Here is a 55,196-nt window from a genome sequence, read left to right as displayed (position 1 = left end):
GACCAGAAGTGCTGCACGACACTCGCCTGGTCGTGCTGGGCGTAGTAGTCGGTGGAGTCCGACGCCAGCTGCCAGTTCTCCAGGAACAACGCCGAGGCGATCACCTCGCGCACGGTCTGCGGCCAGCGGTTCTCCGGCAGCAGCACCGCCGCGGCCACCAGCGTCACGCCGAGCACGACGAACGCGGCGGGCAGCAGCCGCTTGGCCATCCTGCTCCACAACGCGCGCAGGTCCAGCCGCCCGCGTTCGACGGCACGGACGAGCTGACCCGTCACCAGGAAACCGGAGATCAGGAAGAAGACGTCGACGCCGCCGGACACGCGGCCCAGCCACACGTGGTAGACGACCACGAGCAGTGCGGCCACCGCGCGCAGGCCCTGCAGTTCGGCACGATAGGTCCTCGGCGACGGTTCGTCGTGATCACTTCCTGACACGCCTGCGAGGCTGACGTCCCGCAGCGTTCCGGTAAATCCGTGGCAACACCCAACTTCGGCGCAACTACATGTCCGAAGCGCCCGGAATGGGTGTCACACCCGATGGTTCCGGGCGGCCGTCCCGCACAGACTTCCACCACGACCTGGCTGGAGACGGGAGGCGACCATGTCCACAGCGGGACGACTGGCCGGACGCACCGAACGGGCTGATGCCATGCAGGCACGCGACATCGCCATCAACGTTCCGACCGTGACGGTCGACGACCCCGTCACCAAGGCGGTGCGGGTGATGGCGGTCAACCGGTTGCCGGGACTGATCGTGGTCGACGACCGCGGCCGGCCGTGGACCGTGCTGCCCGGCACCCAGGTGCTGCGGCTCGCGGTACCTCAGTCCTATCAGGACGATCCGGCGCTCGCCCGCGTGGTGGACGAGGGCCACGCGGACCTGTTCTGGATGGAGCTGAGCGACCGCACCGTCGGCGACGTGGCACCGAACCAGCGCGCCAAACCCGCGACCGTCCGCGCCGACGCGACGCTGCTGGAGGTCGCGGCCCTGATGGCCCGCCAGCACAGCCCGCTCGTCGCCGTGGTCGACGACGCAGGAGCGCTCGTCGGCGCGATCACCCTCGACCGCCTCATCACCTCGCTCGCGGTCTACACGGCCGAGGACTGAGCCCCCGGACCACCTGTCACCGTCACCGCCGGCGCGCTGAACTCGCGCCGGCGGTGACACCCGTCCCGTTGGGAGATCCGTGAGCGCCGCCCTTGCCCTGACGATCTTCCTCGTCGCGTTCTTCTTCATCGCCACCGAGAAGGCGAACAAGGTCAAGGTCGTGCTGGTGGCGGCGGGGCTGATGGCCGTGCTCGGCCTGGTCCCCGGCTCCGAGGTGTTCTTCTCCGAGCACGCGGGCATCGACTGGAACGTCATCTTCCTGCTGTTCGGCATGATGATCATCGTCGGGATCGTCAAGCAGACCGGCGTGTTCGACTACCTCGCCATCTGGGCGGCCAAGAAGGCACGCGGGCGCCCGTACCGGCTGATGGTGATGCTGATGATCATCACCGCCATCGCGTCGCCGTTCCTGGACAACGTCACCACGATCATGCTCGTCGCGCCGGTCACGATCGTCGTGTGCAACCGGCTGCGCATCGCCGCCCAGCCGTACCTGATCGCCGAGGTGCTCGCGTCCAACATCGGTGGCGCCGCGACGTTGATCGGTGACCCGCCGAACATCATCATCGGCAGCCGGGCCGGGCTCACGTTCACTGACTTCCTCGTCCACATGGCACCGATCGTCGCGGTCGTGTTCGTGGTGTTCGTGCTGCTCACGAAAGTCCTGTTCCGCAAGTCCTTCCAGTACAACGCGGAGCACGTCGAGGCCGTGATGGCGTTGCAGGAACGCCGGGCCATCACCGACCCCGCGATGCTGCGCCGCTGCCTGGTCGTCTTCACCGCGGTGGTGATCGGGTTCGGCCTGCACGCCGTGCTGCACCTCGACCCCGCGGTCGTGGCCCTCGTCGGCGCGGGAGTGATGCTGCTCGTGACGCGGGTCGACGTCTCCGACGTGCTGGCCGAGGTGGAGTGGCCGACGCTCACGTTCTTCATGGGCCTGTTCGTGATGGTGGCGGGACTCGTCCACACCGGAGTCATCGAGACCGTGGGCACGTGGGCGGTCTCGGCCTTCGGCGACAACTACTTCGCCGCCGCCTCCGCGTTGCTGTTCGGCTCCAGCGTGCTCGGCGCGTTCTTCGACAACATCCCGTACGTCGCCACGATGACCCCGGTGGTCGAGGGCATGGTCGCCGAGATCCCCGACGCCGGGACGGGCCGCGCGCTGTGGTGGTCGTTCGCCCTCGGCGCGGACTTCGGCGGCAACGGCACCGCGGTCGCCGCCAGCGCCAACGTCGTCGCGCTCGGCATCGCCGCCCGCGCGGGACACCGGATCAGCTTCTGGCAGTTCACCCGCTACGGCATCGTGGTGACGCTGGTCAGCACCGCGATGGCCTGGGGTTACGTGTGGCTGCGGTATTTCTAGGCCGCTCGGCGCAGCACGGGTGACACCCAGGCCGCGACGACGCCGGCCAGCAGCACGGCGAGCCCGGCGCCGAGCCCTGCCCGTGGATCACCGGTCGCGACCGACAGCACACCCGCCAGCGCCGCCCCGAGGGGCTGACCGAGCCCCCAGGCGACCATGCGGGCGGTGGTGTTCACCCGCGACTGCAGGTCGTCCGGACAGACCTGCTGCCGGTAGGTGATCCCGTTGATCACCGCGACCGCGCCCGCGACACCCCAGCAGGTCGCCGTCACGCAGAGGACGAGCCAGTGCCCGCTGACCAGCACGAGGACACCGCAGAGCAACGAGAGCGGCAGCGCGGCCAGCGCGACCTTCGCGTTGCCCCAGCGCGCCGTCAACTTCGGGAACACCCGCGACGCGATGACCGCGCCGACGCCCCAGCAGGTGAACAGCACGGCGAGCCGGGTGTCCCCCTTCGGCGCGACCCCCAGCACCTGGTCCGCGAACGGCACGAGCACCGCCATCCACGCGCCGCTCGCCACCGAGTGCGTGGCCCCGACGAGCGTGAGCAGCCGGATGATCGGTTCGTGCCAGAGAAACCTCAGTCCTTCGCGGACGTCCTGGGCAAGCGCCCCCGCACCTTGCACCGGCCGTGGATTGGCCATGCTGCTCGTGATCGCACGCAACAACAGCGCCGACCCCACAGCCGTCAGCGCGTTCACCGCCAGCAGTGCCGCCGGAGCGACGATCGCCACGAGCAGACCCGTCACGCCGGGCACCACGAGTTCCACGACGGTCGTGCGCCCGTAGAGCGTCGAGTAGGCCGTGGCGAGCTTTTCCTTGCCCACCAACGCCGGCAGCGCGCCGAAGTTCGCCGCGTCGAAGAACACGAACGCCGTCTGCGTCGTGAACGCCACCACCACGACGTGCGGCGCGGTCAGTCCACCGGCCAGCCACGCCAGCGGCACGCTCAGCAGCACGGCGGCGACCGCGAGGTCCATCGCCACCATCATCAGGCGGCGGTCCAGCCGGTCCGCGAGCGCACCGGCCAGCAGCCCGAACACCAGGTACGGCAACGCTTCCGCCGCCGTGACGGCCGACGTCCAGCCCGCCGACCCGGTCAGCTGGTAGACGAGCACCGGCAGCGCCACCGCGGACACGACGGCGCCGGTGACCGACAGCACCCGCGCGTTCAGGTAACGACCGAAGTCGGTGCTCACCGCTGCTCCCCCTCGCTGTACCGGGCGGCGACCGCCAGCGCCCGTTCCCTCAGTGCGGCGCGCAACCACTGCGGCTCAACGACTTCCGCCCCCATCGCCAGCCGCCACACCGCCCACTCGGCGTGCCGCGGGTCCTGGAACGTGACCTCCATCCGCAGCCGGTCGTCGTCGGGTTCCTCCGCGAGCACGGCCAGCGCGGTGCCCACCAGCTCCTCACGCCGGGCCGGGTGCACCCGCAGCACCACGGCGACCTGGTCGCCGCCGGTCCGGAACCGCGTGCTGCGCTCCTGCCAGGCCCGGTCCAGGTCGACCCGGTCCGGCCGCTCCGCCGGTTCGTCCAGCTCCTCGGCCGCGAGGATCCGCGACAGCCGGTAGGTGCGGTCCTCCCCCGACCTCTTCGCCAGCAGATACCCCTGCTCGCGCACGGTCACCAGGCCGATCGGGTCCACCGTCCGCCACTGCGGCGCCCGGTCCATCGCCTCGTAGTGGATCCGCAGCCGGTGTCCCGCGAACACCGCGCGCCGGACCTGCGCCACGACCTCGTCCGGCAGCTCCTCCTCGGCCGCGCGCCGGGCGAGCAGGTCGGTCGCCGGGTCGATGAGCAGCCGTTCGGCCGCACCGGCCGCCGTGCGCCGATAGCTCTCCGGCAGCGCGTCGACGACCTTGAGCATGGCCGAGGCGAGCGCGGACCCGAGCCCGAACACCTGCGCGCCGCGGCGGGCCCCGGCAACGAGAAGGGCGAGCGCCTCGTCGTGGTTCAGGCCGGTGAGCTCGGTCTGGAAGCCGGGCAGCAGCGCGAAACCGCCGTGCCGGCCACGTTCGGCGTAGACCGGGACGCCCGCCGCCGAGAGCGCCTCGATGTCGCGCAGCACCGTGCGCGTGGACACCTCGAGCTCACGGGCGAGAGCGGTCGCCGACAGCTGACCGTGCCGCCGCAGCAGCAGGACCAGCGAGACCAACCGGTCGGCACGCATGCGAAAACCGTACGGGAATACGTGACACAGGATGTCGTGTATCGGTTGCGAGGCTGACGGCACTGTCGAAGAGATCGAATGGAGCTGTCGTGGCTGTGGAACGAACGCCGGTCAACCCGTGGCCGTGGTCGGCGGAGCTGGGCTACCACCAGGGCGAGGTCGTCACCGGCCAGCAGCGCACGCTGTACTGCGCGGGCCAGACCTCGACGAACGGTGACGGCAAGCCCGAGCACGCCGGCGACATGGCGGCGCAGGTGGCGCTGAGCCTGGACAACCTGGAGGCGGTGCTGGCCGAGGCGGGGATGTCGCTCGCGAACCTCGTGCGGCTCACCGTGTACACCACCGACGTCGACCTGCTGTTCCAGCACTACGGGGTGCTGGCTGCGCGGCTCGGCGGCGCGCGGGTGGCGCCGCCGACGACGTTGCTCGGGGTGACGCGGCTGGCGATCCCCGAGCTGATGGTGGAGCTGGAAGGAACGGCCGTGGCGTGACGCTCGGGGTGGTGCCGATCGGCGTGCACGGCTTCGACGAGACGTCGTTCCTGCGGTTGCAGGCGGCACCCGCCCAGGCCGGGATCGTCTAAGAGCACCACCCCGAGCTCGTCCCGACGACCGAGGTGCGGCGGCCTTCCTCGGCCGTCACGTCGCCAGTTCGCGCTCCAGCGGCGTCCGCATCCGCGGTGTCACGCGGGTCCCACCCAGCCACGTCGCGCAGTGGCCGACTGCCTCGTCGACCAGCCTCCGTTCCTCCGATGACACGTTCTCCAGCAGCCGGTGTACGACCTCGCCGGTCGCGCGCTGCGCCCAGCCGCCCACGATGCGGCCGTTCGCCCAGACCGTCGGGCCGATGTTGCCCGCCCGGTCGAACAGCGCCTTCTGGTGCTCGCCCAGGAACCAGCGCCGGTCCTGCCAGCCCATCGCCGTCGGGTCCAGGCTCGGTAGCAACGCCGCCCACGGCTCCGGCGAGGCCACCGGTTCCAGGTCGTCGGCCGGCACCAGCCCTGTCACGCCGTCCAGCTCGACCTCCACCGCCGCCACCCCGGCCAGCGCCCTGCTCGTCTGCCCGATCGTCCAGCCCGTCCACCACCGCAGGTCCGACACCGGCGCAGGGCCGTACGCGCGCAACCACAACCGCGCCAGCTCCGTCCTCGCCGCGTCGGGCTCCCACGACTTCAGACCGTCCGGGATCCACTCGCGCAAGGGGTGCCAGACGTACTGCGTGCTCAGCCATGTGCCGCGCGGCCGGCCGCGGACGATCCGGCCGTCCGCGGCCAGCTGGAACAACACCCGGCTGGTGACGTTGCTGATCGCTTCGTACGGCTTTCCCTCGTACATCAGCAGTTGCTGGCGCAGCCGCGGTTCCACGCCGGCCAGTTGGGTCGCCGTTGCCGATCCGAGGTTGTGCAGCGCGGCCTCGACCGCGGTTTCGACCTCGGCCAGCCACGTCGTCGGTTCCGGCACGTTCTCCGGGTGTCCCTGCTGTCCGAGTTCCTTCTCCAGCAGCCGCCGATGTCTCGCCGCGACGTCCGCGGAACAACCGTGCTGCACCAGAGCCGCGGTCTCGAGATCCGTCACGAACACCGTGCGGCGCATGCCGAGCAGTCGCAAGCAGGTGCGCTCCTGGTACAGCACGCGTTCGACGTCCGGAACCGCCGGCCGCCCGAGCCGTGCGGCCACCGAGAGGTGAACCGTCGCGGGATCGGTGGCGTGCAGCGCGACACCCGCGATCGCCTCCCTGGTCGTGGTCGCGGGCACGGCCAGGTGGTGGCGGACACCGAGGCGAGCCCGGCGCTGTTCGACGTCGATCTTCGGAGGCATCTGTTGTTCCTGTTGTCCGGCTACGCGACGACGCGCGTGGCCGCGGTGTCAGATCAAGACCAGGGCGAGGCTGGTGACCACGCCGCCGACGAGGAAGTTAGGGAGCGTTGAGCAGGCCGTAGCGCAGCGGGTGCGGGAAGTTCGGGTTGATGGCGATGTTGAAGGTCATCGCGACGAGATGGCCGACGTGCGGCGAACAGCGGCGCGCTGGTGAGCACGTCGACCACGGTGCACACCAGCGGGCCGATCCCGTCGCATGAAGTACCCGGCCGCCCAGGCCGGCGAGCGCGACCGCGGACACGACCACAGCCTTGCTCGGCCGCCGGCCGAGCAGGCAGTCCTCACTGCGGAGACCGTTGCCGTGCGGCGCGGGTGTCGACGGTGCGGCGGCGCAGAGCCGGGTGAGTGATCGGCGGGGTGACGTAGGCGACGTCCATCGGTCCGACGTCACTGCCCGGCGGCACGATCTCGTCGATGCGGTCGAGCACGTCGTCACCGAGCAGGGTGTCGGCTCCCGCGATCAGGTCGTCGAGCTGGTCCAGGACGCGGGGACCGATGACCGCGGAGGTGACCGCAGGGTGGGCGGTCACGAAGGCCAGGGCCAGGTGGGGCAACGACATCCCAGCCTCTGCAGCGACCTGTGCGAGTGCCTCTACGGCATCGAGTTTGCGTTCGTCGGTCAGGTGTTTCCCTGCCCAGTGCAGACGGCCGGCCGAGGCGGTCTCGGCGTTGCCCTTGCGCAGGCGGCCACCGAGCAGACCCATCGCCAGCGGGCTCCACACCATGACGCCCAGTCCGTAGCGCTCGCACACCGGAAGGACATCGCGTTCGATCCCGCGGTTGAGAATCGAGTAGTGCGGCTGCTCCGAGCGGAAGCGGGCCAGCCCACGCCGCTCGGACACCCACTGGGCCTCGACGATCTCCGCGGCGGGCAGGTTGGAGTGACCGATGGCGCGGATCTTGCCCACGCGCACCAGGTCGGTCAGCGCGGCGAGCGTCTCCTCGATGTCGGTGCCGGGTTCGGGGTGGTGGACCTGGTAGAGGTCGATGTGGTCGACCCCGAGACGGCGCAGCGATCCCTCGACGGCGGAGACGATCCAGCGACGGGAGTTGCCGCGCCGATTGGGGTCGGCGCCCATGGGGCCGTTGAACTTGGTGGCCAGCACGACGTCGTCGCGGCGGCCACGCAGAGCCTTGCCGAGGATCGTCTCCGATTCTCCGTCGGGACCGTAGACGTCGGCGGTGTCGACGAAGTTGATGCCGGAGTCGAGGGCCCGGTGCACGATGCGGACGCACTCGTCCTGGTCGGGATTGCCGTACGAGTTGAGCAGCATCGTGCCCAGCGCGTAGGGGCTGACCTGGATGCCGGTGCGGCCCAGCGGGCGGGTTTGCATGAATTCCGATCCTTCGCGAGCGGTTCCTGTCCTCAGGGATTTCCTGTGACAGCAACACTGTCTCGCGAGTACAGGTCAGGGTTCGTCCTCTGCTCGACGCGATCTGATCACCCTGCAAGAAACGGAGAACGGGCGTGCCGGTCGGTCAGATGGCCTCGGCCGGTCACGACCGAACTCAAGCTTGCGGCGTGGCGCCGTCGTGGTCGTAGGAATGCTGGGCTTGCTGGATCTGGGCGCTGTGTTCGACAGTCCAGGCGTAGAGGTGTCCGAACGGCTCGCGCAGGGACTCGCCCAGCGGTGTGAGGGAGTACTCGACGCCGACCGGCGAGGTCGGCAGCACCGTGCGGCGGATCATCCCGTTGCGTTCCAGCCGTCGCAGCGACTGGGTGAGCACGCGCTGGGTGATCCCTTCCAGTCGGCGCATCAGCTCGTTGAACCGCGTCGGCCGCTCCAGCACCGCCATGATCATCATGGACCACTTGTCCGCGATCTGGTCGAGGATCGGCCTGCTGGGGCAGTCCGCGCGGAACACGACCCGGTCGCCGGTGACGTTCGCGACCTCGCCGAGCAGGTAGGTATCCCTCATGATCCCTGGTTCTCCCGAAGTGCGTTCTTGATCTATTCCAGCGCGCTGAACAGCATAGGTATGCATCGCAAACCTACGTGCCTATCAGTAACTGGAGAGTTCCGTGATGACCGGACAGCCCTACTCGACTCTGCGAGTGAGCACCGATCGTGGTGTCGCCCGCGTTGTGCTGCACAACCCGCCGGTGAACGTGCTCGGCGTGACGATGATGCGGGAGCTGCGCAGCCTGCTCGACGGGTTCCGCGACGACCCGTCGGTCCGGGTCGTCGTCTTCGCCAGCGCCGACCCGGAGTTCTTCCTCGCCCACGTCGACATGCTGGTCCTGGAGGACGCGGAGGGCCTCGACGAGCTCGCCAAGGCCGCTCCCGCGGGTGTCAACGTGTTCCAGGCCGTCGGCGAACTGCTGCGCCACCAGCCCCAGGTGACGATCGTCGAGCTCGCGGGCAAGGCCCGTGGCGGTGGCGCGGAGTTCGTCGCGGCCGCGGACATGGCCTTCGCCGCGGCCGAGACCGCCGGGCTCGGCCAGGTCGAGGCGCTCATGGGGATCGTTCCCGGTGGCGGCGGCACGCAGTACCTGCGTGAACGGGTCGGGCGCAACCGCGCCCTGGAGATCGTCCTGGCCGCGGACCTGGTCGACGCCGAGACCGCCGCCGCCTACGGCTGGATCAACCGCGCCGTCCCGGCCTCCGAACTGCGCGGCTTCGTCGACCGGATCGCCCGCAACATCGCCGCGCTCCCCGAAGGAGTCGTCGCCGCGGTGAAGCAGGCCCTGCCCGCCGACGACCTCGCCGCCGGATACCTGCGCGAGCACGACGCCTGGGCGTCCCGGATCGAATCGCCCGCCGTGCGGAAGCTGATGGACGCGGCGTTGCCGAACGGAGTCCAGACACGGGAAGGCGAGCGCGACCTCGAAACCCTGATGCGCACCATCGCCGGCTGAGCCACGAACGGCACGGCGAGACCTCGAGGGTATGTACTGACAGGTGTCTGCCTCGGGCGGGCACGGCCCGTGATGCTCGTGGCATGACGAAAAAGAGCGTTCCGATCACCGTCTTCGCCCGTACGACGTCCAGCCCTGCCCACACCCACCGGGTCATCGTGCCGATCGACCTCTCCCGGGTCTTCAGGCCGTGGGGACCGTTCCCCGGCGTCGCGGAGGTGCGCGGCCAGACCGGCGTCTGGGACCGGCCGGGGACCTCGCGCCAGACCTGGTTCACCGACGGCTCCAAGGCCGACGAGCGGCTCACCGAGGTCGTGGACGGACACGGGTTCGCCTACGAGCTCAGCGGCTTCACCAACGTGCTGGCCAAGCTGGTCTCCGGGGTGCGTGGCGAGTGGTCGTTCCTCCCCGACGGCACCGGCACGTCGATCCGGTGGACCTACGACTTCCGGCCACTGCCTGGCCGCCGCTGGATCGTCGCCGGGCCGTTCAAGCCGCTCTGGACCCGCTACATGCGCGCCGCGCTCGCTCGGATGGTGACGGTGGCGCAGGACACGCCTGGTGCGATCATGGAGGAGTGAGCGGCCTGAGCTTCGGTGACCTGCTGCGCGGCTGGCGCGATCGCCTCGACCCGGCTGATGCCGGCTACGCCCGGTCAGCTCGTCGGCGCGCCCCCGGGCTGCGCCGCGAGGAGCTCGCCGAGCTCGCCGGTCTGTCCCACGAGTACGTGCTGCGGCTGGAGCAGGGCCGGGCCACCAACCCGTCAGCCCAGGTGGTCTCGGCCCTGGCCCGCGCGCTGCGGCTCTCCCCTGCCGAACGCGACCAGCTCTTCCGTGCCGCGGGTCTGCTCGCGCCTCGCGACCAGGTCGTCGGCACCCACGTGCCGCCGAGCATCCGCCGCCTCGTCGACCGCCTCGGCGATCTCCCGATCGGCGTGTTCGCCGCCGATTGGAGCCTGCTGTGGTGGAACGACATGTGGACGGCTCTGCACGGCGATCCGTCCGGCCTGCCGCCCGCCGAACGCAACCTCGCCCGCGCCCTCTTCGGCACGGGCGAGGGCCGCTGGTACCTGCGCCCGGTCACCTCGGCGGCCGGGCCGTACGCCTTCGAGACCGCGATCGTGGCGGACCTGCGCGAAGCGGTCTCCCGCTACCCGGCCGACCCGGACCTGGCGGCGCTCGTGGACGACCTGCGGGCGGCCTCACCCTTCTTCGGTGAGCTGTGGTCGGTGACGGGCATGGGACAGCTCACCGGCGACCTCAAGACGATCAGGCATCCCGAGCTGGGTGACGTCACCCTGGACTGCGACGTGCTGACCGTGCCCGGCGTCGACCTGCGCATCGTCACCTACACGGCGGCCCAGGGAACCGGCGGTGCCGACCAGCTCGACCTCCTGCGTGCGTCCCGGCTCAGCGAAGCCCGCTGACGGCCGGTCAGCCGAGCCCGATCTGCTGGTAGAACGTCTGGTTGTCCCAGAACAGGAACTCCTCGTCCATCGTGCCGCGCCGGTTCCACAACCCGACGGTGGCCATGTTGATGGCGTACTTCTTGCCCGTCGGCGGGATCAGACCGCCCTTGCCGTCCGGCATCGGCCGCGTGAAGGTGCCCTTCATGACGCCGGCGACCGCGCTCAGCCCGCCGTTCGCGACCCGCAGGTAGTGCGACTCGATGCGGGTGTCCGGCGCCCAGACGAACAGGGCCTTGAGGTCCTCGACGTGCCTGTCGATGCCGTCGGTGTAGTGGCCGTCGGGCCAGTGCACGCGGATGTTGCGGGCGTGGCTCTCCCCCAGCCGGGCCCACTTCTGGTGGCTGAAGACGTCGAAGTCGAGCTCGTCGAACGTACGGAGGTTCTCCCGTTCCTCCCTGGTCAGGTCCTTGGCGAACGGCGGGTTCGGCACCGGCGTGGTGGCCGGGTCCGGCAGCGGCGTCCACGGCGAGTAGCCCGCAGGAGCGGCGGCCTCGGCCACGCCACCGGTCACGGCCGCCAGCGCCATCGCGCCGAAAGCGGCAGTGCTGCCCTGGGTGATGAGCGAACGACGGTTCAGCATCTCGTGCACCTTCCCACTCGGTGTGTGCACGAGAGCGTGGCACTAACTTTTCGATAGCGCTATACCCAAGACAGCGCTGTGATCTAGCTAGCATCGACCTCGATGGAGTCGATGGCGGCGGCCGCGAGCGGGGTCGCGGTCTCGGCGTAGCGGGTGGCCAGGGACTGGAACAGCTGCTCCGCCTCGATCGCCGGCCAGTCGCCCGCGAGCAGCTCGGCCGGTAGATGCGGGTCCTGCCGCACGAGGTCGAGCCAGTCGGCGTGCAGCAGCAACTGGCGGGCCAGGTCGTCCGGCAGCGTGCTGTCCGGCTCACGCCACTTCGTCAGGAAGTCCTGGTAGCGGGCGGCGATGGCGGCCGTGTCGAACGCGCGGCGCGCCAGGTCCGCCGCCTCGGTCGGTTTGGCGTGCTGGGCGGTGAAGACCGTGACGTTCTCCGCGAGCCCCTCGACCAGTTCGGTCACGTCACGTGCACCGGGGGCGATCCACAGGCCGTTCTGCACCGGACCGAAGCCCGCCCACTGCAGCTGCGAGCGCAGGTCGTGCCGTTCGCCGCGGCGGCCCTCCGGCAGTGAGAAGCCGACCAGGGTCCAGGTGCCGTCCCAGTCGCGGTTGACCGCGCCGCGCTGCCAGATGCGGCGCTCGCCGTCCCTCAGGACGTCCGTCGCGCGCGGCGTGAGTCCGAAGTAGACCTTGCGGCCGTTGCGGTGCTTGGTGAGCAGGCCCCGCGAGGCCATGCGCGTCAGCGTCGAGCGCACCGCCTCCTCCGAGACGTCCACGCGCCCGAACACGTCGATCACGCTGCCCGAGTAGACCGCGATGCCGCGGTCGAACACGTACAGGCCGAGGAAGTTGAGCATCAACGACTGGGGCGTCACGCAGCTCACGATACATGTTGGGCAGCATCTAGACGAGCGTCATGAATATGCCCTACTTTGGGTCGCGACCCCAACGGAGAGGACTCGCCTGATGGAGCTGTCGGGAAAGGTCGCGATCGTCACCGGCGCCGGCCGCGGGCTGGGGCGGGCGTACGCGGAAGCGTTGGCGCGCAACGGGGCCAAGGTCGTCGTCAACGACGTGGACGAGAGCGCCGAGGAGGTCGCCGCGGGCATCGGGGGCCGCGCGGTGATCGCGCCGGTCGGGTCCACCGAGACCGCCGACCTGCTCGTCGCGGCGGCCGTCGAGGAGTTCGGACAGCTCGACGTCCTGGTCACCAACGCGGGCATCCTGCGCGACCGCGTGCTGTGGAAGATGACCGACGACGACTTCGACGCGGTGATCAACGTGCACCTGCGCGGCACCTTCACGTGTGCGCGTGCGGCGGCGGTGCGGATGCGCGAACAGGGCACGGGCGGCAGCCTCGTGCTGGTCGCGTCACCCGCCGGGCAGCGCGGCAACTTCGGGCAGACCAACTACTCCGCCGCCAAGGCCGGGATCGCCGCCATGGCACGGACCTGGGCGTTGGAGCTGGCCCGCTCGGACATCGCCGTCAACGCGGTCGTCCCCGTCGCCGCCACCGAGATGACCCGCACGATCCCCGCGTTCGCGCCGTTGATCGAGGAGTCGGAACGGACCGGCGCGCCGTTGCCGGAGTGGGTGCGGCGCGACGAAGGCCTGGGCACCGTCGAGGACGTCGCCGGCCTGATCGTCTACCTCGCCTCGGACGCGGCGAAAGGTGTTACGGGACAGGCGATCGGTGTCGGCGGCGACAAGCTCGCACTCTGGTCGCACCCCGTCGAGAAGCAGGTCCTGTTCGCGGACGGCGGATGGGACGCGGACGCGATCGCCGAGCGGTTCGGCGAGTTCGAGGCCGAGACCTACGGGATCCCGATGCCGGTGGCGCCATGAGTGTTCCCAAAATGGATGTGGACAGCCTCGTCGCCATCGACGTCCACACGCACGCGGAGATCTCCAGCGACGGCCACAGTTCGCTGAGCCCCACGCTGATCGAGGCGTCCGCCAAGTACTTCAAGTCCACCCACCGCCAGCCGACGATCGCCGAGACCGCCCGGATCTACCGCGAGCGGAAGATGGCCGCGGTGATCTTCACGGTCGACGCGGAACACGCCACCGGACACCCGCGCATCTCCAACGAGGAGATCGCCGCGTCCTGCGCCGAGCACGCCGACGTGCTGATCCCGTTCGCGAGCGTCGACCCGTGGAAGGGCCGCACCGCCGTCCGGGAGGCCCGCAGGCTCGTCGAGGAGCACGGTGTGCGGGGCTTCAAGTTCCACCCCAGCCTCCAGGACTTCTCCCCGGACGACCGGATGGCGTACCCGCTCTACGAGGTGATCGAGGAGCTCGGCGTGCCCGCGCTGTTCCACAGTGGACAGACCGGGATCGGTGCCGGCGTGCCCGGCGGCGGTGGCATCAGGCTCAAGCACTCCAACCCGATGCTCGTGGACGACGTGGCCGTCGACTTCCCGCACCTCAGGATCGTGCTCGCGCACCCGTCCTTCCCCTGGCAGGACGAGGCGCTCGCGGTGGCCACGCACAAGCCGTTCGTGTACATCGACCTGTCCGGCTGGTCGCCGAAGTACTTCCCGCCGCAGCTCGTCCGCTACGCCAACACCCTGTTGCAGGACAAGGTCCTGTTCGGCTCGGACCACCCGGTGATCACCCCGGACCGCTGGCTCGCGGACTTCGCCAAGCTGGAGATCTCCGACGAGGTCCGCCCCAAGATCCTCAAGCTCAACGCCGCCCGGCTGCTCGGACTCGTGAAGGAGGAAGCGTGACCATCTCCGTCCAAGGAATCGCCGAACTCAAGGCCCTGGCGGGCACGAGTCTCGGCCACACCGACTGGCTGCAGATCGACCAGAGCCGCGTCGACACGTTCGCCACCGCCACCGACGACCACCAGTGGATCCACGTCGACCCGGTGCGCGCCGCCACCGGGCCGTTCGGCGGCACGATCGCCCACGGGTACCTCACGCTGGCGCTGCTCATCCCGTTGATGACCGAGCTGCTCGAGGTCTCGGGCGTGCGGATGAGCCTCAACTACGGGCTGGACAAGGTGCGCTTCCCCGCACCCGTGCCGGTCGGGGCGAAGATCCGGCTGCTGGGCCAGGTCGCGTCCGTCGAGGACGTGCCGGGCGACGGCGTGCAGCTCACCGTCGACTTCACCGTCGAGATCGAGGGCTCCGAGAAGCCCGCTTGCGTCGCACGTGCCGTCTACCGCCACTACGCATGAGGTGAAGTCATGGCGACAACAACGCAGTTACGCCGCGCGGTCTCGTCCAGCTTCCTCGGAAGCGTGATCGAGTACTACGACTTCCTGCTCTACGCCACGGCCTCCGCGGTCGTGTTCAACAAGGTCTTCTTCTCCTCGCTGGACCCGCTGGTCGGCACGATCGCGAGCTTCGGCACGTTCGCCACCGGCTACCTCGCCCGGCCGCTCGGCGGAGTCCTCTTCGGACACTACGGGGACCTGCTGGGGCGCAAGAAGATGCTCGTGCTGACCATGAGCCTGATGGGCGTGGCGAGCTTCCTGATCGGCCTGCTGCCCACCTACGCCCAGGTCGGCTGGCTCGCCCCTGCCGGACTGATCCTGCTGCGCGTGGTGCAGGGCATCTCCGTCGGCGGCGAGTGGGGCGGCGCCGTGCTCATGTCCGCCGAGCACGCCACGTCCCGGCGCGGGCTGTGGGCGAGCTTCACCAACGCGGGCGCGCCGTGCGGCATGGTGCTGTCGACCCTCGCCCTGAGCGGTACCGCGGCGCTGGTCGGTGAGAAGGCGTTCCTCGAGTGGGGCTGGCGGGTGCCGTTCCTGCTGAGCCTGGTGCTGCTCGGCATCGGCCTGTTCGTGCGGCTGAAGGTCGAGGAGACGCCCGTCTTCAAGGCCGAGGGGAAGAAGGGCACGATGCCGCTGCTCGACGTGCTGCGCAACCACCCGCGCACGCTGCTGCTCGGTATCGGCGTCGGCCTCTCCGCGTTCGTCGCGCAGTCGACCTTGACGACCTTCATCCTCGCGTACGGCGTGCAGGCCGGAAACAGCCGGCAGTCGATCCTCAACGCGCTGACGCTGTCCTCGGCGCTCGCGGTGATCGGCATCCTCGGCTGGTCGGCGGCGTCGGACCGGTTCGGCCGCAGACCTGTCGTGCTCGCCGGCGCGGTGCTCATGGCGGCGTTCGGGTTCGTGCTGTTCCCGTTGGTGGACAACGGCTACGTGGTCATCGCCCTGGTGCTCGGCCAGGCCGTGATCCATCCGATGATGTACGGGCCGCTCGCCGCGCTGTACAGCGAGCTGTTCAACACCGGCAGCCGCTACACCGGTGCCTCGCTCGGCTACCAGCTCGCGGGCCTGGGCGCGGGGCTCGCGCCGTTGCTCTTCGCACAGGTGCAGCGCTCGTCCGGCACGGGCGCGATTCCGTTCATCCTCGCGGCCTTCTGCCTGCTCACCGTGGTGTGCACGGTGATCCTGCGGGAGACCAGCCGGACCAGCCTGACAGGAGACAGGAATGCGGAACTCGGGGCTGGGCAGCTGGCCACACCGCCGCGCACGCATGGCGCCGAAGCGTGAGGCGCTGACCTACCAAGGGGTCTCCACCTCCTACGAGGAACTGGCTGTCCGCACGACCCGGCTGGCGTGGCGGTTGCGGGAGCTCGGCGTGGGGCACGGTGACCGGGTCGCGTACCTCGGCCCGAACCACCCGTCGTTCGCCGAGACCATGTTCGCCGCGCACCAGCTGGGCGCGATCTTCGTGCCGTTGAACTTCCGGCTGACGCCGGCGGAGATCAGCTATCAGCTGGCCGACTGCGGGGCGCGTGTGCTGGTGCACGCGCCCTCGCACCTCGTGGAGCATCCGCGAGCCGTGTCGCTCTCCACGTACGAGGACTGGCTCCTCGGCGGTTCCGACGAGCCGCTGGACGAGGTGGTCGGGGTCGACGACGCCGCGCTGATCCTCTACACCTCCGGCACGACCGGCAGGCCCAAGGGCGCGATCCTGAGTCACGCCAACCTGTTGTGGAACACGTTCAACCTGATGATCGGCGTCGACATCGCCTCGGACGAGGTCGCGCTGGTCACCGCGCCGTTGTTCCACGTCGCCGCGCTCACGCAGACGTTGCTGCCCACCTTCATCAAGGGTGGGCACAGCGTGATCACCCCGCGGTGGGACGTCGCCGAGTGCGTCTCGTTGATCGAGACCCACCGCGTGACGTGGATGTTCGGTGTGTCCACGATGTACGCCGACCTGGCTTCGTCTTCGTTGTGGGAGAAGGCGGACCTGTCGTCGTTGCGCGTGCTGCTGTGCGGCGGGGCGGCCGTGCCGGACGCGGTGATCCGCGCCTACCAGGACCGGGGGCTGGTGTTCTGCCAGGGATACGGCCTCACGGAGACCGCGCCCGGTGCCACGTTCCTGGAGGCCGCGGACAGCGTTCGCCGGGCGGGTTCGGCCGGGCCCTGCGTGTTCTTCGGCGACCTGCGGCTGGCCGACACCGGTGAGATCGAGGTGCAGGGACCGAACGTCACCCCTGGCTACTGGAACGACCCGGTCGCCACCCAGGCCGCGTTCACCGAGGACGGCTGGTTCCGCACCGGCGACCTCGGGCGGCTCGACGACGGTCACCTGTACGTGCTGGACCGCCTCAAGGACATGTACATCTCCGGCGGCGAGAACGTCTACCCGGCCGAGGTGGAGAACGCGATCACCTCGCACCCGGACGTGGTGGAGGTCGCCGTCGTCGGGGTGCCGGACCGGCGGTGGGGCGAGGTCGGGCGCGCGTTCGTCCGGCCCCGCGACGGTGCCGTGGTCGACGCGGCCGGGTTGCGGGAGTTCCTGGTGCCGCGCCTGGCGAAGTACAAGATCCCGGTCCACGTCGAGGTGGTCGCCGAACTGCCTCGCACGGGGTCAGGGAAGGTCCTCAAGCCCGCGCTGCGCCGGTTGCCGCTGTGACCTCGTAGCGGGCCAGGACCGTCTGGACCGCCTCGTCCACCGAGTGGGCCATGGCCTTCTCGGTGGGCGCCCAGTTCATCAGCAGCATCCGGGGCCAGAACGCGAAGTTCGAGATCATGCCGAGGAACTGGGTCGCGGCCAGGACCGGGTCTTCCACTTCCAGCGTGCCGGCTTCGTGTTCGGCGGCGAGGTAGTCGCGGACCGCGTCGAAGAACGGCTGTTTGCCCAGCTTGAACTGGGTCTGGCCGAGCTCGGGGAAACGTGGCGCCTCGGCGATGACGATGCGGAACAGCGCGACCATGCCCGGCCGGGTCAGCAACGCCACGTACCGGTTGCCGAGCGACTGGAGCCCCTTCGCCGGATCACCGGGCTGCGGCGTGAGCGCGCCCTCCTCCGTGCGCCAGTAGTCCGTGACGATCGCGTCGAACAGCTCGGCCTTCGTCGGGAACTGCTTGAACAGCGTCGCCTTCGACACCCCGGCCGCGTCGGCGATGCGCGCGAGCGAGGTCTTGTCGTAGCCGGATTCCAGGAACAGCCCCGTGGCCGCGTCGACGATCGCCGTCCGCTTCTGCTCCGCCATGCGCTCGTGGTAGGTCGGCACGCCCTCCAGTATGCCATGAGGTGAGTCACTTGACTCACCATGCCGCTCGTGTCTAACGTTCCGAGGTGAGTCACTCAACTCACCACTGGAGGAGAACGATGGCACGCTTCGACGGCAAGACGGTCCTCGTCACCGGCGCGACCAGCGGGATGGGCGCGAGCCACGTCCGGGGCTTCCACGCGGAAGGCGCCCAGGTCGTGATCGCCGCCCGTGACCTGGACGCGGGCTCGAAGGTCGCGAAGGAGCTGGGCTCGCGGGCGTTCGCGGTGCGGCTCGACGTGACGGACGAGGACGCGTGGATCGCTGCGGTCCAGGCAGCGGAGGAGCGGTTCGGGCCGGTGTCCGTGCTGGTCAACAACGCGGGTGCGCAGCACGCGGCCGCGTTGATCGAGGACACCTCGCGCGAGGTCTGGGACCGGACCATGGCGGTGAACCTGACCGGCCAGTTCCTCGGCATCAAGCACGTCGCGCCGTCGTTGCGCAGGGCCGGCGGCGGGTCGATCGTGAACATCGCCTCGACCATGGGCAACGTGGGTTCGCCGTATTACGCGCCGTACGTGGCGAGCAAGTGGGCGCTGCGCGGCCTCACCAAGACCGCGGCGCTGGAGCTCGGCCGCGACGGGATCAGGGTCAACTCGATCCACCCCGGTGTCGTGTCGACGCCGCTGATCACCGAACCGGTCGCGGCGGGCCAGCCCGCGATCGGCGACCTCTACTCCCCCGCGCCGTTCGCCGTGCCGAGGCTGGGCGAGCCCGCCGAGTTCACCGCGCTGGTGCTCTACCTGGCGTCGGCCGAGGCGGCGTTCGCGACCGGGTCGGAGTTCGTGCTGGACGGCGGCCTGCTGCTCGGACCCGCCCTAGCCGCGTAGGTAGTCCGACACCGGGCCGAACGTGAACAGCCCGGTGCCCGCCACGAGCTCGTCCTTGGCGGGCAGGAGCAGCGCATGTGCGCGCTCCGCGAGTTCGTCGTCGTGCAGTCTGGTCGCCGCCATCGCCAGCAGGCAGGCGCGGACCTCGGTGAGCAGGTCCGCCGGCCCGTCCGGGAGCGCTCGCGCCGCGGCCAGCGCCTCGTCACGAGGCAGCGCCAGCGGGCGGACCCAGTCGAGCAACGGGCCCCAGTCGTCATCGAGGTCCGCTGTGGACGGCCCGTGCACGCTCAGCAGGGCCAGCGGCAGAAGTCCGCGTTCCATGCCCCACATCCCGGTGCCCCTGATGCGCTCGGCCGCTGCTCGGTAGGCGCGATCGGCGTCGGCGGCCTTCCCCGCCGCCACGAGCTTCAGCGCCGCGTACCAGTCGGTGAAGACACCGACCAACGGCAGGTCGTGGCGCCGGGCGAGGTCGTCGGCCGCGGCCGCGTGCAGGTCGGCGGTCCCGAAGTCGGCGAGCGCGGAGCAGGCCTGGACGAGGATCAGGTGGCCCAGCACCTCGTAGGTGACGTCGGTGGCGACCTCGAGGAGTTCGCGGCCGATCGCGGCGCGCTCGTGGGCGAGGCCCGTGCGGTGGAAGGTGTGCATGAAGCGGGCGTTCAGCGCGAACGCCCGGAGTGCGGGATCGCCGAGGTCACGGGCTATGGCCTCGGCTTCCCGCGCTTCACCGAGGCGGGCGCCGGTGCCTCGGTCCTCCATGGCGATGGTGGCGAGCAGACGGGCGCGGATCGCGGTGGGACCGGGGAACGCGGGCAGGACGCGTCCGGCGGCGGCGATCAGTTCGGCGGAGTGGGCCGGGTCGTCGTTCGTGGTCCAGATGCCGGGCACGTCGTACGAGCCGATCACCTCGGCCAGTTCCCGCGGACCGCCGGCCAGCCGCAACGCCGCCGACCTCTGCTCCCGTGCCGCCGCCAGGTCTCCGCTCACCGCCAACGCCCTGACCAGCCCCGTCAACCGCTCCGAGCCGGCCGCGATCGCGGCACGCCACAGCCTCACCGCCTCACGTGGCGAACGCGTCTGCTCCGCGGCCTCCGCCAACGCGTTCGCCGCCGCCGCGCTCCTCGTGCCCGCGAGGCCGTAGTGATGCGCGAGCGTCTGCACTTCACCGGGTCGCAGCGCCTCCGCCACCGCCTCGTGCCAGCGAGCACGCCTGGTCAGCGAGACGTCCTCATACACCGTGTCGCGCACCAACGCGTGCGTGAACCGGGCGTGGCCGGGCCCCACCTCCACGACGAACCCGGCTTCGATCGCGAGGTCCAGTGCGTCGAGCACGTCGTGACCGGCCAGTGCGGCCAACAGGTCCACCTCGACGTCCCTGCCCAGCACGGAGGCCTGGCGCAGCACGGTCCGCGCCTCGGCCGGCAGCCCGGCGAGGCGGTGGCGGAGCACGTCACGCACACCGGCCGGAACAGAGCCGAGATCGCCGCCGGATGCGACCAGCCGTCCCAGTTCCTTGACGTAGAAAGGATTGCCTCCGCTGCGTTCGTGGATCACGACCGCGTTCTTCGCTCCGACCAGTGCGGCCACGGCGTCCGCGTCCAGACCTCCGAGCTCGACCCGGACCGGTTCGGCACGGGCCAGGGCCTCCAGTGGCACCGCGGAGCGTGAGGTCGCCACGATCAACACCCGGCCGGAGAGCCGGTGGCCGGTGAACGCGGCCAGCACCGCGAGGGTCTCCTCGTCGGCCTGGTGCAGGTCGTCCAGCACCACCAGGACGGGTGCGGCCGATTCCACAGTGGACACGATCGACAGGCGGAGCCGGAACCGGTCCGCGGCGCCGAGCTCCTCCCCCAGCGCCTCGACCACCTGCTGCCACGGCCACGCGACGGGCGCGTCCTCCTGGCAGCGCGCCCAGACCGTCCGCCAGCCCCGGCTGGCCAGCAGCTCGGCGAACGCCGTGGCGAGGGCTGTCTTGCCCACGCCTGCCTCGCCCGTCACCAGGGCGATGCCCAGGCCCGCTGCCGGGACGGCGGTCTCCAGCAACGCGAGCTCGGCGGCGCGTCCCACCAGCGACGACACGGGTGAGGGCCGCAGCCGCGGGGACTGGGCCAGGATGTCCGACTCCAGCGTGCGGAGCTCCTCGCCGGGATCGACGCCGAGGTTCTCGACCAGCGCGTGCCTGGCCTCGCGCACCGCCTCCAGCGCGTCACCCTGGCGGCCTTCGCGGTACAGCGCCAGCGCGAGCAGGCTCCAGGCCTTTTCGCGCCACGGGTGATCGGTCAGGTGAGCGCGCAGGTCGGCGACCACACCCGCGGCCCGCCCCAGCGCCAGTGCGGCCTCGGCCCGGCGCTCCACCGCGACGAGCCGCAGTTCCTCCAGCCGGTCGATCTCGGCCCGTGCCCAGTGCTCGTCGGCGAACTCGGCGTAGGCGGGCCCGCGCCACAACGCCAACGCACTGTCCAAGACGGACAGATCGCCGCCGAGCATCTCCTCGAACCGCCAGGCGTCCACGTCGTCGGCCAGCAGCGCGTAACCCGCACCCTCGGTGACCAGCAAAGAAGAAGGAGTCCGGGGTGGACGGTCCGGTTCCAGGGCTTTCCGCAGCGCGCCGACGAACGTCTGGACCGTGCCCAGGGCACCGTCGGGCGGGTCTTCCCACAGGTCGGCGACGAGCGTGCGCACCGGGACGACGCGGCGCCGGGCGACCAGCAGGCGGGCCAGCACGGCGCGTTGTTTCGGGCCGCCGAGGCGGGCGGATCCCGCGGTCAGCGGGCCGAGCACCCCGAACGTCACCACGCGCTGACCCTAACGCTGATTCGTTGCTGATCGGGCGGGCGCACAGTCTCGGCGTGAACCACACCGCATTCGACCACCAGCGCGTCCAGGTCTCCGACGGCGTCGAGGTCAACGTCGCCGTCACCGGATCCGGCAGCCCGATCGTGCTGCTGCACGGCTTCCCGCAGACCCACCTCATGTGGCGGCACGTCGCCGCTGACCTGGCCGCCGACCACACCGTGATCATGCCCGACCTGCGCGGCTACGGCGACAGCGACAAGCCCGCCGACACCGGCCTCACCTACGCCAAGCGCACGATGGCCGCCGACGTCGTCCAGGTCGCGCAGGCGCTCGGACACGACCGGTTCGCCCTGGTGGGCCACGACCGGGGCGCGCTCGTGGCGTTCCGCACCGGACTCGACCACCCGCAGCACGTCACGCACCTCGCGTCGCTCGACGTGCTGCCGACGCTGGACATGTGGGACGTGATGCGCGGAACGTCCGCCGCCATCGGGTTCCACCTGTTCCTGATGGCCCAGCCACCCGGCCTCGCCGAAGAGATGATCAGCGCGACCCCGGACGCGTTCTTCGGGCACTTCCTCGACATCTGGAGCGGGCAGCCGTTCCCGCAGGAAGTGCGCGCCGAGTACCTGCGCGCCAGCCGCGAGGCGGTCACGTCGATCGTCGCGGACTACCGGGCGTCGGCGACGATCGACGTCGAGCACGACACCGCGGACCGCGAGGCGGGGAACCAGCTGAAGATGCCCGTCACCGTGCTGCAGCAGGACTGGGGCGCGGCGCTCGGCTTCGACGCCAAGGCGCTGTGGCAGGCCTGGGCACCCGATCTCGACCACCGCACGGTCTCCTGCGGACACTTCATGGCCGAGGAGGCGCCGGACGTGGTGACCACTGCGATTCGCGACCTGATCGCCCGATAGTTCCCGCGGGCGCGATCCAGCGGCACGATGGGCCGGCGCAGCTGCCCCGGCCCGTTGCCGTGCCTCAGGGAAGCGCGAGCCAGCCGCAGCCCAGGCGCCAGTGGCCGCCGGACTGGAGGTGGCTGACGATCGCGCGCTGCAAGGTGGTGTCCCGCGGCAGGGTGGAGAGGTCACCGGTGCCGGGAAGGAGGTGGTGGACGAACTCGAGAACGTCGCTGTCGCCGTCCGGCGTCGGTCCGAACGGGATCCAGCGGCGTTGAAACCGCACGATGTTCGAAGTCCCGGGCAGGAACTCCGTGAGCTGCGGATCGAGCAGCCACGAACGGCAGGTGCCGTACTCGTACCGTTCGTCCGGGAAGTGGGCGTGGAAGAACGGCCTGGCGCGCTGGAACGACTCGTCGCACGCCTCGGGCGTCATCGGGCCGTCGCCGGGGACGTGCACTTCCAGGACGGGCGTGCCGTCCTTCGGGCCGTCGTCCGATTCCGCCTGGTACTCGTCGATCGTGAGCACCGCGCGGTCGAACTGCAGCCTGCCGAGCCGGAAGAGCGTGCCGCGGAAGTGCCGCACCAGCCAGCGCTGACGGTCGAACCCGCCTGTGTCGTGGCACTTGCGGTAGCCGGCGACCTTCTCGCCCAGGTCCCGCACGGTCGCCGCGGTGACGTCGAACGGGATGTTCAGCCTCCCGTGCAACGTCAGCAGTGACGGCAGCGCGAGCAGGAAGAGGTGGACGTAGAAGTACCGTCCGGCTTCACCGAGCCCGGCAGGTGCGTCCGGCCAGTCGACCTTCCGGCTGGAAATCGGGTCCGGAGCGTAGAGGACCTGGTGGCAGCGCAGCAGCGCCTCCCACAGGTCCGGCGTCCTGTCCGGACCGGGCAGCGTCGTCAGCACACCTGTGTGGTCTGCGTCCGGAACGCCGAGCAGCACGAGCCGCCGGGCGGCCTCCGCCGTCGTCACCGGTTCCAGATCCGCGACGTCGGCACCGGGCTGTTTCAGCAGCACGGCGAGCCAGTCGTCGATCTCGCTCATGGCGACACCCGCCTTCTGCGATTCTTTCCCCGAGTGGGAACGAACATGGCGTGTCTTGCCCAAATCCGGCACACGCCGACGTCGCACCGGGTCGCCATCGCCGACCTGGGTCCCGCACCGGCCCAGCGACACGGGTTCCTGTCTACTCCGATCACCGCGTCCTGCTCGCCGCACAAGGGCGTGACGTCGTTGACGCCGATGGGCGGCCACCGCATCGAGAGCACGGTCGGTGGACACCGTATCCAGAACGGCGGCGTGCACACCATGGAAGAGGTCTGCGCACTTCGGAGGAACTGCAGCCTAGTTGATCTTCATGAGGGGAGCCTTCTTGAACCTGAGGTTGAGCAGGGCAGCCCTCATGAAGATCAACAATCGGGGAGTGTGCGGCGCGAGCCCGGCTCACACCTTGACGCGGCCCTTGGTGGTCCACCTCCGGTAGCCCGCCGACTGGGCCTCGGCCTCGGTGCCGAACGCCATGTCGCCCTTCATCCGCCGGTAGTACGGCGAGTCGGGCGTGTGGTAGACCATCGTCTTCGAGTTGCCCTTGACCGGCAACGGTTCCTGCTTCGCGGCCTTCGGCGCGACCGGCTGCTCGGCGATCACCACCTGCTCCGCCGCCAGCCGCGGCGCGGGCAGGGCGAGGCGCGCCTTCGGGCGTTCGGGCTGCAGCCGGCTGCGCACCGACAGCCACGTCACCAGCGAGCCGATCGCGAACGACACCAGGCACAGCAGGAACATCTGCGAGAACAACCAGAGCACAGCGAACTCCTAACGGACTACGACGTCGACCTGGCGTGTGACCGGGTCGTACTCGCCGCCGGGGGCGGGACGGGTCTCGATGGCGATCAGCGCGGGCGACACGCCCTGGCCCACGAGGACGTCGCGCACCAGTTCCCCGCGCTTCGTGGCCACCGCCTGGTCGGTGCCGTGCGCCACCAGCGTGATCGAGGCGCGCGGCGCGACCAGGAGCATGCGGCCGACGCGCTGGATGAGGACGGTGCCGTGGCCTTCGTAGGCGGTGGTGCCCTGCACGAACCGGATGGCCCCGTTCCCGTTGACCAGGCGCGAGATCGAGTCGTGCAACGCCTCGACGTTCAGGTCGCCGACGGCGGCGGACGAGCCGACCTCGATGCGGTCGGTGACCTGCAGGCCGTTCGCCGCCTGGGTGACGGCCTCGCGCACCGCGGCCGCACGGGCCTCGTCCGGGACGCGGGCGGCGATCGCGATCTGACCGTTGTGGACGGTCGCGGTCACGTCGGAGACCTTGGCGGACAACGCGGCGGAGACCACGCGGCCGACGACGGCCGGCGGGATCGGCAGCAGGCCGCCGAGCCGGAGCGCGGCCGTGACGCGGTGGTCGGCCGTCTGCACGGCCTCGATGAGCGCACCGCGTTCCGCGTCGTCCGCTACCGCGCCGGAGACCAGGATCTCCGCGCCGCGCACCGCGACGAACAGCTGCGCCGGTTCGGCCTGCCGCACCTCCGCAGTGCCGACACCGGACACGTCGGCGACCACCGCGCGCACCGCGTCGGCCGAGCGCGGCGCGACCTCGCTGACCACGACGGACCGGCCGTCCACGGCGACAACACCGTGGTAGCCGGCCTTCACCAGCGCTGAACGCACATCGGCGTGCAGCGTCCGCTCGATGCCACCGCTGTAGACGAACACGCCGGTGGCGGCGAGCAACGCGGGCACCAAGAGCCCGCCAATCCAAACCGCGTGAGGCAAACGCACGGCGCAGGGGTACCGGACCTCGCGACCGAAAAGCCAGCCACCCAAGCCTTTCGAACCAAACTTCACCCGGTCAGGTGGCAGGAGCCGGGCCTGCCACCTGATCCGGTACCGCTAGGCCACGGCGGTCCGCGTCCGCCGCCACGCGATCACGATCAACGCGATCAGGCCGAACAACGGGATGGTGCTGACCGCCCAGGACAGGCCCATCGGCGGCCCCGGCTGCTCCATCACCTGGAGGTTCGTCAGCTCACCCGTCCCCGCGCCCGCCGGGCCGTCGACGTCGAACCGCAGCGTCCACGTCCCCGGTTCCGGCAGGGCGTAGATGTCGAGGCCCCACACCTCCCGCTTGCGGGGATGGCGCGCCAGCGGGTCGTCGTCGCCCACCACGCCCTCGTGCAGCACGGTGAGCGTGCCCTTCTTGCCGTCGATGCCGTCCTCGGGCGCGAACGTGAAGTCCAGCGACTGCATGGCCTTCACCGGCCACGTGCTGAAGCCGATCGTCAGGTCGTACGGCCCGGCCTGCACCTTCTCGGTGTGCACGACGTTCACCGGCTCGAAGGCGAGTGCCGGAGCGGTGAGGCCGAGCAGCAGCGCGACCGTCCCCGCGAGTCCCAGCAACGTCTTACGCATGGCGTTCTTCCTTTGCTGGTGCGAGGTGGCGGAGCATGTGGCCGAAGCGCCGGCCGAGCATCCCGGCGAGTGCGCCGAACAGCGCGCCCACGACGACGGTCGCCAGGTAGCGCTCGATGGCGGGGAAGTTCCTGCCGTACACGAGGATGTTCTGCACGGGCACGAGAGCGGTGATGATCACGCCACCGGCCGCCCCTGCGACCCATGCCGGCAGACCGCGCAGCAGTTCCACGGCGACCGCGACGAGGATCAGGCTCATCGGGATCATGTTGGGCAGGCCGGGGATGCCCTCGGCGTAGTCCCGCAACGGCAGGCCGGTGGCGTCCGCGTAGACCTCGGTGGCCCACGGCGAGAACCACCAGAAGACGGCCTGCAGCGCCGCGACGATCACACCGACGGCGAGCGCGCCGCCTCGCTGCTTCAGGACGTACGCGCCCATGAACAGGATCATCACCGAGAAGAACGCACTGCCGACGCTGACGGTGTTGACGGGCCCGCCGGGCAACGCGCGCAGGCCGAGCACGGTCACCATGCTGAACGCGAGCAACGTGGCCGCGGCTCCCGCGACGCCGTATACGCCCCAGCGCTCGTCACGGGCGACCGCGAAGATCATGACCGCACCGACCATCGTGATCGAGATCGACAGCAGCAGGCCGATGTGCGGCGGCGAGTCGATCACGGCGTCGAAGCCGTACAGCCCGTGCCACCACTGGTCCCACAGCCCGTAGACGAGGAACAGCGCCGCGCCGATGCCGGAGATCAGGTAACCGACGGGTGCCTCGAACGTGCGGCCGAAGACACCGACCGCGCGGCCGCCGACCATCGGGTCGATCGTCCTGTCGCGCTTGGCGTTCGCGGTCGTCATCAGGACCACGGCGAGGCTCGCCAGGCCCGAGATCGCACTGCCCGCGTACAGGAACAGGTGCGGCATGGTGAAGAACGTGTCCGGGCCGACGTCGGAGTGCCACTGGATGTCCCAGGTCAGACCGATCAGTGAGAGCAGGGTGCCGCCGAGCACGACGCTCGCCGGGACCAGCCCCCTCGGGACCGTCCTCGCCGGCGACGCTGCCGTCGCCGCGATGTTCACAGTCATTTCCTCCCCCTTCTAGGTGAGCAGCAGCGGGATCACTACCCGCTCGCTGTGCAGTGACACGGTGATCTCCCATTGGCCGGCCATGAAGAGGTCGACGCCCGCGACCCTGTACCGGCCGGGAGCCTGCGGCGCCGCCGTGATCGGGGCGAGCGCGTGGCCCATCTGCGGCATCGCCGGCTCGACCGTCACGTCACCGTCGGCGGCGTTGCCGGAGCGGTCGGTGATCCGCAGGTCGAACGAGTTGCTGCCGGTCCTGGTGCTGGTGGGCGTGAGCTCGAACCGGAGCTGAGCACTTTCCGCGAGGTGGGGCTGGGCCTCGACGCCGCGTGGCCACAGCACGACCAGCGCGGCCACGATCGCGACCACTCCTGCCGTCACCGCTATCGCTGAACGCTTCACTTCGAGGCCACCTTCCCCGCGGGCACGTCGACGACCTTCGGCACGGTGACGACCGAGTAGTCCCGTTCGACCTGGATCCACACGAGGTACCGGCCGGGCAACGGGAACGAGTAGGTGAACGGCACGTCCGGCCCGTACGCGGCGACGCTCTCGTCCGGCTTGTCGGGCATGCCCGGTGTCGGCGGGATCATGGAGTGCACGTGCGCCCAGATCGGTGCGTCGACGGCGGTGCCGGTGACCGGGCCGACGACGATCATGTGCCCGAGCATGCCCAGCCACGGCTGCAGGTCGCGTTCACCGAACTTCGCGGTGATCGTGCTCGGCCTGCCCGCCTCCCGGATCTCCATCGCCGTCTCGGTCTTCCCTTCGTTCCCGGCGACCACAGCGGATCCAGTCACGTCCACAGTGGACCGCAGCAGCTGCACTCCCCCGCCGCGCCGCGCGATCTCGGCGGCGATCGCGTGCGCACCCTGTTCGGGGTCGCGCAGCCGGGCGCGGTACTCGCCGGGCGCCGTCCGCACGGGGTGCAGGTGGCGGAGGTGCCCGGACGGCGACACGACGACGAGGTGGACGAACGCGCTGTCGTGCACGAGCAGGTCGTCCACCGGCCGTCCGGACGAGCCGTCCGTGAGCCCGAGCACGAGGTCGCTGCCGTCCATGTGCGGCACCAGGTTCACCGGAGGCCGCGAGAAGTCCACCATGGACGTTCTTGCGTAGGGGTCCATCACGTTGTCGTAGGTCGGGTCCAGCTGGGTGCCGGGCGCCGCGACCGGTGGGATGCTCGGCGCCAGCAACGCCGCGGTCACGCCTGCGGCCACCGCGGCGACCATGCCCGCCGTGGGCACGAGTGCCAGGCCGGGCCTGCCGAGCACGGCGAGCAGCAGTGCCGCCAGCAGCAGCACCCCGGCCGCGATGAACCCGCCGTAGGTCGCGTTCTCCCACGGCGACGGCACGAGCGCCGGCACGACGAACGGGATCGTCGCCTCGTCGACCGCCAGCACCCACGGTCCCGGCCGGTCCACGTGCAGGACGCCCGAGTAGAACCCAGGCCTGGCACCGAGTTCCACCTTGGTCGCGCTGCCGGCCGCACCAGCAGCGCTGAGGTTCAGCGTCAGCTCACCGGCCGGAGTTCCGGCGTGCGTCACGACATCGACGTGCACCGGTCCCGGCACCTCCGCGACCCGCCGGATGATCACCGTGAGGTCGCGGTCGCCGAGACTCTGCGCCACATGGATGTCCGCACCGGACTGCGCGCCGTCAGCCAGGGCGGGGGCCGCGATCCCCAGGATCGCCCCCAGCACCAGCAGCAAGGTCACACCACGTCGTTTCATCGCGACCGAACGTATCGATCATGGCCCCTCCTCCGCGTCACTGCCGAGACGGAATCCGGGTCCCCCGCACGGGGGATGTCCGACCCCTGCGAAGCGGGAGGTTCTCAGGGGCGCCATCGGGCAGGATTGCACCCGATGGATCTGATCAAGCTGCCCCTCAAGCACCAGTCATGGCTGGTCGCGACCGTGTGCATGGTCGTGGACGGCGGGTTCGTGCTGCTCGACCGCGAACCGTTGCACCAGACCGTGATCGTGCTGGCGCTGACGCTGGCCGTGGACGCGATGCTCGCCGGTCCCGCCCGGCTGTCCCTGTGGGTGGCGGCGGCCCAGGCGGCCGTCCCGGTGATCGTCCTCGTCGCGATGAACAACGGGATCGACGCCAACGACGCCGGCCTGCTGATCGCCGGGTACCGGGCGGGGGCGTGGCTGCGCGGCACACCGGCGTACACCTCGCTCGGGTTGCTCTCGGCCAGTCTGATGGCCTGCATGGTCCTCAACGGCTACGGCCCGCTGTACGCGGTGCTCGTGGCGGCCAAGGGCGCACTGCTGCCGTGGCTCGTCGGCCGGTACACGACGGCCCGCCGCGCGTACCTCGCCGAACTGGAGAAACGATCGGCGATGGCGGAGAAGGACGAGAAGGCGGCGGTGACCAAGGCGATCACCGAGGAACGCGGTGCGATCGCCCGCGACCTGCACGACGTGATCATCCACCACGTGAGCGCGATAGGACTGCACGCCGGCGCCGCCAGACTGGGCCTGCCGGAGGGCAATCCCAAGCTCACGACCTCGTTGCGCGCGGTCGAGTCGTCGAGCCGCGCGGCCATGGTGGACCTGCGGCACCTGCTCGACCTGCTGCACGGCGACAAGTCCGAGGGCGCACGCCAGCCGGGCCTCGACAACCTCGACGAGCTGCTCGACGGCGTGCGCGCGGCGGGCAGACCGGCCCGGCTGCAGGTGCGCGGGCAACGCCGGGAGATGCCGGAGTCGATGGACATCACGGTCTACCGGATCATCCAGGAGATGCTGACCAACGCGCTGCGGCACGGTGACGCGTCCGGCGTGACGGTGACGCTGGACTACGCGCCGGACTCGCTGACCGTCGCCGCGCAGAACGTCGCGGGCCCCGGCGACGACTCCGGGTCGGTGCGCAGGGGCCTGGTCGGCATCCGCAACCGCGCGGGCATGTTCGCCGGCACCACCCAGTCCGGACTCGAACCGGACGGCCGGACCTGGCGCACGGTCGTCACGTTCCCCCTGGAGGCGTCATGACGTTGTCCGTGCTGCTGGCCGACGACCACGCGATGCTGCGCTCCGGCATGCGCGCGATCTTCGACACGCAGGACGACCTCCAGTGCGTCGCCGAGGTCGCGGACGGCAGGGCCGCGGTGTCCGAGGTCGCGCGGCTGCGCCCGGACGTGGCCGTGCTCGACATCCGGATGCCCAAGCTCGACGGTCTCGGCGCGACGGAGAAGATCCTGGCCGATCCCGCGAACCGCACTAAGGTCCTGCTGCTCACCACCTACGACACCGACGAGTACGTCTACCGCGCGTTGAAGGCCGGTGCCAGCGGGTTCCTGCTGAAGTCGCTGCCGCCGGAGGAGCTGATCTCCGCGGTCCGAGTGGCGGCACGCGGTGACGCGTTGATCGACCCGTCCGTCACGCAACGGCTGATCGCGCGGTTCGCCGTCAGCCTCGCCCCTCCCCCGACGCCGCCGGAGCTCGCCCTGCTCACCGCACGCGAACGCGAGGTGCTGCTGCTGGTCGCGGCGGCGCACAGCAACGCCGAGATAGCCGCGCGGCTGCACGTCGGGGACGAGACGGTGAAGACGCACGTGTCCCGGGTGCTGTCCAAGCTGGGGCTGCGGGACCGGGTGCACGCCGTGGCGTACGCGCACATCAACGGCCTGGTGCGTCGCTGACCCGTTCGTCCACGATCCAGGACAGCGTGCGCGAGCGGTCGAGGAAGCGCTCCTCGTCCTCGGCGACGCCGGAACCGGGCGCGAGGACGAGCGAGAGCCAGGTCCGGCGGGTCGCCGCGTCGGCGAACTTCATGTGCGTGACCACGTCGAACTCCGCCGGGACGCCGCGCTCGTCGTGCGGTGGCAGGTAGTTGCGCACGTAGTAGAACGGACCGGGCTTGATGCCCAGGATCAGCGGCACGTGGTGGTTCTCGTAGTGGTCGACGAACTCGTCCCTGCTCATGCCGGCACGGGCTTTCAGGAAGGCCATGGTGGTGATCACGGATCCCACCCTAGGACCGCTGGGCCGCGGGGACCCCTCGTCGACCCCGCGGACCAGCGGCTAGTGGTGTGGCACGGACCGTTGCCGGGGGAATGCGCGGTCAGACGGGTGCATCGTGGTGCCGCCCCCACGTCCTCGTACTGGTTGTACGGGGTGTGGGGGCGGCACCACGAGGCGCCCTGCTGAGCGTGGATTACCTCGCCAACGGTCCGGGTCGCACCACTAGTTCTGCCAGACGATCGGCGACTTCACGTAGTCGTCGCCGCGGTTGTACTCGGCGGCCGCGACCTTCAGGCCGTCCTGGGCCGCGCTCAGCACGCAGGTCTCGTAGGTCTCGCCGGACGCCTTGAAGGTCCTCGGCGCGCTGGTGGAGTCGCACTTCGGGGTGTCGCCGCTGATGATCACGCCGGTGCCCTTGCCGTCCTCGCCGAGGCCACGCAGACCGATCGAGGTGAAGCTCAGGTCGGTACCGCTGAGGTTCTCGACCTTGGCCCGCAGGTAGAACGGCGTGATGTTCTTGGCCTTGTCGCCGAACTTCGCCAGGTCCTCCTTCGCGCCCGCCTCGATGGCCGTGACGGTGATCGCGACGATGCCGGTCTTGTCCCCGGTGGCGACGGGGATCACCGCGCGGGTGCCGACCTTGAGCTTCGAGCCGGGCGCGGTGACGTCCCCGCCGGCGGGGACGGCCGGCACCTCCTTCGACGCGGAGGTCTTCTCGGTGCTCGTGGCGGTGGTGGTCGTCGTGTCCGTGGCGGGCGTCGCCGAGCCGGTCGTGGTGGAGCCGCAGGCCGACAGGAGCAGGCCCGCCGTCGCGGCGGCGGCGATGAACAGGGGGCCACGGGCGTGCGTCACTGCGGAACTCCTCGACTGCGGGACCTGGGGTCGCCCCGCACGCTAGGCCGGACGCAGCAACCGCGGTATCGGTCGTTCGCACCACACGCGGGCTCAGAGGTCGTCGAGGCCGATCAGGCCGTCCTGGATCGCCCTGGCCACGAGCGCCGCCTTCGTCGGTGCCTGCCTGCCGATCGCGGCGTACTTGACCCTGATCCGCTCGAGGTGGGAGTTCACCGTGCTGAGCGTGATGTTCAGGCGTTGCGCCACGAACTCCTTCGACTCGGACTGGAACCACTCGACCAGGACCTCGGTCTCGCGCGGCGAGAGAGCCGGCCGTGTCTCCGACCTGTCGCCCGCGAGCGCGCCCGCGAGGGCCGGTGGCGTGTACGACTGACCTCGGGCCGCTGCTTTGACTGCCTGCACGAGGTGGTCGGCGCCCTCGGCCTTGGTCAGGTAGCTGAGCGCACCGATCTCCAGGCACTGCAGGACGATCTCGTCGTCGGCACGCATCGAGTAGACGATCACCTTGCGGCCGTCCTCGACGAGCCTGCGCAGCGCGGACGTGGCGGGCGCGACGCCACCGAGGTGCAGGTCGAGCACGACGACCTCGGCAGTCGCGCCCGGTCCGGTCCAGGCCACCTCCGGGTCCTCGCCGCTCGCCACGAGGTCGACGTCCGCGGTGGACAGCCAGTGCGCGACGCCCGCGCGCACCACGGGATGGTCGTCGACCAGGACCGCCGTCACGCCGTCCGCCATCTCGCCTCGCTCCTCACCAGTCCGCTGTGGACGCTCGTCTCGACCGTGACCGCCGCCGTCGTACCGTTCTGCGGCAACGTCTCCGGCGCGTCCGCCACCACCGCCACGCGCACCTCGGTCGCGGTGCGCAGCAGGCTCACCTTCGCACGCCCGTTCGCGACGGCGAGCGCCTGGGCCATCGGGGCGACCAGTTCCCGGCGCACCTCCGTCGGCACCGGCGTGGCCGTGCCGCTGACCGCGAGCGAGACGACGACACCGCGCCGTTCGGCCACGTCCACGCACGCGGTCAGCTCGTGCAGCAGCGGGTCGGGCACGTCGTCGTTCTCCGCGAACAGCCTGCGCAGCTGCACGGCCGCCACCGAGCACCGCAGCCTGGTCGTCTGGTCGGCCGCGCTCACCTGTTCGTCGGCGAGGCCCGCCAGCAGCGGCAGCAACGCGCCGAGCTGCCCCTCGAACCCGGCTCTCAGGTCCTGTTCCCGTTGGCGCGCCAGCTCTTCACGGGTGCGGGCGGCGTCGTGCTCTGCGGCGGCCTCCGCGGCCAGCCCGGCGTCGCGGTGCAGCACGCGGGTGATCACCAGGACGCCGAGCTGGAAGCTCGTGCCGCTGAGGATCACGACTCCGGCGGTGCCCACGTCGCCGTTCCCGGCGTGCAGGAACCACGCGAGGCTGAAGCAGATGTGCGCGCTCAGTGCCGCCACCAGCGCCGTTGGCCGTTCGACCAGCACCAGCAGCAGGTACCAGCCGACGAGCCCGAACGCCCAGTCGGCCGCGCCGAACGACGCCCCGGCGGGCAGGGCGGTCGTCGCGAGAACCGAAGCGACGAGGGGTGCGACGCCGAGATAGCTGGGCGTCGGTGTCGCGGCTGCGACGTGTCCGGCCACGATCCCCAGCACGGCCGTGAGCAGCCCGTACGCGACCCATGCCGCCGGGCCGTGCGGGTGCGCGACGAGCGAGGGCAGCGTGAGCACGAGCTGGACGGCGAACACCACGACCAGCAGGACCTGGCGCGTGGTGGTGACGACGGCGTGGTCACGCATCGGCGGGCCACACCAGCCGCGCGGTGGTGCCGCGCCCCCGCGCCGACTCGATCACGGCCGTGCCGCCGGCCGCCTCGATGCGCTCGACCACCGATCCGCGCAGGCCACGCCGATGCCCTGGCACTTCTTCGGGCACGAACCCCTTTCCGTCGTCCTTGATGACGACGACCGCCCCTCGCGTCACCGTCAGGTCGGCGGTGGTCGTGCCCGCGTGACGTTCGACGTTGGTGAGGAGCTCGCGCGCGGCCCGCACGAACTGCAGCGCGACCCCGGCCGGCACCGGCACGACCTCGGCCTGCACCCGCACGTCCACCGCGCTGTCCGCCGCCACCGCTGTGAGCGCGGCACCGAGGTCGACGGTCCCCTGCGCGTTGCCGCGTTCCGCCAGCACCACCAGGTCCCGGCGCGCCTGGGCGGCGACCTCCCCGGGATCACCGCCGTGCGCGGCCATCAGGAACGTCGCGGCCGCCGTGTCGTGCAGCAGTGCGAGGTACTCCCGTTCCCGTCTGCCCTGGTCCAGCGCGATCGCCGCGGCACGGTTCTGCTCTGCGGCGCGTTCCCTGAGGAGGTCGACCCTCCTGCTCGACCTGCGCAGCAGCTCGTACGCGAGCCGCGCTAGCACCGACTCCAGCACCGCCCGCACGAGCACACCGGGCCCGGTCGTCACCACCTGCACCGCGAGCAACGCGGCCGTCGCGGGCACGGTGACCTTGGGCGGCCACTGCCACTGCCAGGTGATCAGGGTCGTCGTGAGCACCGTCAGGACCCACTGGTCGGCGTCCGCGCCCAGCAGCACCGACAACACCACGACCCGCAGGAACGCCACCGGCAGTGCCACGCGCGGCAGCCGGAAGTCCGCGACCGTGCTCACGGCGACGACCGCGAACAGGGACCAGCCCAGCGGGGAGTTGAGCGAGAAGGCGCCGAAGAGGCTGATCAGCACGATGCCGGCCCCGCGGACGGGACCCGCGAGGCGGGACACCGTCGTGAGCAGTCTCGCCTCCAGCACGTCAGGCATTCTGCGTGAGGCCGTCGTGGGGCGCCCGACCGGCCCGCGGTCGGCCTGGGGCAGTCCGCATATCGTCCGCGTATCGAAAAACGCGTACGTCCCCGCAACCACCGTCCCGGTTGGATGGCCGCGTGCTCAACACCTGGCAGGAGTGGGTCGGTACGGAGACCGGGGTCGTGGTCGGCTCGGTGCTCGGGATACCGGTGGCCGTGCTCGTGATGCTGCTCCTGGCCCTCTACCGCAGGCTCACCCGGCACCCGCTCCCGTGGCGGACGGCGCTGGCCGACGTCGGCATGGTCTACGGGACGCTGCCGTGGGTCTGGATCATCATGCTGCCGGGCGAGGAGCCGGGAGTCGCGGGCAAGCTGAGCCTGGTGCCGTTCGCGGACATCCTCGACCTCGCCGCCCACGGCGACGTCGGCCAGATCGTCGGCAACATGCTGGTGTTCGCGGCACTCGGGTTCTTCGCCCCGCTGCGGTTCGCGGCGCTGCGGTCGGTGTGGCGGGTGCCGGCGTTCGCGGCGGCCTGCTCGGCGTTCCTGGAGATCGCGCAGTTCGTGCTGCGGCTCGACCGGGTGTCCTCTGTGGACGACGTGCTGCTCAACGCCCTGGGTGCGGGACTGGCCTCGTTGTTGTCCTGGTGGTGGTGGCGTCCGAAGCAGGCCGTCGTGCGGGAACGGCAGCTGGTGGCGGTGTGAATATGCGCGCGATATGCCGTGCTGCCTAGGGTGGCGGCATGCGTGTGCTGATCGTGGAGGACGAGCCCCACCTGGCGGAGGCCGTCCGGGACGGGCTGCGGCTGGAGGCGATCGCCGCCGACATCGCCGGGGACGGCCACGCGGCGCTGGAGATGCTGAGCGTCAACTCCTACGACCTGGCGGTGCTCGACCGCGACATCCCCGGACCGTCCGGCGACGAGGTCGCGCGGCGGATCGTCGCGTCCGGCAGCGGCATGCCGATCCTCATGCTCACCGCCGCCGACCGCATCGACGACAAGGCCTCCGGGTTCGGGCTCGGCGCCGACGACTACCTCACCAAGCCGTTCGAGCTGCGGGAGCTGGTGCTGCGGCTGCGCGCACTGGCCCGGCGGCGCGCCTACGCCCGGCCGCCGGTCAGCGAGATCGGCGGGCTGCGGCTGGACCCGTTCCGGCGCGAGGTCTTCCGCGACGGGCAGTACGTCGCGCTCACCCGCAAGCAGTTCGCGGTGCTGGAGGTGCTGGTCGGTGCGCAGGGCGGGGTCGTGAGCGCCGAGGAGCTGCTGGAACGGGCCTGGGACGAGAACGCCGACCCGTTCACCAACGCCGTGCGCATCACGGTCTCGGCGCTGCGCAAGCGTCTCGGCGAACCGTGGCTCATCGCGACCGTGCCGGGCGTCGGGTACCGCATCGACGCGGATGCCTAGGACCCCGGGTCTCAGCGCCCGCTGGAAGTTCACCCTCAGCTACGCGGCCATCGTCGTCGTCGCCGGCGCCGTCCTGATCGCGGTGGCCTGGTGGTACCTGCTGCGCTACCTGCCCGACAACGACCAGGGCCTGCTCTTCACCAGCCCCAACCGCTACCTGCTGTCCCGCATCTTCGGCCGTGCCGCCGCCATCGCCATGGTGTTCCTGGTGGCGTTCGGCCTGCTCGGCGGATGGCTGCTGGCCGGGCGCATGCTCTCCCCGCTCGACAAGATCGCGGACGCCGCCCGGCTGGCCGCGCAGGGGTCGCTGGCGCACCGGATCCGGTTGCCTGGCAAGGCCGACGAGTTCCGCGAGCTGTCCGACGTCTTCGACGACATGCTCGCCAAGCTCGAGTCGCACGTCGCCGAGCAACGCCGGTTCGCCGCCAACGCCTCCCACGAGCTGCGCACGCCGCTGGCCATCTCGCAGTCCCTGCTCGACCTCGCCCGGCAGGACCCCTCGCGGGTCGACGCCGAGCTCCTCGACCGGCTGCACACCGCGAGCCGCCGCGCGATCGACCTCACCGAGGCGCTGCTGCTGCTCAGCCGCGGCGACCGGCGCCTGTTCGACCGCTTGCCCGTCGACCTCTCCCTGGTCGCGGAGGAGGCTGCGGAAACCCTTCTCCCCCTGGCGGAACGGCGATCGATCACGCTCGAGGTCACCGGCGGGACCGCGACCACGAACGGCTCCGCGGAACTGCTGCTGCGGATGGTGACGAACCTCGTCCAGAACGCCATCGTGCACAACCTCCCGGCCGGCGGCACCGTCACCGTCCACGTCGAACCGCAGCACCAGGCGTGCGTCGTGCGGGTCGAGAACACCGGCCGGGTGCTCCCGCCGGACCTGGTGCCGACGCTCACCGAACCGTTCCAGCGCGGATCCGAACGCGTCCGCAGCGACGATCACGCGGGCGTCGGCCTGGGACTCGCCATCGTGCACAGCATCGTCCGCGCGCACGACGGCGCACTCGACATCGCACCGCGCCAGGAAGGCGGCCTGCGCGTGACGATCCGGCTGCCCGGCAGGTGACAGGTCGCCCTCCGGCGCTTTCCCGTTACAACACCACTTTGGCCTCTCCATCAATTCCGCGAATGCCACGGAGCCGTTAGGCCCTAGGCGTTCTGCCCATTCGAGGATCAGGCTTGTGCGTCTTCTGTCGGGACGGGAGGGCACGATGACCGAGTCGAACGGCACGGTGACCGGCAGCGGCCAGTTCCGCGTCGGGCCCGAAATCAGAACCGGTGTGATCCAGACGCAGAACCAGGGCGCGAAAGCCGTTCTGCACACCATCGTCGACGGCGAGCCGATGGTCGAGGGCGACATCGTGCTCACCCTCGTGCGGGACGACGAGATCAACCTCGAAGGCGTTTTCATCCCAGGTCAGCAGTTCCGCTGGCCGGGTGGGGTGGTGCCGTTCGAGATCGATCCCGCCCTGCCGGACCAGGCTCGTGTGCACAACGCCATCGCGCATTGGGAACGCAACACCCGCATTCGCCTGGTGCCGAGAAACCCGGCGAACACCGCTCATCGGAACTTCATCCGATTCCAGCCCGGTGGTGGTTGCAGTTCTCCGGTGGGCATGCGCGGAAACCAGCAGAACATCACGCTGGCGGCCGCCTGCGCGACCGGCGCGACCATTCACGAAATCGGGCACAGCGTCGGCCTGTGGCACGAACAGAGCCGCGAGGACCGCAACAACTTCGTGACGATCGACTGGGCGAACATCCAGCAGCAGAACGCCCACAACTTCAACCAGCACATCACCGACGGCGACGACGTCGGCCCGTACGACTACCACTCGATCATGCACTACCCGCGGTGGGCGTTCGCGATCAACACGAGCCGCGACACGATCACGCCGATCCAGAACGTCGAGATCGGCCAGCGCGAGGGGCTCAGTCCCGGCGACTGCGCGGCGGTACGGGCGATGTACGCCGGCCTCGAACCCGCCGCGGTGTTCCGGGGCGTGCAGTTCACCGGTTCCGTCGCGGCCGGCACGACGCGGCGCTGGTTCACGCACAGCTGGCCCGCCCACTGGTACGTGCTGTGGACGGTCGTGCCGACGGCGCCCGCGGTGGACGGCGGCGCGCAGATCGAGTGGACCACGCAGGTCACCCGCCAGTCCGGTGGGCTGCTGAAGTACTTCCTCGCCATCACGAACCTGACCGGCGGCCCCGTGGACATCGAGGCCCGCTACGACGTGCTCGGCTGGTCGCCGAACGCACTCTGAGAGGAGCTGCCATGAGCGCCGACTTCGACGGCGGAGCCGCGCCCGCGTCGCTCGACGACCTGGTCGTCGCCGAGCCCGCCGAACCCGTGGCCGTGCAGGACCAGCCAGAGGCAGAGGACGCCGGTCCCGCGCCCGAACCGGAAAGCTGAAGGGAGAGGTCCACATGCGACTGGGAGTGCAGTTCCGAGGACAGGTGCCCGGCGGGACGTCGCGGCGCTGGTTCACCCACAGCTGGCCGGAGGCCTGGCGGGTCGTGTGGATGGTGGTGCCGACGTGGCCGATGGTCGACGGCGCCGCGCAGATCGAGTGGAAGGTGCAGGTCGACCGGCAGGCCGCCGGGCTGATCAAGTACTTCATCGAGATCCGCAACCTCACCGGCGGCCCCGTCGACATCGAGGCCCGCTTCGCCGTGCTGAACTGACGCGGTGCACGTCACCGGAGTGGTGGTGATCCCCGCCGGCACGCCCGCGTTCGGCCGGGCGGTGCTGCGGGTGCGGCTGCTCGACGTCTTCCTGGCCGACGCGCCCGCGAGCACGAAGGCCGAGCACGTCAGCGAGTTCTCCCGCGACGACACCGCCGAGCAGCGCCTGCCGTTCCACCTCGACGGTGAGGGGCAGGCGCTGAACGTCGCCGCCCACGTGGACGTGAGCGGCGACGGACGCGTTCTTCACGGTGACTTGGTCAGCACCACCGCCGTCGAGGCGTCGGACGACGTGGCCGTCCAGGTGGAGCAGGTGTAGCTCACCGCCGGTAGACGCCGAGCTCGTAGAGCGAGCAGCCCCAGCCGGCGCCGCACTGGGTGGCGTGCAGCCGGACGTAGCGGCCGGTGCCACCGGTCACCGACTGGAGCGGGTGTCGCCGTTGCCGTTGACGGCAGCGGACGCGGGCGTGCCGCCGTTCTCGGACGAGGAGGCGAGCGCGGGTTTGCCCTGGGAGAGCAGCATGGGAGCGGCGTGAGCCGGTAGGACTGCCAGGCCGAACAGCACGGCGATCACCGTGCAGATGGAGCGGACGCGAACCATCGCGCCTCGTGCCACAGGTGGGGATGCAGGAGGAGAGCGCTCTCACAACCCTGCCGCCGAACGTTACGACCACGCGTCGGCGGTGTCAAAGAACCGGTCTTGACACCTCGTGAGGGCTAGCGGGACGCTGTTTGGGAGAGCGCTCTCCAAGCCGGTTCCCCCACGTCGGCAGGAGGACATTGGTGTCCAGAAAACTCAGCGCACTATCGATGACGGCTGCCCTGGTGGCGGCCGTGGTCGTGGTCGCGACCAACTCGGCCCAGGCCGATGACCTGGTCACGCACCACGAGTTCCAGGCGAACTGCTCGGTCACGGCCCATCTCCCGGACGACCCGATCGTCTTCCCGGGACTGCCGGGCGCGTCGCACATGCACACGTTCCTCGGCAATCCCTCGACCAACGCACGCAGCACGAACGACTCGCTCAAGGGCGCCCAGACCAACTGCAGGACGCCCGACGACAAGTCCGCGTACTGGTTCCCGTCGGTCATCAACGGCGACCAGATCGTCCCTCCGAACTTCCCGCAGGTGATCTACTACAAGTCCGGCATCCTGAGGTACCAGGACGTCGTGCCGTTCCCGCCGGGCATGCGGTTCGTGGTCGGCAGCCCCACGGCGACGCAGGAGCAGTTCCGCACCGCGCCCGGCGCGGTCGAGGGCTGGGAATGCGGCGACAGCTTCCACAACTGGGACATCCCCGCCTACTGCACACCGGGCTCGCAGCTCAACGTCCGTTACCAGGCCCCGAGCTGCTGGAACGGCCGCGACCTCGACTCGGCGGACCACAAGTCGCACATGGCCTACCCGGACCGCGCGACCCTCGTGTGCCCGCCCAGCCACCCGGTCGCCGTACCGATGATCGAGTTCAAGATGGCGTTCCCGGTCTCCGGTGACATGTCCCGCGTTCGGCTTTCCAGCGGTCGTGGGTACACCTGGCACTACGACTTCATGAACGCCTGGGACGCTCCGACGCAGGCCGCGCTCGTACGTCACTGCATCAACGGCGGGCTGCAGTGCGACCCGCGCGGGTTCGACCTGTACAAGCCGAACCGGGGCGCCGCACTAGGACCGGACTACCGGTTGCCGCGGTGAGGTTCCTCGCTTCCTGCACCCCAGGGCGGCGCGTGCCCTGGGGTGTTTCCGCGTTGCTGCTGGCGGGATGTGCCGCGCCCACTCCCCCGCCGGCACCGCCGGTGTCCCCGTTCAACGCCACGGACACCGCGTGGGTGCAGCTGATGATCCCGATGAACGAACAGCTCCTGCCGGCACTCGACGCCGCCCCGCCCGCGCTCACCACGTTCGCCGCGCAGCTCAAGGCCTCGCACTCCGACGAACTGGTCCGCCTGCGGCAGCTGCGGGACAGGGCGGGCTTGCCGGACACCAACGTGCACGCGGGTCACCAGATGCCGGGCCTGGTCTCCGAGGCCGATCTGCTGACCATCAGGACGGATCCCTCGGCGCTGGCCAAGAAGCTGCACGAGCACCTGGACCAGACGGCCAAACTCGCTCGCAGTGAACAGGAGAACGGAACGGACGCCGCGACCAAGGAGTTCGCGGCGTCCGTCGAGTCGTCACGCAGGGATCAGCTCAGCAGGCTCGGTCAGGGGTAGTTCACGACGTACCGGACCTGGTTCGCCAGGTCCGCCTGACCGCCCGTGCCGTTGATGACGTTGGCGATCGTGCCCACGCCGCCCAGCGACACCGCCACGAGGTGCGTGAACCGGACTCCCGACCGGTTCGGCGCCTCGAAGCCGTTGTCCGTCACGATGCTCGGATCGGCCTGGTTGAACGCGTAGACACCGACACCGAACGCGTCGTGCGTGGTCACCGAGTCAGCGACCTTGTAGCCGGCCCAGCCTCGCTTGGACCCGTTCATCCACGCGGCCTGGTTCGGCGGGTCGTACGGCAGCTCGTTCTGGTAGAGGTAGACGCGACCGCCGTTGCCGTTCCACACCAGGTTGTGCTGCTGGTAGTGCTCGACGAACAACCCGTACGCGATCACGTTGTCGCCGTTGACGACCACGCCGTTCTGACCGGGGTTCGCCGTCCAGCTCACGCCCGCGCCGTGATCCGCTCGCCACACCCACGTGTGGTCGATGATCGTGTTGCGGCTGTTGACGCGCATGCTGACCGTCGCCTTGCCGGCCTGCGACCCGCCGACGCGCAGGTACACGTCGTGCAGCGAGGTCGGGTTGGCGGCGTGCGACGTGGCGCTGGAGTCACCGATCTCCAGCAGAACCGGGGAGTTCTGCACACCGGCGTCGACCAGGAACCCGGCCAGCTTCACCCCGTCCACATCGGACGTCGTCAGCGCGGCCTTGCCGGTGGTCGGCGTCAGCGTCGCGAGACCCAGGCCCAGTACGACCGTGTTCGGGCGGGTCACCCGGATCGTGTCGTCGAGCTGGTGGATGCCCGGCGTCAGCAGCAGGTGCTTGCCCTGCGTCAGAGCCGCGTTGATCGTGGCGGCCGGGGTGCCAGGCTTGACGATGAAGAAGTCCGCGAGCGACACAGACGTGCCGGGGTTGCCGTTCTCCCAGCTCGTGCCGCGGGAGTTCTGGCGCAGCGCGGGCAGGAAGACGCGGTACTCGCCGGAGTTGTCGAAGTACAGGTACGGCTTCTCGCGCGTCACCGGCGAGGTGTCCACCGTCGTGTGCGACGGGTTCGGGAAGTTGTTCGGCGGCGCACCCTGCGTGCCCGCGAACACCATGTTCCACACCGAACCCGACCAGCCACCGGCCAGGTTGCTGTTGCGCGTCAGGAACTGCTGCTGCGAACCGGAGACGGTCACACCGTCGATCTTGCTGTCCACGATCTGACCACCACTGGCCCAACCGTCGTAGCCGTTCCACAGGTGCGCCTGACCACGCAGGTGCATCCGCCGGTACGCGGTCGCCTGCGAGACCGCCCAGCGCTCGATCTGGTTGGGGGGCAACGTGACCGAGAGGTTCTCCGTGCCGCGCCAGAAGTTCTGCGTGGCGTTGCCGAGGTTGTTCGGGTCGTTGCCCTGCTGCAGCCAGTCGGCCTCGACGCGGATGTGGCCGTTGATGTTCACGTCGTCCGGCATCAGCCCGAGACCGACGATCTGCGTGTAGAACCGCAGGTTCACGTCGGCGTTGTAGCTGCCGGGCTTGAACAGCACGGCGTGCCGTTGCGGGCCGAACTGGTTGGTCTTCATCTGCGTGGCGATGGAGTCGAGCCGCGCCTGCATCTCCGACTGCGACGAGCCGGGGCCGTAGACGTACACGTTCGGGCCGAAGTCCGGGTTGCGCGGGTCCGTCGGCGTGACACCGGGGGTGTCGGGCGTGGTGGTGAAGACTCCGAGCTCCCACAACGAATAGCCGTACCCGGTGCCGCGTTGCGTGCCCAGCACACGGAGATAGCGGCCGGTTCCGTTGACGTCGACCGACTGCGTGCCACCGGTACCGGTCGTGGTCGAGTAGAGGTTGCTCCAGGAGTTCGCGTTCGCCGGGGTGTCGGTCATCTGGACCTGGAACGCCTTGCCGTACGCGCCCTCCCAGCTCAGGGAGACGCGGCAGACCTGCCGGCTGGAGCCGAGGTCGACCTGGAGCCACTGCGGGTCGGAGAACTGCGAGGACCAGCGGGTGCCCGCGTTGCCGTCGACCGCGGCGCTGGCCGGCGTGCCACCGTTCTCCGTGGAGGAGGCGGTCGCGGGGCGGTTGAGAGCGACGTTGGAGGTGCCGCACGCGGCGGCTCCTGCTTGGGAGGTGACGCTGATCGTGGTCACGAGACACAGAGCGGCAGCGGCGAACGCGGCGGCCCTGGACAGGGTTGAGCCCATGATCCTGCCTGACGGGGGAAGGGCTGAAAGCCTTGGACAGGGGCGTGAGAGCGCTCTCCCAAGGGACGTTAACGCCGGGTGTCGAACAGGTCAATCAGGCAGAGGCCCGTAGGACGAGTTCCGGTTCGAAGATGACGGATCTCGGCCGTTGTCCCGGTTTTTCCAGGTCCGCGAGCAACAGGTCGGCCATCTGCGCGGCCATCCGCTCGACCGGTTGCCGGATCGTGGTGAGCTGCGGTCGGCAGGCGAGTGCGGGCGCGCTGTCGTCGAACCCGACCACGGCGACGTCCTCGGGAACGCGCAGCCCGTGCGCCTGCAACACTTCGACGGCCGCCTGCGCCATCAGGTCGTTCGCGGCGAACACGGCGTCGACGTCGGGGCACTCGGTGAGGATCTGCTGCATCGCGGCCGCACCGCTCTCCGCCGTGAAGCCGCCCTCCGCGGTCGGCACGAACGGGAACCCGTGGCGGGCCATGGCGTCGCGGAACCCGGCGTGCCTGTCCTGGCTCGCCAGCACGTCGAGCGGGCCGGAGATCGTGGCGATGTTGTACCGCCCCGACGTCACCAGGTGGTCGGCGGCCAGCCTGCCGCCGGCGCGGTGGTCCATGTCTACGTAGCTCACCGGCATCGGGCTCGCGGGCCGCGCGTAGAGCACCGACGCGACCCCCGCCTCCAGCAGCCGGGCGGGCAGCGGGTCGGCGGGGTGGGTGGACACCAGCAGCGCGCCGTCGGCGCTGCCCTGTCTGAGGAACTCGACGACCTCGGTCCGCGCGGCGTCCGAGTCGGCGAGCATGAGCACCGGGTGCACGCGGTGCGAGCGCAGGAAGTCGACCACGCCGGCCGTCACGCGGCCGAAGAACGGATCGGTGAACACGTCCGATCCCCCGCCGGCGCCGGAGATCACGAGTGCGACCGTGCCGGTGCGCCGGGTGACGAGAGACCGGGCCACGCGGTTGGGCGTGTACCCGGTCTGCTCGATCGCGTTGCGCACCGTCTCCTGGATGTCAGGATCGACGTTGCGCGTGCCGTTGACGACCCGTGACACCGTCGCGCGGGACACGCCCGCGACTCTGGCAACGTCCTCCAACGTGGGTGCGACCTTGCTCATGCATCGGTTGTACCACGATCGGAGAGCGTTCTCCCAACATCAAGAGGTGACGACCACGTCCTTGATCGCACCAGGCCAGTAGTCCACGTTCTGGCCGTTGTACTTGGCACGTCCCACCGCGAGCGCGCCGGTGCTCACGATCGCCGGTCCCGCCGGGGCCGTGGCCACCAGCGCGCCGTCGAGGTAGAGCCGGATCTCGGTGCCCTTCTTCTCCCCCTTGAGCTCGTACCAGCGGCCGATCTCCGGCGTGGTCTCGAACCGGGCGCGGTTGCCTCCCGGCGTGCTGAAGGCGAACGCGCCCTGGCCGTACTGCAGGTAGAAGGGGTTCTCCCGCTCCCTGCCGTCCTGGCTCACCGCGGTGGCGTAGCCGCCCGGCACCTCGTTCAGCCGCACCTTCGCCGACACCGTGTAGTCCTTGGTCGTGTCGACGACCGGGCCGAGGGTCTCCGCCGCGCCGTTGCGGAACTCCAGCGCGCCGTCCTTCCAGGTGGCGCCGGTCGGGGTGAGCGTCAGCGGGTTCTTGCCGGTCGAGTCCTTGGCCGTCGCACCCTTGGTCTCGTTCAGCTTCCACTCCCCGCTGCCCGCGTACGGGTACGGCTTGCCCGCGTTCGCCCCGGCCTCGATGACCTTCCGGTTGATCTCGCGGACCGGACCCGGGTCGACCTTGATGCGCTTGCGGTCGTAGGTCCAGAGCCCGTTGAGCTCGCCCTCGAGGTCGGTGACCTGCGTGTAGACCGACGCGGACATCTCCGCGCGGGCCTGGCCGAGGTAGAACGTGCGGGTGTTGTCGACGTACTTCGCCGTCAGCGCCGCCTTGTCCGCCACACCGCTGTAGATCGCGATCGGCGCGCCCGGCCACTGGTGTCCCGGCGTGCGCAGCGTGAAGCCGCCGTGCTCGCCGTCCATCACGACGCGCTTGCCGTCCGGACGGGCCGGGTCGGTGTTGTTGTAGTCGTGGTGGTCGATGACGTCGCCCTTGCCGCTGTCACCCTTGGAGGCGCAGCAGTTCACGCCGCTGTGGGCGCTGACGACGCGACTCGGGTCGAGCGCCTTGACCTCGTCGGTGATCTGCCCGGTCACGGTGCGGTCCCACTCGCCCCAGCCCTCGTTGAACACGATCCAGGCGTAGATCGACGGGTAGTTCTGGAGCTGGTGCATCAGCTCCTTGCCCTCCTTGACGAACCGCTCCTGCGAGAGGGGGTTGTTGCCGTCCTCCAGCGCCACGAAGTCCTGCCACACCAGCAGTCCGAGCCGGTCCGCGTGGTAGTACCAGCGGGCGGGTTCGGCCTTGATGTGCTTGCGGACGGCGTTGAAGCCGAGGTCCTTCTGCGCCTTCAGGTCGAAGACCAGCGCCTCGTCGCTCGGCGCGGTGTTCAGGCCGTCCGGGTAGAAGCCCTGGTCGAGCTGCATCAGGTTGAAGATCGGCTGGCCGTTGAGCGTCAGCTTCGGGGTGCCGCCGACGTTCGCGATGCCGGTGGAGCGCATGCCGAAGTAGCTCTTGACCTTGTCCTTGCCGAGCGTGATGTCGAGCTGGTAGAGGTACGGGTCGTCCGGCGTCCACAGGTGCGCGTTCGGCACCGGCAGCGTCAGGTTCGAGTTCGCCGGTCCGGTGACCATGCCGACCTGCTTGCCCTTGGCGTCGCGCGCGACCGCGGTGACGGTGGCGTTGCCCGCGGACTTGACGTTGACCTTGAGCGAGCCCGTGGTGAGGTCCGGGGTCGTCTTGATCTCGTCGATGCCCTTGTCCGCGACCGGCTCCAGCCACACGGTCTGCCAGATGCCCGACGACGGCGTGTAGAAGATGCCGCTGGGGTTGGGCGACTGCTTGCCCTTGGGCTGGTTCGGGCCGGTGGTGTCGGTGACCGCGACGACGATCTCCTGCTCACCACGCTGGAGGGCGTCGGTGATGTCCGCGCTGAACGCCGTGTAGCCGCCGGTGTGCTCCGCGACCAGCTTGCCGTTCACCCAGACCTTGGCCTCGTAGTCGACCGCGCCGAAGTTGAGCTTCAGCCGCTGCCCGGAACCGATCTTCCAGTCTTGCGGCACGGACACCGTGCGGCGGTAGAACATGTGGTCCTCGTGCCGTTCGAGCCCGGACAGCTGCGACTCGATCGGGTACGGCACGACGACCTTCTCGCGCAGCTTCTTGCCGAACACCGGCTGCTCGCCGGCCTTGGCTCCCGCGAACTCCCACGGACCGTTGAGGTTGAGCCACTTGTCGCGCTCGAGCTGCGGCCTCGGGTACTCCGGCAACGGGTTGCGCGTGTCGACCTTCTCGCCCCACGGCGTCCTGAGCCGCTCCGTGGAGACGTTGCCGGTCGAACGGGCGGTCTTCTCGACCTTCTTGCCGTCGACCGCGAGCGCGCCGGCGCCGTCGTAGTAGACGCGGACCCGCTGGCCCTTCAGCACGCGCTCGCCCAGCCGGATCGTCGCCTTGTTCCGGTTCGTGGTGATGAGCGAGATCGGGAACGGGGTGGCGTCGACGTCGATGCGCAGGTGGTCCTTGAGGTCGTTCGCGCCCGTGACGCGGCCACCGAAGTCCATGGTGAGGGTGCGGCCGTCCTTGGAGACCTCGGCCGTGCGCGGCACGACCTGGAAGTCGGCGGGCGGCGTGAACGCGGACTCCGGCACGAGCTGCTTCGGCGTGGTCGCGCTCGACCAGCGCAGGAACATGTTGGCGCCGCCGACGTCCTGGAACATCTCCAGCTTGAACGCGTACTGGCGCCCGGCGGTGAGCGTCACCGGCGCGCTGGTCTGCTCGCGGTCCCAGTCGGGCACCCAGTGGTCGATCACCGGCTTGTCGTCGATCAGCAGGCGGAACCCGTTGTCCCCGATGGCGTGGAACGTGTAGTCGCCGGACTGCGGCACCGCGATCTGCCCGGTCCAGCGGGCCGTCGTGTGTTCGGTGCGGCCGTTCAGGAACCCGAAGACGCCGGTCAGGTCACCCTGGTTGATGTCGGCGTCCAGCACGGTGCCACCCAGGGTCGCGAAGTCCCTCGCGCCCGGTGCCGACATGCTGAAGTACTCGCCCTTCAGGCCGTGCACGGGCTCGGCGGCACCCGCGGCGGGCGTGACGGGCGCTATGCCCAACGCCAGCAGCAGAGCGACGAGTACGGGGGCGGCTTTCTTCATCAGTGAAGATCCCCTTCGTTTTTACAACGTTGTAAGAGCGCTCCCATACATGGACGCACACGGTTCGGGCGCCGGGCTACGGCCGTTCGGAGGTATCCGGCATGTCAAACCGGACAAGTTTCCCGAACTCGACCGATTCCGTGACGGCCCGCGTCAGGCCAGACTGTGTGGAATGACGCTGGTCGGTCGACACGAGGCGCTGTCGGTGTACGAGGACGCGCTGCGCCGCGGCGGGGTCGTGGTGGTCAGGGGCGGCGCCGGGACCGGCAAGACCGCCCTGCTGCGCGAGTTCTGCCTGTTCAGCGACGTGACCGTGCTCAGCGCGGCCGGGAGCTACGCCACTCGGAACAGAGCGTTCGGGCTGGTCACACGGCTGCTCGCCGGCTCTGGCCTCGACGCCGCCGAGCGGGTCGTGCTGGTCGTGGACGACGTGCAGTGGGCCGACCCGGAGTCGTTGCGCTGGCTGGCGGAGCAGTCGGCCGTCCTCGTGCTCGCGGTCAGCGAGGGTGCTCCGGGATGGGACTCCCCCGAGGTCGAGGAGGTCCTCTTCGCCGGCACCCACCACGTCCGGCTGGGCGGCCTCGACCTCGACGAGACCAGGGCGATGCTGGGATCGGCGCCCGTCGACGCCGAGGAGTGCTGGCGTGTCACCCAGGGCGTGCCGGCACTGGTGGCGGCGTTCGCCGAGGGAGCGGACGTGGCGTTGCCGACGCGGGTGCGGCTGCGCCGGACGGGTCCGGCGGCGATGGACGTGTTCCTGTGCGTCGCGCTGTTCGGGACGGCACCGGCCGACGTGATCGCACGGTTCTGCGGGCGTTCCGGTGCCGAGGTGTTGGCGGCATGTGCCCAGTTGCGCGCTGCCGGGCTGGTGGAGGACGGGATGTCCGTGGCCCAGCCGATGGTGCGGGAGGCGGTGCTGCGGGGATGTCCGCCCGCGGAGCTGCGGGCGTTGCACGGGCGGGCGGCCAGGTTCCGGCACGACGAGGGTGACGGGCCCGAGGTGGTCGCGGACCACCTGCTGGGCAGCGCGCCGGGAGACGAGTCGTGGGTGGTGGACGTGCTGCTGGCGGCGGCCGGGACCGCGTTGCCCGCCGGGGAGCCGGACCGCGCGGTGGCGTTGCTGAGGCGGGCGCTGGCCGAACGCACGGGCCGCGTCCAGGAGATCTACGCGCTGCTGGCCGAGGCCCAGGTCCGCGGTGACGTCGTCGGCGCCACCCGGACGCTGGCCCGTGCCGTCACGGCCGAGGTGGATCTCGGGCTGTTCAACGTGCTGATGCTCGACGGGCAGCGGGACCAGGCCGCGGCGATCGCGCGGCGGGCCGGCGAGGGCCGTGAACGGATGCTGGCCCGGCTGGCGTGGCTGCCTTCTGACGTGCCGGAGTCGTTGGTGGTGACCGAGGACTCGCTGATGTCGGCGGTCGGGGCGATGAGCCACGCGCTCGCCGGAAGATCACGCGAGGCGGTGCTGGACGTCGTCACCGAGCTGTCCGACCGGGCTCCGGTGGACGTCGACGTGATGTTCGCCAGGGTGATCTCCACGGACGTGCTGGTGCTCGCGGGTCAGCTGTCGAGCGCACTGCAGTCGTGTGATCCGGTCGTGCGGGCCGCCGAGTCGCTGGGGCACTGGCCGGCGCTGGCGTACGCGTTGTCCTCACGGGCGCAGATCCAGCACCGGATGGGCCTGCTCGGCGCGGCGGAACGGGATGCCGCGCGGGCGTTGGAGATCGCGGTCGGATGCGGCATGGACCGCACCGGACGAGCCGTGCGCACGATCATCGCCATCCTCGTGGAGCTCGCGCTCGACCGCGGTGATCCTGTTGCCGCGGCGGAGCTCCTGACAGCGCAGCAGCCGGTCACCAGCGAGATCGCGGAGCCCGGCGGCGAGGCGCTGCTGTTCGCCAGGGCACGGCTGCGGGCGGCCACCGGCGACGTCCGCCGAGCGTGCGGTGACCTGGTGCGGTGCGGAGAGTTGTTGGCGGCCATGGGGGTGCGCAACCCGGCGGCCGTGCCGTGGCGGGCTGAGCTGGCCCGGTTGCGGTCACCGGAGCTCTTCGACGAGGAGATCACGCTGGCGCGGGAGTGGGGTGCGCCCGCGACCGTGGGCCGAGCGCTGCTGGCGGCGGGGCGCGACGAGGCGGTCGACGTGCTCACTGGCACCGAGGACGCGTATCTCCTGGCCCAGGCCTTGCTGCAGCGCGGAGTTCAGCTGCCGGAACGCGGTGACGTCGCGGGCGCCCGGCGGGAGTTGCGGCGTGCGCACGAGATCGCGGACGGACTCGACTGCGAGCACCTGGTGTCGCGCATCCGGGCCGAGATCATCGCGGTCGGCGGCAGGCCGCCGAAACGCAGGCCGTCGGGAGTGAAGGCCATGACGGAGGCCGAGATCCGGGTCGCCCGGCTGGTCGCGCTGGGGCACAAGAACCGCGAGATCGCGCAGGAGCTGTTCGTGCTCGAACGGACCGTCGAGGTGCACCTGACCAGGGTCTACCGCAAGCTCGGCATCGAGGGGCGGGCGCAGCTGGTGACCCTGCTCAACGCTGAGCAGGGTGTGGTCGTCTGAGCTCCCCCGACACCTCCAGGCCACGACCTGCCCACCGCACGGACCGCAGATCCGGCACGACGACGGGCGCGGGCGTGTGCAGGGCGCTGACCCCGACGCCGATCACGGCAGCGGGTTCGGCGGCGAGACCCGCGGCGACCCCGTTGACGCTGTCCTCGAAGACCACGCACTCCCCGATCGGCAGGCCGAGCCTGGCCGCCGCGCGCAGATATCCCTCGGGACTGGGCTTGCCCTGCGTCACGTCCTCGCTGCTGATGACCACCGCCGGCGCCGGCATCCCCGCCGCGGCCAGCCGTGCGCTGAGCAGACCCGGTGAGGCGGACGTGACGACAGCCCAGTTGCCCGGCAACGACTCCAGCAGCTCACGGGCTCCCGGGATCGGGTCCGTGGACTCCGCGTCGGCGATCTCGATGGCGTCGATGCGCCGCAACGCGTGGGCGTGCACGACGGCGGGCACGTGCAGCCGCACGGTGTCCGCCGAACGCCGGCCGTGCATGCCGCGCAGCACCTGGTCGGGATCGACGCCGAACTCGTGCGCCCACTGCGTCCACGCGCGTTCGGCGGCGACCGTCGAGTCGACCAGCACCCCGTCCATGTCGAACAGCGCACCCCGGCAGGACAGGTTCATCGCTCTCCTCACCACGCCGGCAACGTCGCCCTGATCGAATCATGGACGTCGCGCAGCCGCCGCCCGGACCGCGCGTTCCCCGCCGCCACCACCTCCGCGAGGATCGACAGCGCGGTCTCGGCGAGCGACGCACCGCCCAGGTCGAGCCCGGCCGGACCGCACAACCGCTCCACGCCGGGCACTCCCTTCAGCCGCCGCAGCCGCTGGGCGTGCGTCGCCCTGCTGCCCAGCGCCGCGACGTGCCCTGCCCCGCTCGCCAGCGCGGCGCGGATCGCCCGGTCGTCGATGCGCGGGTCGTGCGTGAGCGTCACGACGGCGTCCCCCACCCCGAGCGAGGTGATCCACTCGTCCGGCCACGCGCGGATCACCTCGCAGGACCCCGGAAACGCGCCGGAGCCGACGTGGCCAGGACGCGGGTCGACGATGATCACCTTGTGGTGCAACGACTCCGCCATCGCGGCCACGCACGCGGCGAGGTCCGTGGCGCCGACCAGCACCAAGGTGTTCCGTCCCGGCAGCTCCTCGACGAACGCCGGGCCGTCGCCGGGTGGTGTTCCCACAGACCAGGTGTACGGCGGCGTGAGCTCGATCCGCACCGACAGCGGCCTGTCCCCCGTCACCGCCGCGGTGATCGCCGATCGCACCGGCTCGCCGGGCGCGTGCGTGAGCAGCACCGTCAGCTCTCCGGCGCACGCGGGAGTCTCCTCCCACGGCATGAGGTGCGCGCCCGGCGACACGACGGCGACCTGGGGTGCCTCGCCGTCGAGCACGGCACGGGCTGCGTCGAGCACCATCCCCTCGACGCAGCCACCGGACACCGAACCGCGCCACGTGCCGTCCGCGGCGACCGCCATGGTGGCGCCGAGCGGGCGCGCACCCGGACCGTCGCGATCGACGAGCCGAGCGAGCACCACCGGCTCGTTCTCCTTGTGCACCACGAACGGCCACACCTCGCGCAGCACGATCAGCCCTCGATCACGCGGTCGAGCGTGATCGGCAGCCGGCGCTGGCGCTTGCCCGTCGCGTGCCACACGGCGTTCGCGACGGCCGCGGCGACCGCCACCGTGCCGATCTCGCCGGGTCCCTTGAGCCCCAGCGGGTTGTCCGGCTCGTAGTCGGCCACGAAGTCGGCGTCGATGTACGGCACGTCCGCGTTCGCCGCGAAGTGGTAGCCGGCGAAGTCCGCGTTCACCTGCCTGCCCGTCACCTCGTCGCGCACGACCTGTTCGTGCAGCGCCATGGACAGGCCCATGATCATGCCGCCGACCAGCTGGCTGCGCACCATCAGCGGGTTCACCACCCGGCCGACCGCGAACCGCCCGACCAGCCTGCGCACCCGCACCTCGCCGGTCGCCGGATCGACCGCCACCTCGGCGAAGATCGCGCTGTAGGCGTGCCGTTCGCGAGGAGGCAGGCTGAAGATCTCGTTCGTCGTGTCGGAGGTGACCGAGACCGGCAGCGGAGGCTTGCCCTCCAGCTCCTTGAGCAGCTGCCTGGCCGCCGACGAGATCGCCCAGGACCACGACGTGGTGCCGAGCGAACCTCCCGCGCCCCAGGCCGGTCCGAGCGCGCTGTCGCCGATCTTGAGCCGGATCTTGGAGCGGTCGACGCGCAGGACGTCGGCGGAGATCGCGGTCAACGCCGTGCGCGCGCCGGTGCCGATGTCCATCGCCGCGATCGCGACGGTGAACGTGCCGTCCCTCTCCGCGGTGATCGTCGCCGACGACGGGAAGGCCGTGGTGAGGAACGAGGTTCCCGCCATCCCGGTGCCGATCAGCAGTGGACCTTCGCGGCGTCGTCGAGGCCGGTGGTCACGGCCCGCCCAGCCGAACCGCCGCGCGCCCTCCTCGACGCAGCGCAGGAAGTTGCGGCTGGTGAACGGATGCCCGCTCACCGGACCGACCTCCGGCTCGTTGCGGCGGCGCAGGTCGAGCGGGTCGATGCGCAGCCGTTCGGCCAGTTCGTCCATCGCGGACTCCAGCGCGAACGAACCGGGCGCGGTGCCGGGTGCGCGCAGCGAGTTCGGCGGCAGGATGTGCAGCGGCACCACGTTGATCCTGGTGCGGATGGCGTCGGCGGCGTAGAGGACCTTGGCGACCTCGACGCAGTTCTCGATGTACTCGGCCTTCACCGAGAGCTCGAACGCGGCCTCGTGCCCGATCGCCCGCAGCCTGCCGTCGCTGGTCGCCCCGAGCCGGACGCGCTGCTCGGTCGCGGCCCGCGCGGACGTCGTCAGGAACACCTCCTCCCTGGTCAGGGCCACCCGGACCGGCCGCTGGAAGAGCATCGCGGCCATGGTCGCGAGGATCAGCTGCGGCCCCACCCCCGTCTTGCCGCCGAACCCGCCGCCGAGCTGTTCCGCCTCGACGCGCACGTCGGTCAGCGGCTTGTCGAACAGCACCGACAGCACCTGGGCCACGCCGAACGGGGCCTGGTCGGTGTCGTACGCGCGGATCTTGCCGTTCTCCAGCCACACCGTCGCCGCGTGCGGTTCCATCGCGCAGGCGGACTCCGGCGGCGTGAAGTACCGCTCGTCCACGGTGACGGCGGACCGGGCCAGCTCGGCGTCGAGATCACCCTTGTTCGCATCAGGTCCGAACGAGGGCAGCGCGGGCCGCAGCGACGGATGCCCCGCCGAGAAGCCGATGTCGTGCGGCTGCTCCACATAGGACACCCGCAGCCGTTCGGCACCCGCCCTCGCCTGCTCCGGTGTCGCCGCGACGACGAGCGCGACCGGCCAGCCGCCGTGCTCGATCACGTCGTTCTGCAGCAGCAGGAACTGCCCGTCCGGGCCGAAGAACGGCGAGCCCGCCTCGGGGTTGAGGCGCGGCGCGTTGCGGTGGTCGAGGACGCCGATCACGCCCGGCGACGCGAGGGTCGCGCTCGTGTCGATCGCGGTGATCCGGCCTCGGGTGATCGTGGACGTCACCAGCGCACCGTGCGCCATGCCCTCGACCGGGATGTCGGCGGTGTAGCGGGCCCGGCCGCGCAGCTTGTCCCTGCCCTCGACCCTGGTCCACGACGAGCCGATCGCCTCGGCGGACGCGGCCTGCGCGGCCCCGCCGAGCGGAACGGACGCCGCCGTGGCACCGAGGCCCATGCCCTTGAGCACCTGTCGGCGCGTTGTCATCGGGTCGCTCCTATCGGGTCAGGTCGGTCAGCACGGCCTGGACGAGGTTGCGCGCGAGCGGCACCTTGTAGCCGTTGTGCGGCAACGGGGTCGCGGCGGACAGCTCGGCTTCCGCGGCGGCGCGGAACCGCTCGGGCGTGGCCGGGCCGCCGAGCAGCCGTTCCTCGGCGATCCGCGCCCGCCACGGGTGCGAGGCGACGCCGCCGAGCGCGAGGCGGACCCCGCGCACCTTGCCGAGCCGGACCGTCAGGTCCGCGGCCACCGAGACGTTCGCGAAGGCGTAGGACGCTCGCTCGCGGACCTTGCGATACCTCGACCGGCGGCCTTCCGCGTTGTGCGGCAACGTGACCGAGGTGATCAACGCCCCGGCGGGCAGCGCGGTCTCGACGTCCGGGGTGTCCCCGACCGGCAGGAAGAACCGCGCGATCGGGATCTCGCCCTTGCCGGTCAGCGTCTCGTACTGCACGACCGCGTCGAACAGCATCATGGCGACGGCCATGTCCGACGGGTTCGTCGCGACGCAGCTCGGTGACGTGCCGAGGATCGCGTGGTTGTGGTGCTCGCCTTCGACAGCCGCGCACCCGCTGCCCGGAACGCGTTTGTTGCACGCGGAGGCGAGGTCGGCGAAGTAGGCACATCTCGTGCGCTGCAACAGGTTTCCCGCTGTCGTCGCCATGTTGCGCAGCTGACCGGAGGCGCCGGCCAGCACCGCCTGGGACAGCGCGGGATAGCGGCGGCGGATCTCGGGATGCGCCGCCGTCTCGCTGTTCGTGGTCGTCGCGCCGATGACCAGGTCACCGTTGCGCGCCTCGCTGATGCCGCCCAGCGGCAACGCGCGCACGTCGACCAGCCGGGCGGGTGACTCGACGCCGCGTTTCATCAGGTCGACGAGGTTCGTGCCGCCGGCCAGGAACTTCGTGTCCGCCTCGGCGACGGACTTCAGCGCGTCATGCACGGCGGTCGCCTTGCGGTAGGCGAACTCCTTCATCGCTTGGCCCCTTCCCGTTCGGCCGCGTCGAGCACGGCCCGCACGATCGACGGGTAGGCGCCGCAACGGCAGAGGTTGCCGCTCATCCGCTCGCGCACCTCGTCGGCGTCGAGCCGGCACCGGTGGTCCGGCGACACGTCGGACGTGACCGCGCTCGGCCAGCCCGCGCGGTGTTCGGCCAGCACGCCGACCGCCGAGCAGAGCTGCCCCGGCGTGCAGAACCCGCACTGGAAGCCGTCCAGCCGCAGGAAGGCCTCCTGCACCGGCCGCAGCTCGTCGTCCGCCGAGAGTCCCTCGACCGTGGTGACCTGGGCTCCGTCGGCGGCGACCGCGAGCGTCAGGCACGACACCACGCGCTTGCCGTCCAGCAGCACCGTGCACGCGCCGCACTGGCCGAGGTCGCACCCCTTCTTGGGGCCGGTGTGCGCCGTGTCCTCGCGCAACGCGTCGAGCAACGACCTGCGGTTGTCGACGTCGAGCCGGTGGGTCTTTCCGTTGACCTTCAACGAGATCTCGCTGCGAGTGGCGTCAGTCATCGCCCTCCCCTTCGACAGGTTCGATCGAAGCAGCG

General features: G+C 70.5%; 57 protein-coding genes (1 of these 57 running past the window's edge). 25 read left to right on the top strand and 32 right to left on the bottom strand.

Translation table 11 applies throughout. The features are described 5' to 3' along the window. Positions 1–434, bottom strand: the 5' end (the start) of a protein-coding gene (locus ACSHWB_RS33750) for an acyltransferase family protein (RefSeq protein ID WP_439657335.1). Its footprint begins 1,444 nt before the window's first position; only the first 434 of its 1,878 coding nucleotides appear in the window; the start codon lies at positions 432–434; its stop codon lies beyond the left edge, outside the window. Positions 435–600: 166 nt separating this feature from the next. Here ACSHWB_RS33750 and ACSHWB_RS33745 point away from each other — a divergent pair, with 166 nt between their 5' ends. Both ACSHWB_RS33745 and ACSHWB_RS33740 read left to right on the top strand, forming a co-directional pair. After that, positions 601–1,107: a CBS domain-containing protein gene (locus ACSHWB_RS33745; protein WP_439657334.1), complete on the top strand. Its 507-nt coding sequence runs from the start codon at positions 601–603 to the stop codon at positions 1,105–1,107. A 79-nt stretch (positions 1,108–1,186) separates the two neighbouring features. Further along, complete coding sequence (locus ACSHWB_RS33740) at positions 1,187–2,470, top strand: SLC13 family permease (RefSeq protein WP_439657333.1); 1,284 nt, start codon at positions 1,187–1,189, stop codon at positions 2,468–2,470. Here the strand turns inward: ACSHWB_RS33740 and ACSHWB_RS33735 are convergent. Beyond that, positions 2,467–3,669 (bottom strand): MFS transporter, encoded by a 1,203-nt coding sequence (locus tag ACSHWB_RS33735; protein WP_439657332.1) that lies wholly within the window; start codon positions 3,667–3,669, stop codon positions 2,467–2,469. The two genes, ACSHWB_RS33740 and ACSHWB_RS33735, sit on opposite strands and share 4 nt — an antisense overlap. Beyond that, positions 3,666–4,643, bottom strand: coding sequence for a helix-turn-helix transcriptional regulator (locus tag ACSHWB_RS33730; protein WP_439657331.1), 978 nt, complete (start codon positions 4,641–4,643; stop codon positions 3,666–3,668). The genes ACSHWB_RS33735 and ACSHWB_RS33730 overlap by 4 nt, the downstream gene beginning before the upstream one ends. 95 nt (positions 4,644–4,738) lie before the next feature. Between ACSHWB_RS33730 and ACSHWB_RS33725 the strand changes: the two genes are divergently transcribed. Beyond that, positions 4,739–5,134 (top strand): RidA family protein, encoded by a 396-nt coding sequence (locus tag ACSHWB_RS33725; RefSeq protein WP_439664719.1) that lies wholly within the window; start codon positions 4,739–4,741, stop codon positions 5,132–5,134. Between the two features lie 147 nt (positions 5,135–5,281). On the opposite strand, the gene ACSHWB_RS33720 is transcribed toward ACSHWB_RS33725, so the two are convergent. The 4 genes from ACSHWB_RS33720 to ACSHWB_RS33705 form a co-directional block, all read right to left on the bottom strand. Then, a complete protein-coding gene (locus ACSHWB_RS33720; RefSeq protein WP_439657330.1) occupies positions 5,282–6,460 on the bottom strand; it encodes a winged helix DNA-binding domain-containing protein in 1,179 nt (392 codons plus the stop codon). Between the two features lie 97 nt (positions 6,461–6,557). Further along, positions 6,558–6,761, bottom strand: a complete 204-nt coding sequence (locus tag ACSHWB_RS33715) for a hypothetical protein (protein ID WP_439657329.1) — start codon at positions 6,759–6,761, stop codon at positions 6,558–6,560. 40 nt (positions 6,762–6,801) lie between these two features. After that, positions 6,802–7,854 carry an aldo/keto reductase gene (locus tag ACSHWB_RS33710; protein ID WP_439657328.1) on the bottom strand — a complete coding sequence of 351 codons (1,053 nt, stop codon included), beginning with the start codon at positions 7,852–7,854 and terminating at the stop codon, positions 6,802–6,804. 175 nt (positions 7,855–8,029) lie between these two features. Beyond that, complete coding sequence (locus ACSHWB_RS33705) at positions 8,030–8,440, bottom strand: winged helix-turn-helix transcriptional regulator (RefSeq protein ID WP_439657327.1); 411 nt, start codon at positions 8,438–8,440, stop codon at positions 8,030–8,032. A gap of 136 nt (positions 8,441–8,576) precedes the next feature. Here ACSHWB_RS33705 and ACSHWB_RS33700 point away from each other — a divergent pair, with 136 nt between their 5' ends. The 3 genes from ACSHWB_RS33700 (at position 8,577) to ACSHWB_RS33690 (ending at position 10,806) form a co-directional block, all read left to right on the top strand. Continuing rightward, a complete protein-coding gene (locus ACSHWB_RS33700; RefSeq protein WP_439657326.1) occupies positions 8,577–9,380 on the top strand; it encodes an enoyl-CoA hydratase/isomerase family protein in 804 nt (267 codons plus the stop codon). Positions 9,381–9,463: 83 nt separating this feature from the next. Further along, positions 9,464–9,961 carry an SRPBCC family protein gene (locus tag ACSHWB_RS33695; protein ID WP_439657325.1) on the top strand — a complete coding sequence of 166 codons (498 nt, stop codon included), beginning with the start codon at positions 9,464–9,466 and terminating at the stop codon, positions 9,959–9,961. Beyond that, positions 9,958–10,806 carry a helix-turn-helix domain-containing protein gene (locus tag ACSHWB_RS33690; protein WP_439657324.1) on the top strand — a complete coding sequence of 283 codons (849 nt, stop codon included), beginning with the start codon at positions 9,958–9,960 and terminating at the stop codon, positions 10,804–10,806. The genes ACSHWB_RS33695 and ACSHWB_RS33690 overlap by 4 nt, the downstream gene beginning before the upstream one ends. A gap of 7 nt (positions 10,807–10,813) precedes the next feature. Here ACSHWB_RS33690 and ACSHWB_RS33685 read toward each other — a convergent pair whose 3' ends face one another. Together ACSHWB_RS33685 and ACSHWB_RS33680 are read right to left on the bottom strand one after the other, a co-directional pair. After that, a complete protein-coding gene (locus ACSHWB_RS33685) occupies positions 10,814–11,428 on the bottom strand; it encodes an ester cyclase (protein WP_439657323.1) in 615 nt (204 codons plus the stop codon). A gap of 83 nt (positions 11,429–11,511) precedes the next feature. Continuing rightward, positions 11,512–12,303: a PaaX family transcriptional regulator gene (locus tag ACSHWB_RS33680; RefSeq protein ID WP_439657322.1), complete on the bottom strand. Its 792-nt coding sequence runs from the start codon at positions 12,301–12,303 to the stop codon at positions 11,512–11,514. A 91-nt stretch (positions 12,304–12,394) separates the two neighbouring features. Here ACSHWB_RS33680 and ACSHWB_RS33675 point away from each other — a divergent pair, with 91 nt between their 5' ends. Genes ACSHWB_RS33675 through ACSHWB_RS33655 form a run of 5 tightly spaced genes read left to right on the top strand, consistent with a single transcriptional unit; the run spans position 12,395 to position 17,316 of the window. After that, a complete protein-coding gene (locus ACSHWB_RS33675) occupies positions 12,395–13,273 on the top strand; it encodes an SDR family NAD(P)-dependent oxidoreductase (RefSeq protein WP_439657321.1) in 879 nt (292 codons plus the stop codon). 11 nt (positions 13,274–13,284) lie between these two features. After that, positions 13,285–14,160, top strand: a complete 876-nt coding sequence (locus ACSHWB_RS33670; protein WP_439664718.1) for an amidohydrolase family protein — start codon at positions 13,285–13,287, stop codon at positions 14,158–14,160. Beyond that, a complete protein-coding gene (locus tag ACSHWB_RS33665; protein ID WP_439657320.1) occupies positions 14,157–14,615 on the top strand; it encodes a MaoC family dehydratase in 459 nt (152 codons plus the stop codon). Before ACSHWB_RS33670 ends, ACSHWB_RS33665 begins: the two co-directional genes overlap by 4 nt. A 9-nt stretch (positions 14,616–14,624) precedes the next feature. Then, a complete protein-coding gene (locus tag ACSHWB_RS33660) occupies positions 14,625–15,941 on the top strand; it encodes an MFS transporter (protein WP_439657319.1) in 1,317 nt (438 codons plus the stop codon). Then, positions 15,880–17,316, top strand: a complete 1,437-nt coding sequence (locus ACSHWB_RS33655) for an acyl-CoA synthetase (RefSeq protein ID WP_439657318.1) — start codon at positions 15,880–15,882, stop codon at positions 17,314–17,316. Before ACSHWB_RS33660 ends, ACSHWB_RS33655 begins: the two co-directional genes overlap by 62 nt. Here the strand turns inward: ACSHWB_RS33655 and ACSHWB_RS33650 are convergent. Beyond that, positions 17,285–17,917: a TetR/AcrR family transcriptional regulator C-terminal domain-containing protein gene (locus tag ACSHWB_RS33650; RefSeq protein ID WP_439657317.1), complete on the bottom strand. Its 633-nt coding sequence runs from the start codon at positions 17,915–17,917 to the stop codon at positions 17,285–17,287. The two genes, ACSHWB_RS33655 and ACSHWB_RS33650, sit on opposite strands and share 32 nt — an antisense overlap. A 98-nt stretch (positions 17,918–18,015) precedes the next feature. Here ACSHWB_RS33650 and ACSHWB_RS33645 point away from each other — a divergent pair, with 98 nt between their 5' ends. Next, entirely contained in the window at positions 18,016–18,786 is a 771-nt protein-coding gene (locus ACSHWB_RS33645; protein ID WP_439657316.1) for an SDR family NAD(P)-dependent oxidoreductase, read from the top strand. Here the strand turns inward: ACSHWB_RS33645 and ACSHWB_RS33640 are convergent. After that, positions 18,775–21,579 (bottom strand): BTAD domain-containing putative transcriptional regulator, encoded by a 2,805-nt coding sequence (locus ACSHWB_RS33640; RefSeq protein WP_439657315.1) that lies wholly within the window; start codon positions 21,577–21,579, stop codon positions 18,775–18,777. The genes ACSHWB_RS33645 and ACSHWB_RS33640 overlap by 12 nt on opposite strands. Positions 21,580–21,632: 53 nt before the next feature. Here ACSHWB_RS33640 and ACSHWB_RS33635 point away from each other — a divergent pair, with 53 nt between their 5' ends. After that, positions 21,633–22,496 carry an alpha/beta fold hydrolase gene (locus tag ACSHWB_RS33635; protein ID WP_439657314.1) on the top strand — a complete coding sequence of 288 codons (864 nt, stop codon included), beginning with the start codon at positions 21,633–21,635 and terminating at the stop codon, positions 22,494–22,496. A gap of 64 nt (positions 22,497–22,560) precedes the next feature. Here ACSHWB_RS33635 and ACSHWB_RS33630 read toward each other — a convergent pair whose 3' ends face one another. The 7 genes from ACSHWB_RS33630 to ACSHWB_RS33600 all read right to left on the bottom strand — a co-directional run bounded on the left by ACSHWB_RS33630 (position 22,561) and on the right by ACSHWB_RS33600 (position 28,710). Beyond that, a complete protein-coding gene (locus tag ACSHWB_RS33630; RefSeq protein ID WP_439657313.1) occupies positions 22,561–23,523 on the bottom strand; it encodes an acyltransferase domain-containing protein in 963 nt (320 codons plus the stop codon). Positions 23,524–23,922: 399 nt separating this feature from the next. Beyond that, positions 23,923–24,282: a sunset domain-containing protein gene (locus tag ACSHWB_RS33625; RefSeq protein ID WP_439657312.1), complete on the bottom strand. Its 360-nt coding sequence runs from the start codon at positions 24,280–24,282 to the stop codon at positions 23,923–23,925. 9 nt (positions 24,283–24,291) lie between these two features. Further along, complete coding sequence (locus ACSHWB_RS33620) at positions 24,292–25,218, bottom strand: hypothetical protein (protein WP_439657311.1); 927 nt, start codon at positions 25,216–25,218, stop codon at positions 24,292–24,294. A 150-nt stretch (positions 25,219–25,368) separates the two neighbouring features. Further along, positions 25,369–25,887, bottom strand: coding sequence for a hypothetical protein (locus tag ACSHWB_RS33615; protein ID WP_439657310.1), 519 nt, complete (start codon positions 25,885–25,887; stop codon positions 25,369–25,371). Then, a complete protein-coding gene (locus ACSHWB_RS33610) occupies positions 25,880–26,980 on the bottom strand; it encodes a hypothetical protein (RefSeq protein WP_439657309.1) in 1,101 nt (366 codons plus the stop codon). The genes ACSHWB_RS33615 and ACSHWB_RS33610 overlap by 8 nt, the downstream gene beginning before the upstream one ends. Before the next feature lie 12 nt (positions 26,981–26,992). Beyond that, on the bottom strand, positions 26,993–27,379 hold the full coding sequence (locus ACSHWB_RS33605; RefSeq protein WP_439657308.1) for a FixH family protein: 387 nt from the start codon (positions 27,377–27,379) through the stop codon (positions 26,993–26,995). Further along, positions 27,376–28,710 carry a hypothetical protein gene (locus tag ACSHWB_RS33600; RefSeq protein WP_439657307.1) on the bottom strand — a complete coding sequence of 445 codons (1,335 nt, stop codon included), beginning with the start codon at positions 28,708–28,710 and terminating at the stop codon, positions 27,376–27,378. The genes ACSHWB_RS33605 and ACSHWB_RS33600 overlap by 4 nt, the downstream gene beginning before the upstream one ends. 135 nt (positions 28,711–28,845) lie before the next feature. Here ACSHWB_RS33600 and ACSHWB_RS33595 point away from each other — a divergent pair, with 135 nt between their 5' ends. Next, complete coding sequence (locus ACSHWB_RS33595) at positions 28,846–29,979, top strand: sensor histidine kinase (RefSeq protein ID WP_439657306.1); 1,134 nt, start codon at positions 28,846–28,848, stop codon at positions 29,977–29,979. After that, entirely contained in the window at positions 29,976–30,629 is a 654-nt protein-coding gene (locus ACSHWB_RS33590) for a response regulator (RefSeq protein WP_439657305.1), read from the top strand. The genes ACSHWB_RS33595 and ACSHWB_RS33590 overlap by 4 nt, the downstream gene beginning before the upstream one ends. On the opposite strand, the gene ACSHWB_RS33585 is transcribed toward ACSHWB_RS33590, so the two are convergent. The 5 genes from ACSHWB_RS33585 to ACSHWB_RS33565 form a co-directional block, all read right to left on the bottom strand. Continuing rightward, positions 30,607–30,951, bottom strand: a complete 345-nt coding sequence (locus ACSHWB_RS33585) for an EthD domain-containing protein (protein WP_439657304.1) — start codon at positions 30,949–30,951, stop codon at positions 30,607–30,609. The genes ACSHWB_RS33590 and ACSHWB_RS33585 overlap by 23 nt on opposite strands. A gap of 222 nt (positions 30,952–31,173) precedes the next feature. Next, the gene (locus tag ACSHWB_RS33580; protein WP_439657303.1) at positions 31,174–31,803 is read right to left on the bottom strand and encodes a hypothetical protein; all 630 of its coding nucleotides are present in this window, start codon (positions 31,801–31,803) and stop codon (positions 31,174–31,176) included. Between the two features lie 93 nt (positions 31,804–31,896). Then, positions 31,897–32,541 carry a response regulator gene (locus ACSHWB_RS33575; protein ID WP_439657302.1) on the bottom strand — a complete coding sequence of 215 codons (645 nt, stop codon included), beginning with the start codon at positions 32,539–32,541 and terminating at the stop codon, positions 31,897–31,899. Continuing rightward, a complete protein-coding gene (locus ACSHWB_RS33570) occupies positions 32,526–33,578 on the bottom strand; it encodes a hypothetical protein (protein ID WP_439657301.1) in 1,053 nt (350 codons plus the stop codon). The genes ACSHWB_RS33575 and ACSHWB_RS33570 overlap by 16 nt, the downstream gene beginning before the upstream one ends. Then, a complete protein-coding gene (locus ACSHWB_RS33565) occupies positions 33,571–34,596 on the bottom strand; it encodes a sensor histidine kinase (protein WP_439657300.1) in 1,026 nt (341 codons plus the stop codon). The genes ACSHWB_RS33570 and ACSHWB_RS33565 overlap by 8 nt, the downstream gene beginning before the upstream one ends. Before the next feature lie 122 nt (positions 34,597–34,718). On the opposite strand from ACSHWB_RS33565, the gene ACSHWB_RS33560 reads away from it, so the two are divergent. The 7 genes from ACSHWB_RS33560 (at position 34,719) to ACSHWB_RS33530 (ending at position 38,999) form a co-directional block, all read left to right on the top strand. Continuing rightward, positions 34,719–35,285, top strand: a complete 567-nt coding sequence (locus ACSHWB_RS33560) for a VanZ family protein (RefSeq protein ID WP_439657299.1) — start codon at positions 34,719–34,721, stop codon at positions 35,283–35,285. A gap of 38 nt (positions 35,286–35,323) precedes the next feature. After that, positions 35,324–35,989, top strand: coding sequence for a response regulator transcription factor (locus tag ACSHWB_RS33555; RefSeq protein WP_439657298.1), 666 nt, complete (start codon positions 35,324–35,326; stop codon positions 35,987–35,989). Further along, positions 35,982–37,058 (top strand): sensor histidine kinase, encoded by a 1,077-nt coding sequence (locus tag ACSHWB_RS33550; protein ID WP_439657297.1) that lies wholly within the window; start codon positions 35,982–35,984, stop codon positions 37,056–37,058. The genes ACSHWB_RS33555 and ACSHWB_RS33550 overlap by 8 nt, the downstream gene beginning before the upstream one ends. A 145-nt stretch (positions 37,059–37,203) precedes the next feature. Beyond that, the gene (locus ACSHWB_RS33545; RefSeq protein ID WP_439657296.1) at positions 37,204–38,259 is read left to right on the top strand and encodes a M12 family metallopeptidase; all 1,056 of its coding nucleotides are present in this window, start codon (positions 37,204–37,206) and stop codon (positions 38,257–38,259) included. An 11-nt stretch (positions 38,260–38,270) separates the two neighbouring features. Further along, positions 38,271–38,408, top strand: a complete 138-nt coding sequence (locus ACSHWB_RS33540) for a hypothetical protein (RefSeq protein ID WP_439657295.1) — start codon at positions 38,271–38,273, stop codon at positions 38,406–38,408. A gap of 14 nt (positions 38,409–38,422) precedes the next feature. After that, positions 38,423–38,680, top strand: a complete 258-nt coding sequence (locus ACSHWB_RS33535; RefSeq protein WP_439657294.1) for a hypothetical protein — start codon at positions 38,423–38,425, stop codon at positions 38,678–38,680. A 4-nt stretch (positions 38,681–38,684) separates the two neighbouring features. Continuing rightward, the gene (locus ACSHWB_RS33530; protein WP_439657293.1) at positions 38,685–38,999 is read left to right on the top strand and encodes a hypothetical protein; all 315 of its coding nucleotides are present in this window, start codon (positions 38,685–38,687) and stop codon (positions 38,997–38,999) included. 96 nt (positions 39,000–39,095) lie between these two features. On the opposite strand, the gene ACSHWB_RS33525 is transcribed toward ACSHWB_RS33530, so the two are convergent. Continuing rightward, positions 39,096–39,281 (bottom strand): hypothetical protein, encoded by a 186-nt coding sequence (locus ACSHWB_RS33525; RefSeq protein ID WP_439657292.1) that lies wholly within the window; start codon positions 39,279–39,281, stop codon positions 39,096–39,098. A 209-nt stretch (positions 39,282–39,490) separates the two neighbouring features. Here ACSHWB_RS33525 and ACSHWB_RS33520 point away from each other — a divergent pair, with 209 nt between their 5' ends. Continuing rightward, on the top strand, positions 39,491–40,372 hold the full coding sequence (locus ACSHWB_RS33520; RefSeq protein ID WP_439657291.1) for a DUF1996 domain-containing protein: 882 nt from the start codon (positions 39,491–39,493) through the stop codon (positions 40,370–40,372). A 32-nt stretch (positions 40,373–40,404) separates the two neighbouring features. After that, positions 40,405–40,890, top strand: coding sequence for a DUF305 domain-containing protein (locus ACSHWB_RS33515; protein ID WP_439657290.1), 486 nt, complete (start codon positions 40,405–40,407; stop codon positions 40,888–40,890). Here the strand turns inward: ACSHWB_RS33515 and ACSHWB_RS33510 are convergent. From ACSHWB_RS33510 to ACSHWB_RS33500, 3 genes are all read right to left on the bottom strand, one after another. Next, positions 40,881–43,079 (bottom strand): discoidin domain-containing protein, encoded by a 2,199-nt coding sequence (locus tag ACSHWB_RS33510; RefSeq protein WP_439657289.1) that lies wholly within the window; start codon positions 43,077–43,079, stop codon positions 40,881–40,883. The genes ACSHWB_RS33515 and ACSHWB_RS33510 overlap by 10 nt on opposite strands. Positions 43,080–43,173: 94 nt before the next feature. After that, a complete protein-coding gene (locus tag ACSHWB_RS33505) occupies positions 43,174–44,187 on the bottom strand; it encodes a LacI family DNA-binding transcriptional regulator (RefSeq protein WP_439657288.1) in 1,014 nt (337 codons plus the stop codon). 39 nt (positions 44,188–44,226) lie between these two features. Next, on the bottom strand, positions 44,227–47,319 hold the full coding sequence (locus tag ACSHWB_RS33500; RefSeq protein WP_439657287.1) for a PA14 domain-containing protein: 3,093 nt from the start codon (positions 47,317–47,319) through the stop codon (positions 44,227–44,229). 172 nt (positions 47,320–47,491) lie between these two features. Between ACSHWB_RS33500 and ACSHWB_RS33495 the strand changes: the two genes are divergently transcribed. Beyond that, positions 47,492–49,879 (top strand): LuxR C-terminal-related transcriptional regulator, encoded by a 2,388-nt coding sequence (locus tag ACSHWB_RS33495; RefSeq protein ID WP_439657286.1) that lies wholly within the window; start codon positions 47,492–47,494, stop codon positions 49,877–49,879. Here ACSHWB_RS33495 and ACSHWB_RS33490 read toward each other — a convergent pair. The 5 genes from ACSHWB_RS33490 to ACSHWB_RS33470 are packed head-to-tail and all read right to left on the bottom strand — an operon-like array spanning position 49,851 to position 55,161. Continuing rightward, positions 49,851–50,507, bottom strand: a complete 657-nt coding sequence (locus tag ACSHWB_RS33490) for an HAD-IA family hydrolase (RefSeq protein ID WP_439657285.1) — start codon at positions 50,505–50,507, stop codon at positions 49,851–49,853. The two genes, ACSHWB_RS33495 and ACSHWB_RS33490, sit on opposite strands and share 29 nt — an antisense overlap. An 8-nt stretch (positions 50,508–50,515) precedes the next feature. Continuing rightward, positions 50,516–51,469 carry an XdhC family protein gene (locus tag ACSHWB_RS33485; RefSeq protein WP_439657284.1) on the bottom strand — a complete coding sequence of 318 codons (954 nt, stop codon included), beginning with the start codon at positions 51,467–51,469 and terminating at the stop codon, positions 50,516–50,518. A 2-nt stretch (positions 51,470–51,471) separates the two neighbouring features. Then, entirely contained in the window at positions 51,472–53,637 is a 2,166-nt protein-coding gene (locus tag ACSHWB_RS33480; protein WP_439657283.1) for a xanthine dehydrogenase family protein molybdopterin-binding subunit, read from the bottom strand. 10 nt (positions 53,638–53,647) lie between these two features. Next, complete coding sequence (locus ACSHWB_RS33475) at positions 53,648–54,625, bottom strand: FAD binding domain-containing protein (RefSeq protein ID WP_439657282.1); 978 nt, start codon at positions 54,623–54,625, stop codon at positions 53,648–53,650. Beyond that, positions 54,622–55,161: a (2Fe-2S)-binding protein gene (locus tag ACSHWB_RS33470; RefSeq protein ID WP_439657281.1), complete on the bottom strand. Its 540-nt coding sequence runs from the start codon at positions 55,159–55,161 to the stop codon at positions 54,622–54,624. Before ACSHWB_RS33470 ends, ACSHWB_RS33475 begins: the two co-directional genes overlap by 4 nt. Positions 55,162–55,196 lie beyond the last annotated feature (35 nt).

The organism is Lentzea sp. HUAS TT2 (assembly GCF_051853195.1).
Lineage (GTDB): Bacteria > Actinomycetota > Actinomycetes > Mycobacteriales > Pseudonocardiaceae > Lentzea.
The sequence above is the reverse complement of the archived record's forward strand: the minus strand, read 5'-3'. Positions and strand labels throughout refer to the sequence as shown.

Bases quoted from the DNA above. Each gene is read 5' to 3' on its own strand.
- ACSHWB_RS33745 (WP_439657334.1), top strand. From the start codon at position 601: ATGTCCACAGCGGGACGACTGGCCGGACGCACCGAACGGGCTGATGCC.
- ACSHWB_RS33730 (WP_439657331.1), bottom strand. From the start codon at position 4,643: ATGCGTGCCGACCGGTTGGTCTCGCTGGTCCTGCTGCTGCGGCGGCAC.
- ACSHWB_RS33720 (WP_439657330.1), bottom strand. From the start codon at position 6,460: ATGCCTCCGAAGATCGACGTCGAACAGCGCCGGGCTCGCCTCGGTGTC.
- ACSHWB_RS33710 (WP_439657328.1), bottom strand. From the start codon at position 7,854: ATGCAAACCCGCCCGCTGGGCCGCACCGGCATCCAGGTCAGCCCCTAC.
- ACSHWB_RS33705 (WP_439657327.1), bottom strand. From the start codon at position 8,440: ATGAGGGATACCTACCTGCTCGGCGAGGTCGCGAACGTCACCGGCGAC.
- ACSHWB_RS33695 (WP_439657325.1), top strand. From the start codon at position 9,464: ATGACGAAAAAGAGCGTTCCGATCACCGTCTTCGCCCGTACGACGTCC.
- ACSHWB_RS33685 (WP_439657323.1), bottom strand. From the start codon at position 11,428: ATGCTGAACCGTCGTTCGCTCATCACCCAGGGCAGCACTGCCGCTTTC.
- ACSHWB_RS33675 (WP_439657321.1), top strand. From the start codon at position 12,395: ATGGAGCTGTCGGGAAAGGTCGCGATCGTCACCGGCGCCGGCCGCGGG.
- ACSHWB_RS33670 (WP_439664718.1), top strand. From the start codon at position 13,285: ATGGATGTGGACAGCCTCGTCGCCATCGACGTCCACACGCACGCGGAG.
- ACSHWB_RS33660 (WP_439657319.1), top strand. From the start codon at position 14,625: ATGGCGACAACAACGCAGTTACGCCGCGCGGTCTCGTCCAGCTTCCTC.
- ACSHWB_RS33655 (WP_439657318.1), top strand. From the start codon at position 15,880: ATGCGGAACTCGGGGCTGGGCAGCTGGCCACACCGCCGCGCACGCATG.
- ACSHWB_RS33645 (WP_439657316.1), top strand. From the start codon at position 18,016: ATGGCACGCTTCGACGGCAAGACGGTCCTCGTCACCGGCGCGACCAGC.
- ACSHWB_RS33630 (WP_439657313.1), bottom strand. From the start codon at position 23,523: ATGAGCGAGATCGACGACTGGCTCGCCGTGCTGCTGAAACAGCCCGGT.
- ACSHWB_RS33615 (WP_439657310.1), bottom strand. From the start codon at position 25,887: ATGCGTAAGACGTTGCTGGGACTCGCGGGGACGGTCGCGCTGCTGCTC.
- ACSHWB_RS33610 (WP_439657309.1), bottom strand. From the start codon at position 26,980: ATGACTGTGAACATCGCGGCGACGGCAGCGTCGCCGGCGAGGACGGTC.
- ACSHWB_RS33600 (WP_439657307.1), bottom strand. From the start codon at position 28,710: ATGAAACGACGTGGTGTGACCTTGCTGCTGGTGCTGGGGGCGATCCTG.
- ACSHWB_RS33595 (WP_439657306.1), top strand. From the start codon at position 28,846: ATGGATCTGATCAAGCTGCCCCTCAAGCACCAGTCATGGCTGGTCGCG.
- ACSHWB_RS33590 (WP_439657305.1), top strand. From the start codon at position 29,976: ATGACGTTGTCCGTGCTGCTGGCCGACGACCACGCGATGCTGCGCTCC.
- ACSHWB_RS33575 (WP_439657302.1), bottom strand. From the start codon at position 32,541: ATGGCGGACGGCGTGACGGCGGTCCTGGTCGACGACCATCCCGTGGTG.
- ACSHWB_RS33570 (WP_439657301.1), bottom strand. From the start codon at position 33,578: ATGCGTGACCACGCCGTCGTCACCACCACGCGCCAGGTCCTGCTGGTC.
- ACSHWB_RS33565 (WP_439657300.1), bottom strand. From the start codon at position 34,596: ATGCCTGACGTGCTGGAGGCGAGACTGCTCACGACGGTGTCCCGCCTC.
- ACSHWB_RS33555 (WP_439657298.1), top strand. From the start codon at position 35,324: ATGCGTGTGCTGATCGTGGAGGACGAGCCCCACCTGGCGGAGGCCGTC.
- ACSHWB_RS33550 (WP_439657297.1), top strand. From the start codon at position 35,982: ATGCCTAGGACCCCGGGTCTCAGCGCCCGCTGGAAGTTCACCCTCAGC.
- ACSHWB_RS33545 (WP_439657296.1), top strand. From the start codon at position 37,204: ATGACCGAGTCGAACGGCACGGTGACCGGCAGCGGCCAGTTCCGCGTC.
- ACSHWB_RS33540 (WP_439657295.1), top strand. From the start codon at position 38,271: ATGAGCGCCGACTTCGACGGCGGAGCCGCGCCCGCGTCGCTCGACGAC.
- ACSHWB_RS33535 (WP_439657294.1), top strand. From the start codon at position 38,423: ATGCGACTGGGAGTGCAGTTCCGAGGACAGGTGCCCGGCGGGACGTCG.
- ACSHWB_RS33525 (WP_439657292.1), bottom strand. From the start codon at position 39,281: ATGGTTCGCGTCCGCTCCATCTGCACGGTGATCGCCGTGCTGTTCGGC.
- ACSHWB_RS33520 (WP_439657291.1), top strand. From the start codon at position 39,491: ATGACGGCTGCCCTGGTGGCGGCCGTGGTCGTGGTCGCGACCAACTCG.
- ACSHWB_RS33510 (WP_439657289.1), bottom strand. From the start codon at position 43,079: ATGGGCTCAACCCTGTCCAGGGCCGCCGCGTTCGCCGCTGCCGCTCTG.
- ACSHWB_RS33505 (WP_439657288.1), bottom strand. From the start codon at position 44,187: ATGAGCAAGGTCGCACCCACGTTGGAGGACGTTGCCAGAGTCGCGGGC.
- ACSHWB_RS33500 (WP_439657287.1), bottom strand. From the start codon at position 47,319: ATGAAGAAAGCCGCCCCCGTACTCGTCGCTCTGCTGCTGGCGTTGGGC.
- ACSHWB_RS33495 (WP_439657286.1), top strand. From the start codon at position 47,492: ATGACGCTGGTCGGTCGACACGAGGCGCTGTCGGTGTACGAGGACGCG.
- ACSHWB_RS33490 (WP_439657285.1), bottom strand. From the start codon at position 50,507: ATGAACCTGTCCTGCCGGGGTGCGCTGTTCGACATGGACGGGGTGCTG.
- ACSHWB_RS33480 (WP_439657283.1), bottom strand. From the start codon at position 53,637: ATGACAACGCGCCGACAGGTGCTCAAGGGCATGGGCCTCGGTGCCACG.
- ACSHWB_RS33475 (WP_439657282.1), bottom strand. From the start codon at position 54,625: ATGAAGGAGTTCGCCTACCGCAAGGCGACCGCCGTGCATGACGCGCTG.
- ACSHWB_RS33470 (WP_439657281.1), bottom strand. From the start codon at position 55,161: ATGACTGACGCCACTCGCAGCGAGATCTCGTTGAAGGTCAACGGAAAG.